We start from the raw sequence: 57,671 nt of genomic DNA, 5'->3' as shown, positions 1-57,671 counted from the left end.
AAGCGATTACCACCTCTGAATGCATTACGTGTTTTTGATGCAGCCGCACGTCATCTCAGCTTCACTCGGGCAGCCGATGAGCTTTTTGTGACGCAGGCCGCAGTCAGCCATCAAATCAAGTCTCTCGAGGATTTTCTGGGCCTTAAGCTGTTCCGTCGGCGCAATCGTTCGCTGCTGTTAACGGAAGAAGGGCAGAGCTATTTTCAGGATATTAAAGAGATTTTTTCGCAACTGACGGAAGCGACGCGTAAACTGCAGGCGCGCAGCGCCAAAGGGGCATTAACGGTCAGTTTATTGCCAAGTTTCGCCATTCAGTGGCTGGTGCCAAGACTCACAAGCTTTAACTCAGCTTATCCGGGAATCGACGTCAGGATCCAGGCGGTGGACCGTCAGGAGGATAAGCTGGCGGACGATGTCGATGTGGCGATTTTTTATGGCCGCGGCAACTGGCCGGGCCTGCGTGTGGAAAAATTGTACGCCGAGTATCTGCTGCCGGTCTGTTCCCCGCTCTTGCTCACCGGCGACAAAGCATTGAAAACGCCTGCCGATCTGGCGCAACATACCCTGCTTCACGATGCGTCCCGCCGCGACTGGCAAACTTATACCCGTCAGCTTGGTCTAAGCCATATTAATGTGCAGCAGGGGCCGATTTTCAGCCATAGCGCGATGGTGCTGCAGGCGGCCATTCACGGGCAGGGCGTGGCGCTGGCCAACAACGTCATGGCGCAGTCCGAAATTGAAGCCGGTCGTCTGGTGTGTCCGTTTAATGATGTTCTGGTCAGTAAGAATGCGTTTTACCTTGTTTGCCATGACAGTCAGGCAGAACTGGGTAAAATAGCCGCTTTCCGGCAGTGGATCCTGGCGAAAGCGGCAAGTGAACAAGAAAAATTCCGCTTTCGTTATGAACAATAATTACTTGTAGGGTAACAACATGACCAGCCGTTTTATGCTGATATTCGCCGCGATTAGCGGCTTTATCTTTGTGGCTCTGGGCGCCTTTGGCGCGCATGTCTTAAGTCAATCGCTCGGCGCGGCGGAGATGGCCTGGATCCATACCGGCCTGGAGTATCAGGCCTTCCATACCCTGGCGATTTTTGGTCTGGCGGTGGCGATGCAGCGTCGGATCAGTATCTGGTTCTACTGGAGCAGCGTATTTCTGGCGTTAGGGACCGTGCTGTTCAGCGGCAGCCTCTATTGTCTGGCGCTCTCTCATTTACGTCTGTGGGCGTTCGTGACCCCGGTGGGCGGCGTAAGCTTCCTCGCCGGTTGGGTTTTAATGTTAATTGGTGCAATTCGTCTGAAACGTAAGGGCGTTGTTCATGAATAAGGTTGTCCTCTATTGTCGCCCTGGTTTTGAGAAAGAGTGCGCAGCAGAAATTACCGATAAGGCAGCCCGCCTTGAGGTGTTTGGTTTTGCCCGGGTCAAAGAAGACTCTGGCTATGTAATTTTTGAAGGTTATCAGCAGGACGACGGCGAGAAGCTGGTGCGCGATCTGCCGTTCAGCTCGCTGATTTTCGCCCGTCAGATGTTTGTGGTCGGCGAACTGCTGCGCGACCTGCCGCCGGAGGATCGCATAACCCCGATCGTCGGCATGCTGCAGGGCGTGGTGGAGAAGGGTGGCGAGCTGCGTGTGGAAGTGGCGGATACCAACGAAAGCAAAGAGCTGATGAAGTTCTGCCGCAAGTTTACGGTGCCGTTACGCGCGGCGCTGCGCGAGGCGGGCGTGCTGACCAACTATGAAACGCCAAAGCGACCGGTGGTGCATGTGTTCTTTATCGCACCCGGCTGCTGCTATACCGGCTACTCATACAGCAACAACAACTCACCGTTCTATATGGGCATTCCGCGGCTGAAGTTTCCCTCCGACGCCCCGAGCCGTTCCACCCTCAAGCTGGAAGAGGCGTTCCACGTCTTTATTCCGGCGGACGAGTGGGACGAGCGTCTGGCGAACGGCATGTATGCCGTCGATCTCGGCGCCTGCCCGGGCGGCTGGACCTATCAGCTGGTGAAGCGCAACATGTGGGTCTCTTCGGTCGATAACGGCCCGATGGCCCAGAGCCTGATGGATACCGGCCAGGTGACCTGGCTGCGCGAAGACGGTTTCCGCTATCGTCCGAACCGCAACAACATCTCGTGGATGGTCTGCGATATGGTGGAGAAACCGGCGAAGGTGGCGGCGCTGATGGCGCAGTGGCTGGTCAACGGCTGGTGCCGGGAGACCATCTTCAACCTCAAGCTGCCGATGAAAAAGCGCTATGAAGAGGTGTCGCAGAATCTGGCCTATATTCAGGCCCAGCTGGACGAGCACGGCGTTAACGCCCAGATCCAGGCGCGTCAGCTGTATCACGATCGTGAAGAGGTGACCGTTCACGTGCGCCGCCTGTGGGCCGCCGTCGGCGGACGTCGCGACGAGCGTTAATCCTTCCCCCTCAGGCCGGAGACGCGTGCGCGTCCTCCGGCCTTCCCCTTAAGGCTGCGGCGCATCCGACACAATATGCGTCACGTCATCCAGATGACCAATCCTCGCCTCGCCGGAGCGGTTGAACTTGCTTTTGTCGATCAGCAGTAGCGACTGCGCCGCCCGCTTAAGCAGGATCGATTTGAAGTCGGCATTGAACGCATTGGAGTCCCACAGCGCGCCCTGCGGGTCGATGCCTTCGCAGGAAAAAATAAACAGATCGATCTCCAGCGATTTCAGCTGGGAAATCAGCGCCGGGTTCACGTAGCAGCCATATTTCCGCTGCAGAGTGCCGCCGGAGCAGGTGAGCGTGATCTGGTCGCGTTTGGCCAGCTCCTGGCAGATGGGCTGGCTGTTGGTAAAGACGTGCAGCGGGCGGTCCGGCAGCTGGCGGGCGAGATACCAGCAGGTGGAGCTGGCATCGAGGGCGATCACCATCCCTTCGTCAATCCAGGCCAGCGCTTCGCGGGCGATGTCGGCTTTATGCGCGTAATGGCTTTTCAGGCGCATGTGGAAAGGATCGCCGCTGTCCTGGCTGCGCTGGTGGATCACTTTGGCCCGGCCGTGGTTACGCAGCACTTTGCCCTGCGCCTGCAGCTCGCTCAGATCGCGGCGAATAGTTTCCCTGCTGACGTTGAGCTGTTTTGACAACGTTTCGGTGGTCAGGCTGCTGTGGGTGATCAGGAGATCGACGATCGCCTGCTGGCGGGCTGCTTTCATTTATTCTCATCCCATCATTGATTGAGCGTCTGCATCAGGCAGACGCTCCGGCATGAGATTACGGCGTGACTCCTTTTTTTAAAAGGATATTTCCGTACTTAGCGCACTCTCCTGTGATAACGATCGCAAAGGCTTTTTGCGCCCGGTCGTAGAAGGCAAAGCGGTCAATCCGCACGATATCCGGGCAGGGGGCCTGCGCCGAGAGCGCCTGCCGATAGCGCTGTTCCACCGTCGGGTCGAGCGCATCGCCTTCGACGGCGGCCATCATCACCACCGGCGGCGCATAGCTGTCTAATTCGAACAGCGGGATAATCGCCTGCAGCAGATCGCTGACTCGCAGGCCATCGGCGCGGATCACCTGCGGCCCCATGCTGTGCGCCGGGAAATGGGCATCGGAAAAAATGATTTCATCCCCATGGCCCATTTCGGCCAGCACTTTCAGCAGTTCCGGCGATATCAGCGGGGAAATGGTTTTGAGCATCTCAGGCTTCCTCTATCAGTTCAGGTTCAGTTTGCGGCCAGAAATAGCGGTAGCGGTACGCGACCTGCGCTCTGGCCTGTTCTGGCGAAGAGAACTCGCCCACGCCATACCAGCCAAACATCGCCGCGCCGGCCACGGTGGTTTCGGCATCGTCGAGGACTTTGATCGGTATCCCGAGTCGGTTGGCCTTGATCTGGTTCCATAGCGCGTTGCGGCTGCCGCCGCCCACCAGCAGCAGCTCTTTCGCCCTGAAGCCGCCGATTTTTTCCAGGGTTTGCAGATGCTGCGCCAGCTGATCGCTTAACCCCTCCAGCGCGGCGCGGTAAAAATGGCCGCGGGTGGTGTTGAGCGTGACGCCCTGCCAGCCGGCGTGCTGGCTGGCGAGCAGGTCGCACTGCATCCTGACGCCCTGGGCGCCGGGCGGGATCGCCTGCGCTTCGTCAATCAGCGTCTGCCATGGGGTGTCAGCGCTCCACAGCAGTTTGCGCACCCACTCGAGCACGCCGGAGGCCAGCCACTGCATCCCCGGGTTATAGCGGCCCGGCTGGCTGTCCAGCTCGCAGGTGGAGCCGCTGTAGTCACAGAGCAGCGAGGTGTCGACCTGCGCGCTGCGTACCATCAGGATCTCCCAGGTCCCGGAGGAGAGCACCGGCTCATCCTGCCCGGCGCCGGCGCCAAACAGAGCGAACTGGGTGTCATGCCCGGCCGAGATAACCGGGATCCCGACGGGGAGGCCCAGCAGCGCAGCGGCCTCCGGCAGCAGGGCGCCGATCGGCTGGCCTGCTTCAACCAGCCGCGGGAACAGGCGGCGCGGCAGGCCGGTCGCCTGCAGGATCGGCGCGCTGAAATCGCGCTGCCGGAGATCGAGCATCTGGCTGGTGCCCGCCATGGTGAGGTCGGTGGTGAACTCCCCGGTCAGCCGATGGTTGATCAGCGATGAAATAAACAGCCAGGCATGGGCCTGCGCCAGCAGCTGCGGGTGGTTCTCTTTCAGCCACACCAGCTTATACAGGGTGTTGAACGCAAACGCGCCGACGCCGGCTATCCGCTGCAGCTGGCGCGCGGGCATATACTGGCTGATATTCTCCATCACCGCCGCGGTGCGCGGGCATTTCCAGCTGATGATCGGATACAGCAGGGCGCCCTGCTCATCCACCAACGCGCCATCGACGCCAAAGGTCGTGACGGTGATGCCGCGCACCGTGCAGGAGGCCAGCTGGTCATGGATCTGCCGACAGCAGTCGGCAAAGCGCTGCATAATGGCCTCCAGCGATCACTGGTGCCAGTCGCTTTTTTCCGCCGCGATGTCGCTGGCGTTCGCCGTTGCGGCGCGGGCGATAATGTTCCCTTGTCGATCCACGGCCATCGCCCGCACGTTCGTGGCGCCGCAGTCGAGGACCAGGATAACGTCTTGCTTCATAGTGACTCCCGAAACAACATTGCCGGATGGCGCAGCGCTTATCCGGCCTACAGACCGCGCGCGTCTGTAGGCCAGGTAAGCCTGCTCCTCCGGGCGAAACCAACCTGTTAACGCTTATACAGCGGCCCGTAGTTCTGGCAGGCGCGGTAGTCCTGGCCCTCGATATCCATGCCGTGCGCGGCCCAGGCGGAAGGGCGATAGATTTTCGCCTCTTCCACGTTGTGCATGCAGACCGGAATGCGCAGCATGGCGGCGAGGGTAATGAAATCTGCGCCAACGTGGCCGATGGTCAGCACGCCGTGGTTGGCGCCCCAGTTGGCCATCACCGAGTACACATCGCTGAACGGGCCCTTGCCGGTCAGGCGTGGGGCAAACCAGGTGGTGGGCCAGGTGGAGTTGGTGCGGGCGTCGAGCTGGTCGTGCATCGCTTTGGGCAGCGCTACGCTCCAGCCTTCGGCAATTTGCAGCACCGGCCCCAGACCTTTGATGATGTTCACCCGGGTCATGGTGAACGGCACGCCGCCTTCGGTCAGGAAGCGGGAAGAGAAGCCGCCGCCGCGGAAGTATTCGTGGATCGCCGGGCACCATTCGGTCGCCGCGAGGCAGGCATCCGCCTCGCTCTGCTCAATCTCCCAGTGGGGTTTCATCGTCGGATTGCCCTGCGCGTCGCGCTGCTGGCAGGAGCCGTCCAGCGCCGCAGAGCCGGAGTTAATCAGGTGAATGATGCCGTGCTCCGCCCGCCCGGTGAGCGGCTGCCCGGTGACCCGTTCAACGGCATCCGGCGACCAGTAGGTGCGTACGTCGGCAAACACCTGGGCGGTGCCGGTGAGCTGATGGCCCATCAGCATGGCCACGCCGTTGAGGCTGTCGTTTTCGGTAGCGACGACAAACGGTTCGCGCACCCCGTTCCAGTCAAAAGAGCTGTTGAGCAGCGCTTCGGCGGTATCGCCATTGGGGTATTGATCGGTCCAGTGGCGCTGACCCTGGAAACCGGCGGCGATGGCGTTGTAGCCCAGCGACTCCTCCACCAGTCCTTTTTCTGCGAGCTTCGGGTTACCCTGCATCATGTCGCGGATGCACATCGCCATCAGCAGGCTCTCTTTCAGCACCGCGCGGCTCTGCGTTTCATTGCGCTTATACTGCTCAGCGTTCTGATCTTCGCCGTAGCGGAAGTGTTTATCCGCCCACGCCAGCGCCATCTCCAGCTCGGTTTCATCATAGATTTTTTGATCGATTCGCCGGCGCAGCTCCGTCATGTCGACAGCCTGCACCTTCATGCCGAGCCAGGACTCAAAAAAGTTGTGGTCGACGATAGATCCGGCGATGCCCATTGAGACGCCGCCCAGCGACAGATAGCTTTTCCCTTTCATACTGGCGACAGCCAGGCCGGCGCGAGCGAAGCGCAACAGCTTTTCTTCGACATCCGCTGGGATCGACGTGTCATCGGCATCCTGCACGTCATGTCCGTAGATGGAGAACGCCGGGATCCCTTTCTGGCTATGGGCCGCCAGCGCTGCGGCCAGATAGACCGCCCCCGGACGCTCGGTGCCGTTAAAGCCCCAGATGGCCTTCGGGCGCAGCGGATCCATGTCGATGGTTTCGCTGCCGTAGCACCAGCAGGGGGTGACGGTGATGGTGACGCCGACGTTCTGGCTGCTGAATTTCTCTTCACAGGCGGCCGACTCGGCCATGCCGGCGATGCAGGTATCGGCAATCACGCACTCCACCCGGGCGCCGCAGGCGTGGCGCAGTTTCTCGCTGATAAGCGCGGCGGTGGCTTTCGCCATGTTCATGGTTTGCGCTTCCAGCGACTCGCGGACCCCCATGCGACGACCATCGATTACCGGACGAATACCGATCTTCGGTAAGCTGATTTTTTTCATTACAGATCCCTCAGGTTATGCGGATAACAGGTTTAGTTCGTCGCCGCTTGTGAACGGAAACGGGCAAAAATAAAGATGATGGCGAAGCACAGCGCCGGGACCAGTTCGGCGGTCGGGATATTGCCGGCGGCGTCGCTGACAAAGCCCATCACCGGGGTAACTATCCCGCCGCCGATAATGGTCATGACGATAAATGACGAGCCATATTTGGTGTCCTGGCCCAGATGCTTAATCCCCAGCGAGAAGATGGTCGGGTACTGAATGGACATAAAGGCGCTGCACAGGGTCAGGGCCAGCAGACCGACGTGGCCGCCGCTGAAGGCGGAGAGCAAGCAGAGCAGCATGGCGATAAACGCATAGATAGCGAGCACGTTGTGCGGCGCGAAGCGGCGGATAAGCCAGGTGCCGGTAAAACGGCCGATAAAGAAGCAGACCATGGTGGCGGTCAGGTAGTTGGCGGCGAAACCGGCCGTCATGCCCGGGATCTCTTCGATAGCGTAGCGAATCAGGTAGCTCCAGCAGGCGGTTTGCGCGCCGACGTAGCAGAACTGGGCCAGTACCGCCCAGCGCCAGTGGCGGATGCGCATCAGGCGCGTCAGCGAAGCGAAAAAAGTGCTCTGCGCGCTGTCGCTGTGGTCATCGCTTTGCAGGGAGGGGAAGCGGGTGCAGACGATCAGCAGGGCGACCAGCAGGACAATGGCCACGATAATCATATAGGGGGTTTGTACCGACAGGACCAGACTGTGCTTCCAGGCGCTGAGCTGTTCCGGCGTCATTTTATCCAGCACCTCCTGCGGCTGATGCGGGACGTTAGACAAAATAAGACTCTGGCCAAATACCACGGCAATAATGGCGCCGAATGAGTTAAAGGTCTGGGCCAGATTAAGGCGGAAGTGACCGCCGCTTTCCGGACCGAGGACGGTGACAAACGGGTTGGCCGCGGTTTCCAGACAGCCAAGCCCGGCAGCGATAATAAATAATCCAATGAGAAATAAGGTGTAATTCATCACTTCGGCGGCAGGCCAGAACAGCGCGGCGCCGCAGGCATATAAAAACAGACCCGTAAGGATGCCGGCTTTGTAGCTGAATTTTTTCATCAACATCCCGGCGGGGATGGGAATAATAAAATAGCCAAAGTAAAAGGCCGATTGAATTAATCCGGCCTGGAAGTTAGTCAGGGTAAAGGCCTGTTGAAATTGCGGTAATAAAATATCATTCAGATTATTAGCCACGGCCCACAGAAAAAAGAGGGAGCACAGCAGAGCGAAAGGAATAATGTAGCTCTTACTCTGCCCGCTCTCCATGGCGCGGTAACTTTGCGTTGGTATCGTTGTGTTTCCCATAGCGTCCTCATCAGTTCAGAAGCATTTACAACAGCATTCAGGGCGCAGTCTGGTGCTGCAGCAGACCGCAAAATTAAGTGAGCTCAGGTGACGCGCCGGTGAGTGAAATGAAAGTCACGGCGGAACTCATGGCTTCATTTTCAAATAAAAACCGTCTGTTAATATGATGATGGTCACACTTAACGTACTGTGGGCCATTTTATGTGATTATTGTCACTTTAATTTTTCAAAAACGCTGACCGTTTGAGAAAATAAATTCACAAAACCACAACGCTAATGACCGAATGAATATATATCGTGGAAAACGGGCAAATGTTACAAAGAAATAAAATGCCCGCTTGATGAAATATTATTAAGAACGGGCATTTTAATCTCTCTCGTAATGGGTATGGTTGCTTTATTCATGGCGGAATAATTGACGCGGCTCACAAAAAATAATCATGAAAATTCCCCTTTGAATATTCAGGTTGATGATGAAGACCATTATTCACCCTATCCCACGGTAGCCGACGATATTTCTGTTGCCCTGCCGTTGATGGATGATGAGTCACCAAAAGAGGAACGCAATGGAAAGAAACAGACTGGCCCGGCAGATTATCGATACCTGCCTGGAAATGACCCGCCTGGGGTTAAATCAGGGGACCGCCGGCAATGTCAGCGTGCGCTATCAGGGAGGAATGCTGATCACCCCTACCGGTATCCCATATGAAAAGCTGACGGAAGACAAGATCGTCTTTATTGATGCCGACGGCCAGCATGAGCAGGGAAAACTGCCCTCCAGCGAATGGCGTTTTCATCAGGCGGCCTACCAGACGCGACCCGATGCCCAGGCGGTGGTCCACAATCACGCTGTCCATTGTACGGCGGTGTCGATCCTCAACCGGCCCATCCCGGCCATCCACTATATGATCGCCGCGGCCGGCGGGAATTCGATCCCCTGCGCGCCCTATGCCACCTTCGGCACCCGCGAACTGTCTGAGCATGTCGCGGTGGCGCTGAAGCACCGCAAAGCCACGCTGCTGCAGCATCACGGCCTGATCGCCTGCGAGGCCAGCCTGGATAAAGCGCTCTGGCTGGCGCATGAAGTGGAGGTCCTGGCCCAGCTCTACCTCAGTACGCTGGCGATTACCGACCCGGTCCCGGTGCTGGATGACGAGGCGATCGCTATCGTGCTGGAGAAGTTCAAAACCTACGGATTACGCATTGAAGAGTGATGCCGCAACGCTAACAGGAGAGCCACGATGGCAAACAGAATGATCCTCAATGAAACGGCATGGTTTGGCCGGGGGGCGATAAACGCATTAACCGATGAAGCGGTGCGGCGCGGCTATCGTAAAGCATTGATCGTCACCGACTGCACTCTCGCCCGCTGCGGCGTGGCGGCGAAAGTCACCGACAAACTGGATGCCGCCGGGCTGGCATGGGATATATTCAGCGACGTGATCCCTAACCCGACCATCGCCGTGGTCCAGCAGGGGCTGCAGGCCTTTCAACGCAGCGGGGCGGATTACCTGATCGCCATCGGCGGCGGTTCGCCGCAGGATACCTGTAAGGCGATCGGTATTATTCAGCGTAACCCGGAATTCGCCGATGTCCGTAGCCTCGAGGGGCTGTCGCCCACCCGTCAGCCCAGCGTGCCGATCTTCGCGGTGCCGACCACCGCGGGTACCGCGGCGGAGGTGACGATTAACTATGTCATCACCGATGAAGAACAGCGGCGCAAATTCGTCTGCGTCGATCCGCACGATATTCCGCAGGTGGCCTTTATCGATGCCGATATGATGGACGCTATGCCGCCGGCGCTGAAGGCGGCTACCGGCGTGGACGCCCTGACGCATGCTATCGAAGGGTACCTCACTCGCGGCGCCTGGGCTTTGACCGATGCTCTGCACCTCAAGGCCATCGAGATCATCGCCGGCGCGCTGCGCGGCTCGGTTGCCGGCGACGCCGGCGCGGGGGAAGCTATGGCGCTCGGCCAGTATGTGGCGGGGATGGGATTTTCCAACGTTGGGCTTGGCCTGGTACACGGTATGGCGCATCCGCTCGGCGCTTTTTACAACACGCCGCACGGCGTGGCGAATGCCATCCTGCTGCCGCACGTGATGCGCTTTAATGCTGAGGCGACCGGGGAAAAATATCGCGACATCGCCCGGGCGATGGGCGTCAGGGTGGAAGCGTTAAGCCTGACCGCCGCGCGCGAGGCGGCAGTAGAGGCGGTCTGCCAGCTTAACCGCGATGTCGGTATTCCCGGCCATCTGCGCGAGGTGGGCGTCAGGAAAGAGGATATTCCGGCGCTGGCCCAGGCGGCGCTGGCGGATGTGTGTACCGGCGGCAACCCGCGCGAGGCGAGCCTGGCGGATATCGTCGGGTTATATCAGGCGGCCTGGTGATTGCCTGGCCCGGGTAAAGCAGGCCGTTACCCTGCACCGGCGCACCTCTTAACGATGGTCAGCGCGTCAGCCGCAGCTGCTGCAGATTGCCGTCCAGCTGGAGGTCGGTCTGCAGGCGGGCCACCTCCCGGCAGGTGAAGGCCATCTCCTGATGCGCGGCCAGCTTTTTGCGCCACTTCTCCGGGACCTCGGCCAGACGGGCGTACAGCCCCTCCAGGTCCTGAAACTCGTTCAGCAGCTGGGCGGCGCTTTTGGGTCCAATGCCCGCCACGCCCGGCACCTTCGAGCTGCTGATCCCCGCCAGCCCCCAGTAATCCGCCAGCTGCTCCGGGGTGACGCCGAACTCGCTGGCGATGAAGGGGGCGTCCAGCCAGCGCTTCTGAAAGTAGTCGCGGATGCGGATGGTGGGCGACAGCAGCTGGCAGTAGCCTTTGTCGGTGGAGACAATGGTGGCCTGATGGCCCGCCTGGGCCACCTTTACCGCCAGGGTGGCGGCGAGATCGTCTGCTTCGCTGCCCGGCGAGGCCCAGCAGCGGATCCCCCGCTGTTCGAAGGCGGCCCGCAGCGTCGGCATCTCGGCCACCAGCGTCTCCGGCATCGGCGCGCGGCCGGCTTTGTACTCCGGCAGGCGCTGGTGGCGCCAGCCGTGGGCGCGATCCTCATCATCGAACACCGCCACCGCGTGGGTGGGCTGACTGTGGACAATCAGCTGCTCCAGGGCATGCAGGCAGGTATCGACGCAGGGTGAACCCTGCACCGCGTGGATGCGGCGGATTAGATTTAACGCGTCGACGATTAACAGATGAACAGCCACAGATACCCCCTTATTCTCAGCGTCTTTAGGGTAACATCGCCATCAGATCGAGGCTATCTGCGCCTGAACAATCAGGAAGATAACGCGCAAATTTCGCTAACTGACCGCCATCAGCGGTCTGATGACGTCCGGCGCGGGTTCGCCGTACCACACCGCTTCGCGCACCGGGACCGGTTTGGCGATAAGCCCGAGGGCGTAAAAGCGATCGGCGATGGTCTGCTGGGCGCGGATCACCGACAGATCCATCGGCCGCGGGCGATGGCTGCGGCGGGCGAGGGCCATGCTCAGCGACCGGGCGTCGATCCCCAGCTCTGCCGAGAGTAAGCGGGCCGCTTCGCCGCGATGCGAGTCGATAAACTGCCCGGTGTGGGTCAGCTCCGTCAGCAGGCGGCGCATGATATCGCCATGCTGAGCGAGGTAGTCCCGTCGCGAAAGATAAAACTGATGGTTGTTGACCCGGCCTTCGCCGCTGGCGACCACCCGCAGCTCGCCGGTGTGTTCGGCGTCGCTGAGCAGCGGATCCCACATCATCCAGGCGTCAACCGCCAGATAGTCGCTGGCGGTCAGCGGATATTTCGGCGGGGTATAGACCACCCGCACATCGTTCAGACCCAGGCCGGCGTCCTCGAGGATCTGCAGCAGCAGCCAGTGGACATTCGACCCTTTATTGAGGGCGATGCGTTTACCGCGCAGATCGCTGAGCTGGCGAATGTCGCTCCCCTGCGGGACGACCATCGCCACGCTGCGCGGCGCCGGCGGCTCCCACGCCACGTACATCAGTTCGCTATTGCTGGCCTGGGCAAACACCGGCGGCGCTTCTCCGGTGGTGCCGAAGTCGATCTCGTTGCAGGCGAGGGCGTGGAGGAGCTGCGGTCCGGCAGGAAACTCACTCCACAGCACGTTGACGCCGAGGCTGGCGAAGGCGGTTTCCAGGCTCTGACGGGCTTTCAGGATCCCGAGGCTGCCGAAGCGCTGGTAGCCAATGCGCAGTTCGCGATCGGCCCCGGCTGTGTTGGCGAACGCCCGCGGCGGCGCAGGCGGGCGGCGGCGGCTTTTGATCAGCCCGAGGTTAGCGAGCTGGGTGCGCAAGGTATGCCGGCTGATCCCCAACAGCGCGGCCGCCTGGCTCTGGTTATCGTCGCAATGTGCCATGGCGTGGCGAATCAGGGCGCTGGTCACTCGCTGCCACAGCGGCTCGCCGGGAAGCGCCAGCTGGTGGCGAATAAAGTCGTCCAGTTCATGATCGCTCGCCGGCCCCGGGGCGTCGTTGAGCGTCGCCAGGCGCAGCTGGGCAGGACTGATCTCCTCTTCTTTACTGAGCAGCACCGCGTTGTGCAGGGTGTTTTCCAGCTCGCGAATATTGCCCGGCCACGAATAGTCCATCAGCCGGGCCAGTGATTCCGGCGCCAGACGCAGGGTTGGCCGCCCGAGGCGCCGGGCGTAGAGTGATAAAAAGTGGTGCGCCAGCAGCGGGATATCCTGCCGACGCTGGCGCAGCGGCGGCAGCGGCACCACCGCGATATTCAGTCGATAGTAGAGATCCTCGCGAAAGCGGCGCTCGCGGATCGCCTGGGCCAGGTCAACGTGGGTGGCGGCAATCACCCGGACATTCACTTTAATCGCTTTGCGTGAGCCGACGCGGGTAATTTCACGCTCCTGCAGCACTCGCAGCAGCTTGACCTGCAGCGGCAGGCTTAATTCGCCGATCTCGTCCAGCAGCAGCGTCCCCCCTTCCGCGGCTTCAAACCAGCCGGGCTGTCCCTGCTGCGCGCCGGTGAAGGCGCCTTTCTCATGGCCGAACAGTTCAGCTTCGGCGAGGCTCTCGGTCAGCGCGCCGCAGTTAACGGCCAGAAACGGCTGCTGGCGACGGGCGCTGTGATGATGGAGATAGCGGGCCACCACCTCCTTGCCGGTGCCGGTTTCGCCCACGATCAGCACGGTCGCCTCCGTTGGCGCGAGTTTGTCCAGCAGGCTCTGGAAGGCCTTCGACGCCGGGTCGATCAGCGCGGGAGCGGTGGAAGGGGATTCTGGGTTCAGCATAGCGGGCCTCCGATCGTTGACGCTCTGAACTTATCCTGCGGCGGCCGCAGAAACCAGAGGGGGAAGGCCCGCGGCTGTTGCAAATGCGCCAGCGGATGCGCGGCGGCTGCGCGATTTGCAACAGCGCGGCGCGGCGAAGCCGTTTTCAGTGCATTGATTTTAAAAGATTAATTTTTTACTCACCATTGGCATGATTATCGCTAACACCCATATAACCAAATTAAAACATCTCTTCGATAAATATCGGATATGGTTATATAGGAAATAGATAATGACGCAGCAAGCTCCCGACAAGATCAATGTCTTCTGGTTCTTACCTACCCACGGCGATGGCCGTTATCTGGGTACCACCGAGGGTGGACGCCCGGTCGATTTACCTTATCTGCAGCAGGTGGCGCTGGCAGCCGACAGCCTGGGCTACTACGGCGTGCTGATCCCCACCGGTAAAAGCTGTGAAGATTCGTGGCTGGTGGCCTCGGCGCTGGCGCCGTTGACCCGCCGTCTGCGCTATCTGGTGGCGGTCAGGCCGGGCCTGCAGCCGCCAACCCTGGCGGCGCGGATGGCGGCCACCCTCGACCGTTTATCGGAAGGTCGGCTGCTGATCAACGTCGTTACCGGCGGCGACCCGGTGGAAAACAAAGGCGACGGTATCTTCCTCAGCCACAGCGAGCGCTATCAGGTGACCCGCGAATTTCTTGATATTTACACCCGCCTGCTGCGCGGGGAAAAAGTGGATTATCACGGCGAGCATATTCACGTGGAAGGCGCTGAGGTGTTGTTCCCGCCGGTGCAGGAGAATGGCCCGCCGCTCTATTTCGGCGGCTCTTCTGATGCGGCCATTGATGTGGCGGCCGAGCAGATCGACAGCTATCTGACGTGGGGCGAACCCCCGGAACTGGTGGCGGAGAAGCTGGCGGTGGTGCGCGAGCGCGCCGCGGCCCGCGGACGCACCCTGCAGTACGGCATTCGTCTGCACGTCATTGTGCGCGAAACGGAAGAAGAGGCATGGGCCGCCGCCGACCGGCTGATCGCCCATCTTGACGACGATACCATTGCCCAGGCGCAAAAGATCTTCGCCCGCATGGACTCGGCCGGCCAGGCGCGGATGAGCGCCCTGCATCAGGGATCGCGCGATAATCTGCGCATTGCGCCCAATCTGTGGGCCGGCGTCGGACTGGTGCGCGGCGGCGCGGGTACCGCGCTGGTAGGTAATCCGCAGCAGGTAGCGGAACGCATCCGCGAATATCAGGCGCTCGGCATCAGCAACTTTATCTTCTCCGGCTACCCACATCTGGAAGAAGCGCACCGCTTTGCTGAGCTGGTGATGCCTCTGTTGCCGCTGGAAAACGGGGCCTCGTCGAAGGCGCGTAGCGTGAACACCGGTCCGTTTGGCGAAACCATCGGCGGCGATAAGCGCCCGGTGCGCCAGGTCAGCGCCAGCTGATGGCCCGGAGCGCGACCATGAGACAGCATACCGGAGGAGGGCAGCGATGAGTGCAGAACCGCATATCGTGATTATCGGCGGCGGCTTTAGCGGCGCGGCGGTGGCGATTGAGCTGCTGCGCCTGGCGCCGAACGGGGTGCGCGTGACGCTGCTGGAGCCGCGCCAGTCCCCCGGGGCCGGGGTGGCCTACTCCACTGCGGAGCCGACGCACCGGATTAACGTTCCGGCCGCTCGCATGCAGCTGGCCGGCGACGAAGAGGGCGCCTTCGATCATTGGTACCGCCATCAGCCTGCCTTTACCGTCGATGTGCAGGCGCTGCGCCCGGACGGTTCCGTCTACCCTCAGCGCGGCCAGTTTGGTCGCTATGTGGCGCAGCGTTTTGCCGACGCCGCGGCGTCCAGCGGCGGACGGCTTCGCCACCTGCGCGATCGGGCGCTCGCTTTTCATCAGGGGATGGTGACCACCGACGGCGGCCTGCAGCTTAAGGCCGATCTGCTGGTGCTGGCGATCAGTCATCCACCGCCTTCGCTGCCGGCACAGGCCGAAGCCTGGCGTCATCATCCGGCGCTGATTGCCAACCCGTGGCAGCCAGGCGCGCTCGATGCCATCGCCCCGCACGCCCGGGTGGCGGTGATGGGCACCGGATTAACCATGGCCGATACGGTCGCGACGCTGGACCGGCTGGGCCACCGCGGCAGTATCGTCGCCTTTTCGCGCCATGGCCTGCTGTCGCGCGGCAACCTTAGCGGCGCAGGGGCAACCTGGCCTGGCGACTATCAGCAGGGCAGCCTGCGCCAGCGCCTGCGCCAGATCCGCCTCGACGTCGCGTATGCGGCGCAGCAGGGCCTGAGCTGGCAGGTGGTGCTGGATGCGGTTCGTCAGCAGGGGCAACGGATCTGGCAGGCGCTCAGCGTCGCCGATCGCCAGCGTTTTCTGCGCCATCTGCGCCATTACTGGGATGTCCACCGCTACCGCGTGGCGCCGCAGGTCGCCGAGGTGCTGGAGGCGCGCCAGCGCACGGGCAGTCTGCAGGTGCAGGCGGCCAGGCTACTGTCGATAAGCGGTGAAGGCGAAACGCTGCGTCTGACGCTGGCGCGGCGCGGCGGCGGCGTGCAGACGCTGAGCGTCGATCACCTGATCCTGACCACCGGACCCGCACACCGCGCCCTGACCGACAGCCAGCCATTTTTACAGGACCTCGCCCGCCGCGGCCTGATTCGCGCCGATGCCCTCGGCATGGGCCTGGAGGTGGACAGCCGTTCCCGGGCAGTGGCTGAGCCGCACGTTGAGGCGCTGCCGGTGCTGGTGGCCGGTCCGGCCGCCCGCGGGCGTTTTGGCGAACTGATGGGCCTGCCGCAGGTAGCCGACCATGCCGCTGACGTGGCGGCGCAAGCGTTACTCACGCTCGGGATCCCGCAGGACTCCCGATGTCCTGCGTACTGAATACCTCTCTTTCTTTTCCCTGATTCATTTTGCCGCGTGCGCCCCGGCGACGGGCCGCGCTATGGAGATTGCTATGTCATCACAACGTGAAATTCGTCTTAACGCTTTCGATATGAACTGCGTCGGCCATCAGTCGCCGGGCCTGTGGGCGCATCCCCGGGATCGCTCCTGGCAGTATAAAGATCTGGAGTACTGGGTGGATCTGGCGCGGCTGCTGGAGCGCGGCAAGTTCGACGGGCTGTTTATCGCCGACGTGCTGGGGATCTATGACGTGCTGAACGGCAGCGGCGATGCGGCGATCCGCCAGGCGACGCAGGTTCCGGTCAACGATCCGCTGGCTCTGATCACCCCAATGGCGCTGGTGACGGAGCATCTGGGCTTCGGCCTGACCGCCTCGCTGTCGTTTGAGCATCCTTACCCCTTCGCTCGTCGTCTATCGACGCTCGATCATCTGACCAAAGGGCGGGTGGGCTGGAATATCGTCACCTCCTATCTGGAGAGCGGGGCGCGCAATATCGGCCAGCAGACCCAGACCGACCATGACACCCGCTATGACTATGCCGATGAGTATTTGCAGGTGATCTATAAGTTGCTGGAGGGAAGCTGGGAGGATGGGGCGGTGCTGCGCGACAGAGAGCGGAAGATCTTCAGCGATCCGCGGAAAATCCATCCCATTAACCATCAGGGACAGTTCTTTTCCGTGCCGGGGATCCACCTCTGCGAGCCATCCCCGCAGCGCACGCCGGTGCTGTATCAGGCGGGGGCGTCCAGCCGCGGCAAACAGTTCGCCGCCGGCCATGCCGAATGCGTCTTCGTCGCAGCGCCGTCGAAGGTGCTGCTGAAGAAGACGGTGGCGGATATTCGCCGCCGGGCAGCTGAGGCGGGGCGCGATCCGCACAGCATCCTGATCTTCAACCTGCAGACGGTGATTGTCGGCGACACCGACCGCGAGGCACAGGCGAAGTGGCAGGAATATAAGCAGTACGTCAGCTATGAAGGCGCGCTGGCGCTGCTCTCCGGCTGGACGGGGATCGATTTCGGCCAGTATCAGCCGGATCAGGTGCTGAAGTATCTGCACACCAACGCCATTCAGTCGGCGGTGGAGGCCTTTTCGACCGCTGATCCGAACCGCCAGTGGACGGTGCAGGCCCTGGCCGATTGGGCGGGGATCGGCGGCTTCGGTCCGCTGGTGGTTGGCAGCGCGCAAACCGTGGCGGACGAGCTGCAGTCCTGGGTCGAAGAGACGGACGTCGATGGCTTTAACCTCGCCTATGCCGTCACTCACGAAACCTTCCGCGACGTCGTCGAGCTGCTGGTGCCTGAGCTGCAAAAGCGCGGCGTCTTTAAGCAGGAGTACCGCGAGGGGACCCTGCGCGAAAAACTGTTCGGCGGCGGCCCGCGTCTGGCCGCGCCTCACCCGGGCGCCAGCTACCGCCGCGATGCGCGCACGGCGGCATCGGTAGAGGAGAAGGTGACATGATCGCTATTGATGACCTGCATAAAAGTTACCGCACGGCGGATGGCCGGCTCAGCGCGGTGCTGAAAGGGCTGTCGCTGCAGGTGCCTGAGCGCTCCATCACCGCGGTGGTGGGGCCGAGCGGCGCCGGTAAATCAACCCTGGCGCGCTGCATCAGCCTGCTGGAGCAACCGGACAGCGGCAGCATTCGTATCAATGGCCAGGATCTGTCGGCGCTGTCCGGCGAGGCGCTGCGCCGGGAACGGCGGGCGATTGGCACCGTTTTCCAGTCTTCGGCGCTGTTGAGCCGCAGGACCGCCTGGGAGAATGTCGCCCTGCCGCTGGCGTGGCTTGGTGTGGTGGAGCGCGATATCAAGGCGCGGGTTGGCGAGCTGCTGGAGAGCGTCGGCCTGAGCCACAAAGCGGATGCCTGGCCGGCCCAGCTCTCAGGCGGCCAGCGCCAGCGGATCGGCATTGCCCGCGCGCTGGCGCTGCGCCCGTCCGTTCTGCTGGCGGATGAAGCCACCTCCGGCCTCGATCCTCAGGCCACGGCCTCGGTGCTGGCTCTGCTCAAGCGGCTGCGTGATGAGTACCAGCTGGCGATCGTCCTGATTACCCATGAAATGGACGCGGTGCGCACGGCGGCGGATGCGGTGGCGGAGATCCGCGACGGGACGATCGTCCAGTACGGGCGGATCGAAGATCTGCTGGCGCGTCCCGATTCTCTGCTCGGCCAGCAGCTGTTGCCGCTGACGCCGGCGGCAGCTACCCACAGCGATCTGCTGCTGCGTCTGAGCTACCGCTGGGATGTGCCGGTGGCCACCGACTGGATCAGCCGCCTGAGCCAGCAGTGGGCGCTGCAGATCGATCTCCTTGGCGGTCACGTCGAGGTGATTAATGGTCGGCTGGCCGGTCGCCTGCAGGCCGGAGTGCGCTTTCAGGGCGAACGCCTGTCGCCCGCGCGACTGCAGGGCCTGCTGGCGCAGCTCGGCATAACGGCGGAGATCCTCGACAGCGCGCCGTTGCTCAGGGAGGCGGTATGAAACCGACAGTCATCAGTCAGGATACCCCCTGGGGCGAAATCCCTTCGCTGCTGCTCCCCGCCTATGGCGAAACCTGGCTGATGGTGGCCATTGTGATGCTGTTTGTCGTCACGCTGGGAGGGCTGGTGGGGGTGGTGTTGTTTAACGCCTCGCCGCGGGGCTTATTTCCGCACGCACTGCTGTACCGGCTGCTGAACTGGGTGGTCAATATGGGACGTTCGCTGCCGTTTCTGGTGCTGATGGCCGCCATTATCCCGTTCACTTACTGGCTGACCGGCACCACGATTGGCATACCCGCCGCGGTAGTGCCGATGATCGCCGCCGGCGTCCCGTTCTTTGGCCGTCTGGTGGAGAACGCGCTGCGCGAGTTGCCGGCGGAGGTCACCGCGGTGGGGGTCGTCTGCGGCGGGTCGCGCTGGCAAATCATTGCCAGCGCGCAGCTCAGTGAAGCCATGCCCGCGCTGGTGGCGGCGGTGACGCTAAACCTGGTCTCGATGATCGAGTATTCGGCTATCGCCGGGACCATCGGCGCCGGCGGCATCGGCTACCTGGCCGTGGTGTACGGCTATCAGCGCTTCGACAACCACATCATGATCGCGACGATCGTTGCCCTGATCGCCACGATCCAGTTGATTCAATTTTTGGGTGACCGTCTGGTCAACCGTTTACGCCACACGCAGGGGAACCTTGTATGACAACAGAGCAATTTGAGTTACGTAAAGCGCGGCGCTGGCCCTGGCTGGCGGCGCTGGCGGTGATTATCCTGCTCGCCATCGCCTTCTGGTGGTGGCGGGGACATACCCAAAGCCAGCAGGTGGTCTTCGGAAGCACGTTAAAAATTCACTACGAGCCGGCGATGGCCGGCGAGCAGCGGATCATTGAGTATATTAATCAGCATATTGCGCCCGATTACGGTCTGAAACTGGAGGCGGTGGGGGTGCAGGATCCGGTCCAGGCTGACCGCGCGGTAGCGGAAGGTCAGTATGCCGGGACGATCTATCAGCATCAGTGGTGGCTTAAACAGGTGGTGGACGCTAACGGCTTTGCGCTGTCGACCACGGTGCCGGTGTTCCAGTGGGCGTTTGGCATCTATTCCGACCGCTACTCGTCGGTACAGGCGTTGCCCAACGGCGCGACCATTGTCGTGCCTGACGATGGCGCCAATCAGGGGCAGGCCCTGTGGCTGCTCCAGCGCATTGGGTTGATCTCGCTCGACCCGGCGGTGGAGCCGCGCACGGCGAAGCTGAAAAATATTGTCGGTAACCCGCATCAGTTTGTCTTTAAAGAGCTGGATCTGCTGACCATGCCGCGGGCGTTAAATTCGGTGGATGCCGCCATCGGCTATGTCTCGCAATTTGACGCCGGGAAAGTGCCGCGTGAGAAAGGCATATTATTCCCGCCGGCGCCGCGCACCTTTGCTTCGCAATTAGTGATTGGTACACCGTATTTATCGCAGGAAAATATCGTCAAATTAAAACAGGCTTTTTCTGACCCGCGGATCCAGACGTGGTTAAAAACCACCGACGACCCGCTGGTAAAAGACGTATTAGTTCCAGTGTCCGCGGAATAAGCGTCCTGCACGACGTCTATTTTCGTTGTTATTTATTTCCCTTGAGGATGCGTGAAAGCGCGTCCTTTTTGTGCTGGTGATATTTATTAACTTATTGATTATATTGATTTTTATAGAATGATTTGTTGTTTTGATTCTCGTCGCGCGCGGTCTATAACCGCTGATGACCTGCACAAAATAATAAGGTGAAAAAATGAGTACATTACCAGTGGATAATCCCGGTATCGCTTCGGTACCGGTCAGTAGCGTCGGGGATGTGGCGCGGCTAATTAATTCCGGCAAGGAACATGCGAAATATGCGCGGATGATTGTCTTCCTCGCGCTGGGGGGGCGTTTTTCTCGACGCATATGACTTAACCACGCTCTCCTACGGTATTGATGACGTTGTACGTGAATTTCAGCTCTCACTGCTGCTGACCGGCCTGGTGACTTCGTCCATTATGGTCGGGACTATCGTCGGCAATATTATCGGCGGCTGGTTGACCGATAAATATGGTCGCTATTCGGTTTTTATGGCCGATATGTTCTTTTTCGTGATTTCGGCTATCGCCGCCGGGCTGGCGCCGAACGTCTGGGTGTTGATTGGCGCCCGTTTCCTGATGGGCATCGGCGTTGGCATCGACCTGCCGGTAGCGATGTCCTATCTGGCCGAGTTTTCCCGCTTTGCCGGCAAAGGCAACAAAGCGGCTCGCCTCGCGGCGTGGTGCCCGATGTGGTACGCCGCCTCAACCGTCTGCTTTCTCATTATCTTCGGCCTCTATTTCCTGCTGCCGCAGGAGCATCTTGACTGGCTATGGCGCGCCTCCCTGCTGTTCGGCGCCGTGCCGGCACTGCTGATTATTGCCGTCCGCAGTCGATTTATGAATGAATCCCCGCTGTGGGCGGCGAACCAGGGCGATCTGACCTCTGCAGTGCGTATTTTACGCGACTCCTGGGGGATCCATGCCCATGAGGTCCCGGCGGCGAAGCCCGCGCCAGCGCCGAAAGTGAGCTTCCGCGTGCTGTTCGAAAAACCCTACCGCGAGCGGACTATCGTCGCCGGGGTGATGAATATCTGTATCTCCTTCGAGTACACGGCGATTGCCTTTTTCCTGCCGTCAATTCTTGCCCAGTTCCTCGGGGCTGGCGTCTTCGAAACTATTTCGGCATCGCTGGGGCTGAACGCCCTGTTTGCTTTTACCGGTGGGCTGCTCGGTATGCATCTGGCGTGGAAATATCCTTCGCGTCATGTGGCGATAGCCGGCTTCGCCCTGCAGTTTGTGGCGCTGATTGTGCTGGCGCTGGTGGGGCAACCGCACGCGACGGCAGGTATCGTGCTGGCTATCGCGATGCTGGGGCTGTGGCTGTTCGCCGAAGGGTTTGGCCCGGGGGCGCAGCTGATGATCTACCCGGCGCTCTCCTATCCTACTGCCATTCGCGCCACCGGGGTCGGTTTCAGCCGGGCACTCTCCGGGATCGGCAGCGCGCTGGCGTTGTTTATTCTGCCGCTGCTGCAGGCCTCCCTCGGCACGCAGATGTTCTGGGTGGTCTCGCTTGCCGCCATTATTCCCATTTTCTTCCTGCTGGCGGTCCGTCATGAACCGACGCGAGAAGATATCGACGCACTTCATGAATAAGGAACTGACAATGACCCTGCTCTCCACTGGCACCGATTATGACGCGCTGGCGGCCGCCTTCCGCCCGATATTTACCCGTATCGCCCAGGGCGCTGCGGAGCGCGAACAGCAGCGCATTCTGCCCGATGAGCCGATCCGCTGGCTGAAAGAAGCGGGCTTCGGCACGCTGCGTATCCCGCGCGAGAAGGGCGGCTGGGGCGCTTCGCTGCCGCAGCTCAGCGCGCTGCTGATCGAGCTGGCGCAAGCGGACTCTAACCTGCCGCAGGCCCTGCGCGCGCACTTTGCCTTTGTGGAAGATCAGCTGAATCAGCCGGATTCCGCCGGGCGCGACCGCTGGTTTCGTCGCTTCCTCGACGGTGAGCTGGTGGGCAGCGGCTGGACGGAGATCGGCGCGGTTAAGCTGGGAGAGGTGAACACCAGAGTGACGCCGGCAGAGGGCGGCTGGCGACTCGACGGCGAGAAGTTTTACAGCACCGGCGCGCTGTACGCCGACTGGATCGATGTGTTTGCCCGGCGCAGTGATACCGCCAGCGATGTGATAGCCCTGGTCAGCACCCAGCAGACCGGCGTGGTGCGGGAAGATGACTGGGATGGCTTTGGCCAGCGGTTGACCGGCAGCGGGACCACCCGCTTTACCGGCGCTCGGGTGGAAACCGAACATGTCTATGATTTTGCCCAGCGCTTTCGCTATCAGACCGCCTTCTACCAGCATGTGCTGCTGGCGACCCTCGCGGGCATTGGCCTGGCGGTTGAGCGGGATGCCGCGCAGGGCGTCAAACATCGCTCCCGGATGTACAGCCACGGCAACGCCGCCGTGCCGCGCGATGACGCCCAGGTTCTGCAGGTCGTTGGGCAGATCAGCAGCTGGGCATGGGCGACCCGGGCCACGGTCCTGCAGGCCGCGGAATCGCTGCAGCAGGCCTATGTGGCGCACGTCAGCGACGACGAAGCATTGATTGCCCGGCGTAACCAGCTGGCGGAAGTGGAAGCGGCGCAGGCGCAGGTGATCGCCAGCGACTGGATCCCGCGGGCGGCGACGGAGCTGTTTAATGCCCTCGGGGCGTCGGATACGCGAACTCGCCTTGCGCTGGATCGCCACTGGCGCAATGCGCGGACGGTTGCCTCGCATAATCCGGTGATTTATAAGGCACGTAATATCGGTAACTGGCTGGTGAACGGTGAAGCGCCCACCTTTATCTGGCAGATAGGCAATGGTGAGAAAACGGCGGGGTAAGCCTGTCGGCGACGGGAGGCGCAGAGCTTCCCGTCGTCAGGAAAATCAAGGTTTATCCAGCGACCAGGTGGCGCTGCGCACGTCGACTTTCACCGGCAGCAGGCCGATGCGCGTAAAGGTATCCGCCAGCGCCTGCTGTTCGTTATACACCGCCGGGGTCATGCGTTCGGCACCGTAGGGCAGGCGGGCCAGGGTCTTCAGCCAGATGGCTTTATCCAGTCCGGTTGAGGTCGACAGCAGCCCGGCGGCCTCGTCCTGATGGCTGTTCGCCCACGCGCTGAGTTTACCCAGCTCATCCACCACCTGCTTTGCTGTCTCCGGGTAGGTATCTGCAAACTTGCGGCTGGCGAGATAGAAGGTGTAGTGCGGCACCAGCCCCTCGGCATTGCGGATCTGTCGGGCTTTCGCGTTGGTTTCCACTTCTGCGAGGAACGGATCCCAGATCACCCACGCATCAATCGCCCCGCGCTGGAAAGCGGCGCGGGCGTCCGCCGGCGGCAGATAGACCGGGGTGATGTCTTTATAGCTGAGGCCCGCTTTTTCCAGTGCGGCAACCAGCAGGTAGTTGACGTCCGACCCCTTGTTCAACCCCACGCGCTTGCCCTTCAGGTCGGCCACGCTGTGGATTGCCGACTGTTCAGGCACCACAATCGCTTCCGTTTTCGGGTTAGCGGGGGAGTGGGCAAGGTAGACCAGATCGGCTTGCGCCGCCTGGGCAAAGGCCGGAGGCGCATCGCCGGTCGCGGCCAGATCGATACTACCGACGTTCAGCCCCTCCAGCATTTGCGGCCCGGCGGGGAATTCGACCCAGCGTACGGCAATGCCCTGTTTTTTCAGGCTCTCATCCAGCGTGCCGCGGTACTTCAGCAGCGCGAAGATATTCGCCTTTTGATAGCCGATGTTGACGGTTTCCGGCGCTTTGGCCAGCGCGGAGGTAGAGAGGGCGGCGAGGACCAGCAGCCAGGCGGGGCGGAATCGGTTGGACATTGTTTGTTCTCCTTAGCGGTTTTGCGTAAGGTAACAAACAGCGCTTATAACCATTAAATAACTAAAATTTTATTGATATAACAAAAAGAGTTATGCAGGACGATGGCCCGACACGCCGACGCGTGGCGGGTCAGCAGGTTAATCGCAGGCAACAATCTTCATCGCCAGACCACCGCGGGAGGTTTCCCGGTACTTGGCGTTCATGTCTTTGCCGGTTTCGTACATGGTCTCGATCACTTTATCGAGACACACTCGCGGCTCGCTGGTCCGGCGCAGCGCCATTCGCGCGGCGTTGACCGCTTTCACGGCAGCGATAGCGTTGCGTTCGATGCACGGCACCTGCACCTGGCCGGCGACCGGGTCGCAGGTCAGGCCGAGGTTATGCTCCATAGCGATCTCTGCCGCGATGCACACCTGACCCGGGCTGCCGCCCAGCAGTTCCGCCAGACCGGCCGCCGCCATCGAGCAGGCGACCCCCACTTCACCCTGGCAGCCGACTTCGGCGCCGGAGATGGAGGCGTTCATCTTATACAGCGAACCAATCGCGCTGGCGACCAGCATATAGCGGGCCAGGGAGTTGCTGTTCACCTTGCGGATAAACTTGTCGTAGTAGGCCAGCACCGCCGGCACGATACCGCAGGCGCCGTTGGTTGGCGCGGTCACCACCCGGCCGCCGGCGGCGTTCTCTTCGTTCACCGCCAGGGCGAACATATTGATCCAGTCGACCACCGCCATCGGATCGCTGTTGGTGGTGTCCTGGCTCACCAGCATACGGCGCAGCGCGGCGGCGCGGCGCGGGACGCGCAGTTTGCCCGGCAGGACGCCTTCGGTGGTGATGCCGCGCTCGATACCGGCGCTCATCACTTCCCACACCGCGGCGAAGTGTTGCCCAAGGGCTTCTTTGCTGTGCAGCGCCAGTTCGTTCTGCATCATCAGGCCGGAGAGCGACAGCCCGGTTTCACGGCAGTGACGCTGCAGGTCGGCGGCGTTTTTGTAAGGGTAAGGAACGGCAACCGGCGCCTCGGTAGTCTGGCCGAAGTGCTCCTCATCAACGATAAAGCCGCCGCCGATAGAGTAATACGTCTGGCTGTAGAGCACCTTGTCGCCGGCCAGGGCGGTGATACGCATGCCGTTCTCATGCAGCGACAGGTTGTCGGCATGGAAATTCATGCACTGATCCACCGGGAAGTCCACTTCGTGCTGACCGTTGGCCAGCATCAGGCGGCCATGGGTATTAACGTCCTGAATAAAGCCCGGAATGGCGTCGATGTCGACGGTGTCCGGCAGGTTGCCGGCGAGTCCCATGATAATCGCGATATCGGTATGGTGGCCTTTACCGGTCAGGGAGAGGGAGCCGTAGACGTCGACGACGACTTTGCTCACCTCGGCCAGCAGGCCGCGCGCGATCAGGTCGTCAGTGAATTGTTTGCCCGCTTTCATCGGTCCAACGGTATGGGAGCTGGAAGGGCCAATGCCGATTTTAAAGATATCGAATACGCTGATCATATGTATTCCCGTGCTGTCGGAAAGCGCGCCGCCGTAAAGCGGCGCGGGGGGAGGCGTTGAATGAATTAGCTGAACAGAGAGTAGAAGATCGCGGAGATGGCAATCAGGCCCATAATCACCACGAAGACGTTGCTGATATGGCCGCTGTATTTACGCATCGCCGGGACTTTCTGAATCGCGTACATCGGCATCAGGAACAGGATCATCGCGATAATCGGGCCGCCAAGGGTCTCGATCATACCGAGGATGCTCGGGTTCAGGGTTGCCACAATCCAGGTGGTGATCAGCATGAACAGCGCGGTCAGCTTGTTCAGTTTGTTGATTTCAATCGATTTGCCTTTACTGCGCAGGGATTTAATCACCATGCCGTTAAAGCCTTCGCGAGCGCCCAGATAGTGGCCAAGGAAGGATTTGGTGATAGCGATCATCGCGATGATCGGCGCCATCCAGGCAATGATTGGCGCGTTAAAGTGGTTCGCCAGGTAAGACAGAATCGAGATGTTCTGCTCTTTCGCCGCCGCCAGGTCTGCCGGAGAGAGGCTCAGAACGCAGCTGAAGACGAAGAACATCACGGTCAGCACCATCATGATGTGGGCGCGCGCGAGGATACTGGAGCATTTCTTCTCAGCGCCTTCGCCGTACTCTTCACGTTTGGCTACCGCGAAGGAAGAGATGATCGGCGAGTGGTTGAAGGAGAAGACCATCACCGGGATCGCCAGCCACAGGGTCATCAGCAGGCCGTTGCCGGTAACGGAAGCGCCGCTCAGGGAGAGCGTCTCCAGCGCCGCGCCGTTCCACTGCGGGATCAGATACAGAGCCAGCACCATCAGCGCGATAACGAACGGGAACACCAGCACGCTCATCGCTTTCACAATCATCTGCTCGCCGAAACGCACAATGGTCATCATGCCGACAATCAGGATCAGCGACAGAATGGCGCGCGGCGGCGGCGTCATGTGCAGCTGGTGCGCCATGAAGGTTTCGACGGTGTTAGTGATCGCCACGCTATAAACCAGCAGGATCGGGTAGATAGCGAAGAAATAAAGCAGGGTAATCAGCTTACCTGCGCCTACGCCGAAGTGTTCTTCCACTACTTCGGTGATGTCTTCGCCCGGGTTTTTCCCGGAGAGCACGAAGCGGGTCATGCCGCGGTGGGCGAAGAAAGTCATCGGGAAGGCCAGAATCGCCATGATGATCAGGGGGATCATGCCGCCAACGCCGGCGTTGATCGGCAGGAACAAGACGCCCGCGCCAATTGCTGTACCGTACAGGCCCAGCATCCACATGGTGTCGGTTTTACGCCATCCGCTGCGGGTTTCGCCCGAAACGATGGTGCTGGTTTGAGTGGTTTCCATCTGTATCTCCTGGAGGAATCAACAAAATCTAAAGAATAAATACAATTGCGTAACATGAAATTCGTTTAATTACGGTTTTTTTAGAAATTTTCTCCGTAATAATTGGGCCGGAAAGATACATTTATATGGTTTATGCATCAGTGATCGCGATCTCAAATGCAATAATCCACTTTCAATGTGCGTATTTTTAGTCCAACAGCCTGTTTCTGGTGATCAGCCAGCGATTTGTGGCGCGAAGGCTACCATTTGCAGCATATGAGATAAAAGCGGAGCGGCGTAATAACGAGGGATTTACTGTAAAAAAGAGAACTAGTCGACGTTTTTGCGCTTAAAACCATTTTTTGCAGTGATAATTGTCGCAGTTTTTACCAACGCAAACGTTTGGCTATGTAGAAATAATTCAGGTGATTGATTAGTAACAGAAAGGTTTTTAGCGCGTTCTGGAAGTCAGAGGAAGAGAGCCCGCCGGGGGCAGGCGTCAGGCGATGCCCCGGCGGGAGAGGGGGAAATCAGGCGATGATTTCGTAGCAAGGAATATAGGCGGTGCCGCCCGGAAGCTTCATGCGGTGCTGGGCGACGAAGCCCTGCAGCAGATCGTCCATACGGCGCATCATCTCCGGATCGCCGTGCAGTTTGTAAGGACCGTACTGCTCAATGGCCTGGATGCCCACCTCTTTGACGTTCCCCGCGACAATCCCGGAGAAGGCACGACGCAGGTCGGCGGCCAGCACTTCCACCGGCTGATCCGGGGAGAGTTTGAGGTTGGCCATGTTCTCGTGGGTCGGATCAAACGGCATCTGCAGGTCCGGCGAGATGCGAATCGACCAGTTAAAGCTATAGGCGTCATCGGTCTCGCGACGGCTCTCTTTCACCAGCGGCATCGCTTTTTTCATCTGCCGCGCCACTTCCGCGGGGTCGTCAATGATGATCCGGTAGTGGCGACGGGCCGATTCGCCCAGGGTATGGGTGATAAACTCGTCCAGTACACGGAAGTAGTCGGCGCTCTCCTTCGGCCCGGTGAGGATCAGCGGCAGCACCTGCGCTTTGTTGTCGGGGTGCATCAGAATACCCAGCAGGTAGAGCAGCTCTTCGGCAGTGCCGACGCCGCCCGGGAAAATAATGATCCCGTGGGCGATACGTACGAAGGCCTCCAGACGCTTTTCGATATCCGGCATGATGATCAGTTCATTGACCAGCGGGTTCGGTGGTTCCGCAGCGATAATGGATGGTTCGGTCATGCCGATAAAGCGGCTGTCTTTGTAGCGCTGCTGCGCATGGCCGACGGCGGCGCCTTTCATCGGCGCCTCCATTGCGCCAGGCCCGCAGCCGGTGCAGATATTCAGTTCCCGCAGGCCCAGCTGCGTACCGACGCGGCGGGCGTAGAGATATTCGTTTTCGTTGATGGAGTGGCCGCCCCAGCAGACGATCATGTTCGGCGCCTCGCCGACGTGCAGCGCGCGGGCGTTGCGCAGGATCGAGAACACCAGGTTAGTGATATGAACCGAACTTTCGAGATCGAGGTTCGGGAAGCGAACGGTATTGTGGATCTGGCCGTAAACGAACAGGATATCGCGCAGCACGGCGAACAGGTTGGCCTGCAGGGAGCGGATAATCCGCCCGTCAACGAAGGCGTCTTCCGGCGGGTTGATCAGTTCCAGCTTCACGCCGCGTTCGCGCCGCAGCACGTTAATCTCGAAATTTTCGAAACGGGACAGGAGCTCCTTGCTGTTATCGGTCAGGCTCCCCGAATTGAGCACAGCAAGCGAGCAGTTGCGAAAGAGTTGGTACAGGTCGCTGCTGGCGGTGCGCTTAAGCATATCCACTTCCAGCTGCGACAGCATATCCATTGAACCAAGCGGGCTAACATGTGTAATCAAGTGAACTCCTTACAGGACGCTTATGGTCTTCCTGTGATTACAATAGCCCTGCGAACGGCGTTTCCACAACCTTGCGCGCGCCTAAACGCACGCAAATTGTGAAATTGTTTATTATTGACGGGCGAGGCGGCCGGTGGCCGGGGAAAAGTCGCCATTGCTGCGCCAGGGGTTGATATCCAGACCGCCGCGTCGCGTATAGCGGGCGTAAACGGAAAGCGATTCCGGCTGGCAGAAACGGAGAATATCGTTAAAGATACGTTCGACGCACTGCTCATGGAATTCGTTATGGTGGCGGAACGAAACCAGATAGCGCAGGAGCTGCTCGCGGTCGATTTTCGCCCCCCGATACTGGATCTGCACCGAGCCCCAGTCCGGCTGATGAGTGATAAGGCAATTAGACTTCAGCAGGTGGCTGACCAGCGTCTCCTCCACGATTTTGCCGCTGGCGGCGCCCTGCAGGTAATCGGCGCTGAACTGATAGTTATCGATCTCGATATCCTGATCGTCGATGCAGGTGCCGTGCAGGCGGGCAATCGGCTGGCCTTCCAGTTCATCCAGGCGGTAGAGCGATACCTTCACCTTCCCCTGCGCGCAGGCGCTGAGATCGCGAGTCAGCGTCTCTGCAACGTCCTGCCAGCTGGCGAAACGGGTCTGGTTAAAGCTGTTGAGATAGAGCTTAAAGCTTTTCGACTCCACCAGATTGAGGCTGGTATCGGGCAGCTCGACGTGGCCGACAGCCACCTGCGGCAGACCTTTGCCGTTCAGCCAGGAGAGTTCGTACAGCGTCCAGATATCGGCGCCGTGAAACGGCAGATTATCGGCATGCAGGCCCAGCGGGTCGCGGTTTAAACTGCGCGGCACGCCCTGCAGCAGCGAGGCGTCATAGGTATCGCGGTAATCGGTTGATTTACCGAGCGTCAGGCCGGCCAGCGCCTGATGATTATCGTAAGAAGACATGTTTCACCATAGTAAAGCGGGTACACTATTGCTCCAGTGTATCCTGTCTAACGTGAAGAGAGAAACCGGTGGACCATCAGACAGCAGAAGCGCTACGCGCTTTTACCCAACGATATTGCGCCGTCTGGCAGCAGCAGCGCCACAGCCTGCCGCGCAGTGAAGAGCTTTACGGCGTCCCGTCGCCTTGCGTTGTCGACACCCAGGGCGAGGCCGTTTTCTGGCAGCCGCAGCCGTTTTCGCTGGCGCAAAATATCAGCGCGGTTGAACGCGCCCTCGACATTGTGGTACAACAGCCGCTTCATTCTTATTATACCACTCAGTTTGCCGGCGATATGTCCGGCCGGTTTGCCGGCGAAACCTTGACGCTGCTGCAGACCTGGAGTGAAGAGGATTTCCAGCGGGTGCAGGAAAATTTAATCGGGCACCTGGTGGTGCAGAAGCGGTTGAAGCTGTCGCCGACGCTGTTCATCGCCACCCTCGAGAGTGAACTGGATGTGATATCCGTCTGTAATCTCAGCGGCGAGGTAGTCAAAGAGACCCTCGGCACCGCCAAACGCATTACGCTTTCTCCCTCACTTGCGGGTTTCCTCAACCACCTTGAGCCAGTTCTGTAATCCAGTCTGCCAGATCGTTTGTGAGAGATCTCTTACAAAACCTGTAAGAGATCGTCATCATTTAAGGTAAATTTAATCCATACTTTTTTATATAAGTTGTTGGTATTAAATAAGATCTTAATTTTTCGTCCTTTTGAGTGGGGACTAATCTTAAGAGATTGTCTCAAGAAGGGTTGTAAGAAGGGGCAGAATCAGTGATCCTATGTCTGTCGACAGGACGTCGCGAAATGAAGCGAACATCAGGATGATGGCGCTTCTGCAGGACCCGCCAGGACGGCGTTGCAGGGACAGGCTTCAGGATGAAGCAAGGATAACGCAGGATCGCGTAATGGACACCTCCAGGATGGAGAACGAGAGCCGCTCAGGATGAACGGTGGATCAGGAAGATCGGGACAAACTTATGGATAAGTCATTTCGCATCGGGGTGGTGTGAAAGCAGGATGCACGTGTTTATGGATGAACATGGTCAGGAGACCTCAGGAAAAGTTTTCAAGGACGAGCAGGGAGCACCAATGTAGCGGGACTGCTGCAAAACGAACCGGGAGCACTGTTTATACAGTGCTCCCTTTTTTTATTTCTCCTGCGGATTTGCTATCCTGCGCCCGGTTTTTAACTCATCGAGGTTTCCCCATGACTCTTCACGATAGCGTGCGCGATCGCCTGCGCGCCATTGAAGCCCTGCTGCGCGAAACGGAGCACTGGCAGGAGACGGCGCCGGACAGCAGCGCCTTCGCCAGCGATAAGCCGTTTTGCCTGGATACCCTGGAGCCGCTGGAGTGGCTGCAGTGGGTCCTGATCCCGCGTATGCACCAGCTGCTGGAGAGCGGCCAGCCGCTGCCGCAAAATTTTGCCGTTGCGCCTTATTACGAAATGGCTCTGGATCAGGCCCACCCGGTCCGCGAATCCATGCTGGCGGAACTTCTGCTGTTAGACGCGCTGTTTGCCGGTGAGCAGGCCTGATGCTGGAGATTATCTACCAGGACGACTGGCTGGTGGCGGTCAACAAACCCTCGGGCTGGCTGGTGCATCGCAGCTGGCTCGATCGCGACGAGAAAGTGGTGGTGATGCAGACCGTGCGCGACCAGATCGGTCAGCACGTTTTTACCGCTCATCGTCTCGACCGGCCCACCTCCGGCGTGCTGCTGATGGGATTGTCGAGCGAGGCGGGCCGGCTGCTGGCGCAACAGTTCGAGCAGCACCAGATCCGGAAGCGCTACCATGCGATCGTCCGCGGCTGGCTGATGGAAGAGGCGCTGCTGGATTACCCGCTGGTGGAGGAGCTGGATAGAATCGCCGATAAGTTCGCCCGCGAAGATAAAGGGCCGCAGCCAGCGGTAACCCACTACCGCGGTCTGGCGACAGTGGAGATGCCAGTGGCGACTGGGCGCTATCCCACCTCGCGCTATGGGCTGGTGGAACTGGAGCCGAAAACCGGCCGCAAGCACCAGCTGCGCCGTCATCTGGCCCACCTCCGTCATCCGATCCTCGGCGACAGCAAGCACGGCGATCTGCGGCAAAACCGCAGCGCCGCGGAACATTTCGGCTGTCACCGCTTGATGCTGCACGCCAGCGAGCTGTCGTTAACCCATCCTTTTACCGGCGAGCCGCTGACCCTGCGCGCCGGTTTTGACGACGTCTGGATGCGCGCGCTGTCGCAGTTTGGCTGGCGCGGGCTTCTCCCGCTAAATGAAAGGGTTGAGTTTGCCGACGACAGCGGTCAGGATGAAGAGAATAAGGTCAATCCAGGGAGATAATAGCATGGCGGAAGTCGGAATTTTTGTCGGCACCATGTACGGCAACTCGCTGCTGGTCGCGGAAGAAGCGGAAGCGATCCTCAGCGGACTGGGACACAAGGCTACCGTGTATGAGGATCCGCAGGTCAACGACTGGGAATCCTACACGGGTAAGTATGTGCTGGTGGTCACCTCCACCACCGGGCAGGGCGATCTGCCGGACAGCATCGTCCCGCTGTATGAGGGCATCAAAGATATGTATCAGCCTCACCTGCGGTACGGCATTATCGCGCTCGGCGACAGCACCTATGCCAACTTTTGCGGCGGCGGCCTGAAGTTCGATCAGCTGCTGCAGGAGCAGGGCGCGAAGCGCATCGGCGAGATGCTGAAGATTGACGCCAGCGAAGACCCGGAGCCGGAGAGCGTCTCCAATCCGTGGGTTGAGCAGTGGGCCACCCTGCTCGCATAAAAGCGCTGCCCTCTCCCTACGCAGAGGGCGCTCTTTCAATACGTCGCGGCCAGATACGCGGACGTCAAAATAGTAGCGCTTTCCAGGCGCCACGCCTTTAGGCAAACGCCACAATATCCTTAGCAATATCATGGCTTAAGCCAGCCAGTTTCACCGGGTCAAGTGAGGTATTTCACACTCCGGCCCTTTTTGCTGCGCTATGCGGCGCCAGCGGCGCTGGCTTTTCATTTCCGTGAACTTCCCCCCATTCTTTCAGGCATTCGCCACAAACCACCTGCAATAGCGGCGTAAAAGCTGTGTGGATGCACGGTGAGCCGCGGTGTGCCTCTTCATATACTGCTCCAGCCAGTGATAAATGCAGTGCCAGATATAACGACAACTATCAAAACACGACCACGTCATTCTGATTACCCTACAGGTTGTGCTGTTCAGAATGAACGTAGCTAAACGCTATGATTCAGGAGTACAACAATGAGTTCATTAAGTCAGGCGGCGACGGCGGCTGAAAAGCGCACCAACGCCCGCTACTGGATAGTGGTGATGCTGTTTATCGTCACCTCTTTTAACTATGGCGACCGGGCGACGCTGTCGATCGCCGGTTCGGAAATGGCCAGGGATATCGGCCTTGATCCGGTGGGGATGGGGTATGTGTTCTCCGCCTTCTCATGGGCTTATGTCATCGGCCAGATCCCGGGCGGCTGGCTGCTCGACCGCTTCGGCTCGAAGCGCGTCTATTTCTGGTCGATCTTCATCTGGTCGATGTTTACCCTGCTGCAGGGCTTCGTCGATATCTTCAGCGGCTTTGGCATTATCGTTGCGCTGTTTACCCTGCGCTTCCTCGTCGGCCTTGCCGAGTCGCCGTCATTCCCCGGCAACAGCCGGATCGTCGCCGCCTGGTTCCCGGCGCAGGAGAGGGGGACAGCGGTATCGATTTTTAACTCCGCCCAGTACTTTGCCACCGTTATTTTCGCGCCGATCATGGGCTGGCTGACGCATGAGGTGGGTTGGTCGCATGTGTTCTTCTTTATGGGCGGGCTGGGGATTGTGATCAGCTTTGTGTGGCTGAAAGTGATCCACGATCCGAACAACCACCCGGGCGTGAACCAGAAAGAGCTGGACTATATCGCCGAAGGCGGGGCGCTGATCAACATGGATCAGAAGAGCAGCGCGCAGAAAGTGCCGTTTAGCGTCAAAATGGGGCAGATCAAGCAACTGATCGGCTCGCGGATGATGATCGGCATCTATATCGGTCAGTACTGCATCAACGCCTTAACCTACTTCTTTATCACCTGGTTCCCGGTTTATCTGGTGCAGGCGCGCGGCATGTCGATCCTCAAAGCCGGCTTTGTCGCCTCCATTCCGGCGGTGTGCGGCTTTGTCGGCGGGGTGCTGGGCGGGGTGATCTCCGACTGGTTAATGCGCCGCACCGGCTCGCTGAACATTGCGCGCAAAACGCCGATTGTGCTGGGGATGCTGCTCTCCATGACCATGCTGATGTGTAACTATGTCAACGTGGAGTGGATGGTGATCGGCTTTATGGCAATGGCCTTCTTCGGCAAAGGGATCGGCGCCCTCGGCTGGGCGGTGATGGCGGATACCGCGCCGAAAGAGATTAGCGGTCTCTCCGGCGGTCTGTTCAATATGTTCGGCAATATCTCCGGCATCTTCACCCCGATCGCCATCGGCTATATCGTCGGCACCACCGGCTCGTTCAACGGCGCGCTGATCTACGTCGGTATCCATGCCCTGGTGGCAGTGCTGAGCTATCTGGTGCTGGTGGGCGATATCAAACGTATCGAACTGAAACCTGTAGCGGGACGTTAATCATGACTACTCAATCCAGCCCGATTATCACAGAGATGAAGGTCATTCCGGTGGCCGGGCACGACAGCATGCTGCTGAACATCGGCGGAGCGCATAACGCCTGGTTTACCCGCAATATCGTGGTGTTAACCGATAACGCCGGCCATACCGGCGTCGGCGAAGCGCCCGGCGGAGAGGTCATCTACCAGACGCTGCTGGCGGCGATCCCGCAGGTGGTGGGCCAGGAGGTCGCCCGACTCAATCGCGTGGTGCAGCAGGTGCACAAAGGCAATCAGGCGGCGGATTTCGACACCTTCGGCAAAGGGGCGTGGACCTTCGAACTGAAGGTTAACGCGGTGGCGGCGCTGGAAGCGGCGCTGCTGGACCTGCTCGGCCAGGTGCTTAATGTGCCGGTCTGCGAGCTGCTGGGCCCGGGTAAGCAGCGTGATGCCGTCACCGTGCTGGGCTACCTGTTCTATATCGGCGATCGGCAGAAAACCGACCTTGGCTATCTGGACCATACGCCGGGCGATCACGAATGGTACCGCCTGCGCCACCAGCAGGCTTTGAGCAGCGAGGCGGTAGTGCGTCTGGCGGAAGCCGCCCAGGATCGCTACGGTTTCAAAGACTTTAAGCTCAAAGGCGGCGTGCTGCCCGGCGAGCAGGAGATCGACACCGCGCGGGCGCTGAAAAAGCGTTTCCCGGATGCGCGCATCACCGTCGACCCTAACGGCGCCTGGCTGCTGGATGAGGCCATCGCGCTGTGTAAAGGGCTGCAGGATGTTCTGACCTACGCCGAAGATCCGTGCGGCGCCGAGCAGGGTTTCTCCGGCCGGGAGGTGATGGCCGAGTTCCGCCGCGCCACCGGGCTGCCGGTCGCCACCAATATGATAGCCACTAACTGGCGCGAAATGGGCCATGCGGTGATGCTCAACGCCGTCGATATCCCGCTGGCGGACCCGCACTTCTGGACGCTCTCCGGCGCGGTGCGGGTGGCGCAGCTGTGCGACGACTGGGGGCTTACCTGGGGCTGCCATTCCAACAACCACTTTGATATTTCCCTGGCGATGTTTACCCACGTCGGCGCCGCCGCGCCGGGCAACCCCACCGCCATCGATACCCACTGGATCTGGCAGGAGGGCGACGCGCGCCTGACCAAAAATCCGCTGCAGATTATTAACGGCAGCATTGCCGTGCCAGACGCGCCGGGACTCGGCGTGGAACTTGACTGGGAGCAGGTGCGCAGAGCCCATGAGGCCTATAAAGCGCTGCCGGGCGGCGCGCGCAACGACGCAGGCCCGATGCAGTACCTGATCCCCGGCTGGACATTCGACCGCAAACGTCCCGTTTTCGGCCGCCACTAATTAAAAAGGATGATGCTATGACGACTTTCTCTTCAACGCCCGTTGTCACCACCATGCAGGTGATCCCGGTTGCCGGCCATGACAGCATGCTGATGAACCTGAGCGGCGCGCACGCCCCGTACTTCACCCGCAATATCGTAATTATCAAAGATAACGCCGGCCATACCGGCGTCGGTGAAATCCCGGGCGGTGAAAAAATTCGCCAGACCCTGGAGGATGCCATTCCGCTGGTGGTGGGCAAAACGCTGGGCGAGTATAAAAACGTGCTGGGCGCGGTGCGCAATCAGTTTGCCGACCGCGACGCCGGTGGCCGCGGCCTGCAGACCTTTGACCTGCGCACCACCATTCACGTGGTGACCGGCATCGAAGCGGCACTGCTGGATCTGCTGGGCCAGCACCTTGGGGTCAACGTCGCCTCGCTGCTAGGCGATGGCCAGCAGCGCAGCGAAGTCGAAATGCTGGGCTATCTGTTCTTTGTCGGTAATCGCCATGCGACGCCGCTGGCCTATCAGAGCCAGCCGGATGAGCAGTGCGAGTGGTATCGCCTGCGCCATGAAAAGGCGATGACGCCGGATGCGGTAGTCCGCCTGGCGGAAGCGGCGTATGAAAAATATGGTTTCAACGACTTTAAGCTGAAGGGCGGCGTGCTGGCCGGTTTTGAAGAAGCCGAAGCGATCAGCGCCCTGGCGAAGCGCTTCCCGAATGCTCGCGTCACTCTCGACCCGAATGGCGCCTGGCTGCTTGAGGAGGCCATTCAGATTGGTAAACAGCTGAAGGGCGTGCTGGCCTATGCGGAAGATCCGTGCGGCGCCGAACAGGGCTTCTCCGGCCGCGAAGTGATGGCCGAGTTCCGCCGCGCGACGGGCCTGCCGACCGCCACCAATATGATCGCCACCGACTGGCGGCAGATGGGCCATACGCTGTCGCTACAATCGGTGGATATCCCGCTGGCGGACCCGCACTTCTGGACCATGCAGGGGTCGGTGCGCGTAGCGCAGATGTGCCATGAGTTCGGTCTGACCTGGGGTTCGCACTCTAATAATCACTTCGACGTGTCGCTGGCGATGTTCACCCACGTCGCGGCAGCGGCGCCGGGCAAGATCACCGCTATCGATACCCACTGGATCTGGCAGGAGGGCAACCAGCGTCTGACCAAACAACCTTTTGAAATCAAAGGCGGCATGGTGCAGGTACCGAGTACCCCGGGCCTGGGGGTTGAGCTGGATATGGACCGCGTGATGCAGGCAAATGAGCTATATAAGAAACATGGTCTTGGCGCCCGCGACGATGCGATGGCGATGCAGTATCTGATCCCGGGCTGGACCTTTGACAACAAGCGTCCATGCATGGTGCGCTAAAAGTCCGCCGGCCTCTGCGGGGGCCGGCATTGCGCGACAGCGCCAGGGGTTGGCTCAGAGTAAGGACAGCAGATGAAAATAGTGATCGCACCGGATTCCTGGAAGGAGAGCCTGAGCGCGCTGGAAGTGGCCAGTGCGATAGAGCAAGGCTTTCGCGAGATTTATCCTGACGCCGAGTACGTCAAGCTGCCGGTTGCCGATGGTGGGGAAGGGACGGTGGAAGCCATGGTGGCGGCGACCGGCGGGCTTCTGGTTCCGCTGACGGTCACCGGGCCGCTGGGCGAGCCGGTTGAGGCATTTTACGGGCTGTCCGGCGATCGCCAGTGCGCCTTTATCGAAATGGCGGCGGCCAGCGGCCTGGAGAGCGTCCCGCCGGCGCAGCGTAACCCGCTGCTGACCACTTCCTGGGGTACCGGGGAGCTTATCCGCCATGCGCTGGACGCCGGGGTAAGACAGATCATTATTGGTATTGGCGGCAGTGCGACCAATGACGGCGGCGCCGGGATGGCGCAGGCGCTGGGGGCGAAACTGCTGACCGCCGAGGGCCAGCAAATCGCCTCCGGGGGCGGCGCGCTGGAGACGCTGGCGCGAATCGATCTCAGCGAACTCGATTCGCGGCTGGCAGATTGCCGGATTGACGTTGCCTGCGACGTCACCAACCCGTTGACCGGCCCGCAGGGCGCCAGCGCGGTGTTCGGCCCGCAAAAAGGGGCGACGGCGCAGATGATCGACCGGCTCGACAGCGGCCTGCGGCACTATGCCCGGATTATCGCCCGCGATTTAGATATCGACGTGCTGAGCCTTGAGGGCGGCGGCGCGGCGGGCGGCATGGGTGCGGCGCTGTATGCGTTCTGTGGTGCTCAGTTGCGTCCGGGCATTGAGATTGTCACCGATGCGCTACAGCTGGCTGAGCGGGTGGCGGATGCCGATTTAGTGATCACCGGCGAAGGGCGTATCGATAGCCAGACGATCCACGGCAAAGTGCCGGTGGGGGTGGCGAGGGTGGCGAAGCGTTTTAACGTCCCGGTGATCGGGATTGCCGGCAGTCTTACCGCCGATGTTGGCGTCGTGCATCAGCACGGGCTGGATGCGGTATTCAGCGTGTTGTATACCATCTGTACCCTTGATGAAGCGTTGGCCAATGCCGCCGCCAACCTGCGAATGACGGCGCGTAACGTAGCCGCGGTTTTGCAGATGGGCGACAGGCGGTAACCCGGCTGGCGCAGTGGTATTTGTAGTCCGGATAAGGTGCGTAGCACCGCGATCCGGGAACCATCCCCGGTGGCGCTTACGCTTACCGGGGCTACCAACCGAATACCGGACCGTAGGGCGTAGCCCGGATGAGGCGCGTAGCGCCGCTATCCGGGGTTTACACCCCCATCCGGCATGCTTCGCGGGCCACATTATCCATCTCATCTAACAGCTCAAGCAGCTCCGGCTCCAGATCCTCGGCGGCGGTGCCTGCCCGCAGCTGACTTTCCAGGGTATAGCACAGCTTTTTGAGCCGCGGCACGCCGCTATAGCTGCAGCTGCCGTGCAGTTTATGGATCAGATCCACCAGCCCTTCCGGCTGCTCGCCCACCAGCTGCTCCTCAACTTTGTTACGCACCTCCGGCATAAAGGCGATCAGCATTTGCAGCATCTCCCGCGCCAGGTCCGGCTTCATGGCCGCCTGGCGCAGCGCCAGCTGCCAGTCGAGCGTTTGATTATGATCGACGATCGGCTCTGCGGGCGGTAGCGACGCCGGAACGACGCTGTGCAGGCCGGGCTGATAGCGCAGCAGCAGTGCGTGCAGTTTCTCTTCTTCGATTGGCTTCGCCAGATAGTCGTTCATGCCGGCGCTCAGTAATTTCTCACGCTGGCCCTCCAGGGCGTGCGCGGTGACCGCAATAACCGGGGTTTGCTGATGATGGGACAGGTGATGGATAAGCTCACAGGCGCGGATGCCGTCCATATCCGGCATCTGAATATCCATCAGGATCAGATCCATCTGCAGCTGCTTGGCCTTGTCCACCGCCTGCTGGCCGCTGTCGCAGAGGATCACCTGCTGCACAAGATCATCCAGCAGGGCGCCAATCAGCTTCAGGTTAGCCGGGTTGTCGTCGACGGCCATTACCGTCATTGGCAACTTATGACTGTCGATCTGCATCAGCGGCGCGGAGGCAAGCGCGTGGCTGGTAGCCACCAGCGCCGGTAGCAGACGGGTGGTGGTGAGCGGCTTTAACAGGCAGGCGGCAACGCCGTCGCGCTTCAGGGCTTCGGCGCTGACCTGGGCATGGCACGGCAGGGCCAGCAGTACGTTATCGGACATCGCGCAGGCTTTGGCTAATTTTTCCCGATGCGGCGACAAATCGCGCATTGAAACCGGGATACCGACCAGCAGAATGTCATACTGCGCTTCCGCCAGCGAGGAGAAGGTAGGGCTGTAGATAACCTCCAGCGGCGTAGCGGCCAGCATCTCCAGGGTACACTGCGCCGCCGTCGCGTTGGCTTCCACATAGGCCAGACGTTTGCCGACAAGCCCGTCGGTGTTCAGCGTATCCGGAATGGCGTTCGGGTTGAGATCGAGGCTGATATGGAACCAGAAGGTGGAGCCGCGGTTCGGCTGGCTGTGGAACGAAATATCCCCGCCCATCTCTTTGACCAGACGCTGAGTGATCACCAGCCCGAGCCCGGTGCCGCCGTGGCGGCGTGAAATACTGGCATCGGCCTGACGGAAGGCCTGGAATAGCCGGGACTGGTCGCGCTCGGGGATGCCGATGCCGGTATCGTGGATCTGAATTTCGATCTGTACCCGGGAATTACTGATGGCCCGCTGCTCCACCAGTACGTCGATATTGCCGTGCTCGGTAAATTTGATGGCGTTGCCCACGAGGTTGGTCACAATCTGCTGCAGACGCAGCGGATCGCCAATGACGTTATCCGGTACATTGTTCTTAATATTCAGCGTCAGCTCCAGCCCTTTATCGTGCGCGGAATGCGCCAGCAGGGTGACCACTTCATCAAGCGAAGTGCGCAGCAGGAACGGAATACTCTCCAGGATCAGCTTCCCGGCTTCCAGCTTGGAAAAGTCGAGCACGTCATTGATGATCGCCAGCAGATTGTTGGCCGAACGTTCGATGGTGGTCAGGTGGTCGCGCTGCGTAGCGTTGAGATCGGTTTTCAGCGTCAGGCGGGTAAAGCCGATCACCCCATTGAGCGGGGTGCGCAGCTCGTGAGACATATTGGCCAGGAACTCAGACTTAATGCGCGCCGCCTCCTGGGCGCGCTTTTTCGCCAGGTCCAGCTCGACGTTCTGGATCTCCATCTGCTCAAGCGTTTCCCGTAGATCGGAGGTCGCCTGGTCGACGTTGTGTTGCATCTCTTCGTGGTATGCCGCCAGCGACATGGCCATCGAGTTAATGCCATTTTTCAGCATATCCAGTTCGCCGAGCATAAAGCCTTCGACCCGGCTGTCCAGCTGTCCGCGGCGGATGCGGTCGACAGTGTTAACCATATTGCGGATTGGCCCGGTGACGTCGCGCATCAGCCTCCAGCCGAAGATTAACGCAATGCCGATACAGAACAGCATCATTACGCTGGAGATAAAAATCTCTTTGTACTGCTGGAGGCGGACCGATTTTAGATCCAGCTCCAGGGCGACGTAGCCCAGCATATTGCCCGGCATTTTAGCGTCAGATTCGGGTGATTCATCCGGAGAATAGCTTTCCGAGACAATAGGCGTGCGCAGGATCATCATGTCGCCATCGCGGATGACGCTGAGGTGACGGGGGAATGCCTCGCCTTTCGGGATCTGCAGTTCGCTGGGATTGAGCTGGTAATTGGAGGTGACAAATAAGCGGTTATGCGAATCGTACACCGAGATGGCCCGCACGATCTCCGAGTGGCGACGATGCAGAACGCTGATCAGCTGGCCGATGGATTCGCGGTTTTGCAAGTTCATGCCATATTCGCTGGAGACCGCCAGCGGTTCGATAATACTGGCGCCAGCGTCCTCCAGCTGGCGTTGCAGGTCGTTATAACGATGAGCGACAAAGAAAATACTGAGCAACAGTCCTATCAGGACGGTTGGCGCCAGAATCAGAATCATCATGCGAGCACGCAGGCTGTAGTTGGTCATGCGGTTCCATTATGGGAGAATATAGACATCATCGTTCTGTGCAGCGTCGCTGCGCCTCGCGGCGCTGCCGCTCTGAACGAGCTCGTTTTATTTGATTGAGACAACTCTCTACGATGGCGCAATTCTACTCTGCAAAACGGCGTGTGACGACGCGCCAGATCATAACCGTTACAGTCAACGACCTCGATCCCTTTGGTCAGGGTGTTGCCCGCCACCAGGGGAAGGCGCTGTTCGTGAGCGGCGTGCTGCCCCACGAGCAGGCCGAGGTGGTGCTGGTGGAAGATAAAAAACAGTACGCCCGCGCCGAGGTGAAACGCCGACTGACCGACAGCCCGCAGCGCCAGGCGCCGCGCTGCCCCCATTTTGGCGTCTGCGGCGGATGCCAACAACAACATGCCAGCGTTCCGCTTCAGCAGCAAAGTAAACGCGCCGCGCTGGGGCGACTGATGAAGCGCGAGGTAGATGACGTCATCGCCGGCGCGCCGTGGGGCTACCGCCGTCGCGCACGCTTGAGCTTGAATTATCAGCCGAAGACCCAACAATTGCAGATGGGTTTTCGCCAGGCCAACGCCAAAGCGATCGTCGATGTGGTGCAGTGCCCTGTTTTGGTGCCCCAACTTGAGGCATTGCTGCCCGTCGTGCGCGAGTGCTTAAGCGCGCTGAGCGCATTACGCCATCTCGGCCACGTCGAGCTGGTGCAGGCGGACAATGGCCCGCTGATGGTGCTGCGCCATACCGCAGCCCTGCCGGCGACAGACAAGGAAAAACTGGAACGCTTTTCGCAAACTCACGGTCTTTCCCTGTACCTCGCGCCACAAAGCGAGATACTGGAGCATATTCATGGCGAAGCGCCATGGTATACCTCAGACGGACTACGCTTAGTGTTCAGCCCGCGGGATTTTATCCAGGTCAACGACGGCGTAAATCAGCAGATGGTGCGTACCGCACTGGAGTGGCTGGATCTGCGGCCAGAGGACCGGGTGCTGGATCTGTTCTGCGGGATGGGCAACTTTACCCTGCCGCTGGCGACACGCGCCGCCCATGTGGTGGGCGTGGAAGGGGTGCCGGCGCTGGTAGAGAAGGGGCGGGAAAATGCCGCCCGCAATGGTTTATCAAATGTCACTTTCTTCCATGAAAATCTGGAAGAAGACGTCACCCGTCAGGCCTGGGCGAAGCACGGCTTTGATAAAGTGCTGCTGGACCCGGCCCGCGCCGGCGCGCCGGGCGTGATGCCGCATATAATAAAACTGGCACCGCGGCGGGTGGTGTATGTTTCCTGCAACCCGGCGACGCTGGCGCGAGACAGCGAAACCCTGTTGCAGGCTGGATATCAGATTCAACGCCTGGCGATGCTGGATATGTTCCCGCATACCGGCCATCTGGAATCAATGGTGTTGTTTGAGCGCAGGCTTACATAAGGTCATTCACAACGTCGCAGAAGAGCCACCCTGGCCATGAATGCTGACGCGACCTGCAGGATGACATGTAGAAAGTTGAGGCTTGCCGACTTCGGCAGGCCGGTCCCTTAAGGAGAGGACAATGGTTGCGGTAAGAAGTGCACATCTTAATAAAGCTGGTGAATTTGACCCGAAGAAATGGATCGCGAGTCTGGGAATTTCCAGCCAGCAGTCGTGTGAGCGCTTAGCCGAAACCTGGGATTATTGTCGCGAAAAAACGCAAGGACACCCGCAGGCGGACCTGCTGCTGTGGCGGGGCGTCGAAATGGTGGAGATCCTCTCCACCCTAAGTATGGACATCGATACGCTGCGCGCGGCGCTGCTGTTCCCGCTGGCCGACGGCGAAGTTGTCAGCGAAGAGGTGATGCAGGAGAGCGTAGGTAAATCGGTCGTGACCCTGATTCACGGGGTGCGGGACATGGCCGCTATCCGCCAGCTGAAGGCTACCCATACCGACTCGGTCTCTTCCGAGCAGGTGGATAACATTCGCCGTATGCTGCTGGCGATGGTTGACGATTTCCGCTGCGTGGTCATCAAACTTGCTGAGCGGATCGCGCATCTGCGCGAGGTCAAGGACGCGCCGGAAGATGAGCGCGTTCTTGCGGCGAAAGAGTGCACCAATATCTATGCTCCCCTGGCGAACCGCTTAGGTATCGGCCAGCTGAAGTGGGAGCTGGAAGATTACTGCTTCCGCTATCTGCACCCGGCGGAATACAAGCGCATTGCCAAACTGCTCCACGAGCGCCGTATCGACCGCGAGCATTACATCGAAGAGTTTGTCGGCCACCTGCGCTCAGAGATGAAAGCCGAAGGCGTCAAGGCGGAAGTCTATGGCCGGCCGAAGCATATCTACAGTATCTGGCGCAAAATGCAGAAAAAACACCTCGCTTTCGACGAGCTGTTTGACGTTCGCGCGGTGCGTATTGTGGCTGAGCGTTTGCAGGATTGCTATGCCGCGCTGGGGATCGTCCATACTCACTACCGCCATCTGCCGGATGAATTCGACGACTACGTGGCCAACCCGAAACCCAACGGTTACCAGTCTATCCATACCGTGGTGCTGGGGCCGAGCGGCAAGACGGTGGAGATTCAGATCCGCACCCGGCAGATGCATGAAGATGCCGAGCTGGGCGTGGCCGCACACTGGAAGTACAAAGAGGGCGCGGGAGCCGGCACCAGCGGCGGCCGCGGCTATGAAGACCGTATCGCCTGGCTGCGTAAGCTGATTGCCTGGCAGGAAGAGATGGCCGACTCCGGCGAGATGCTCGACGAAGTGCGCAGCCAGGTCTTCGACGACCGGGTGTATGTCTTTACGCCGAAAGGCGACGTGGTGGACCTGCCTGCGGGGTCGACGCCGCTCGACTTTGCCTATCATATTCACAGCGATGTCGGCCATCGCTGCATCGGCGCCAAAATTGGCGGCCGCATCGTGCCGTTCACCTACCAGCTGCAGATGGGCGATCAGATCGAAATTATTACCCAGAAGCAGCCGAACCCGAGCCGTGACTGGCTGAACCCTAACCTCGGCTATGTGACCACCAGCCGCGGACGTTCGAAGATCCACGCCTGGTTCCGTAAGCAGGATCGCGACAAGAACATTCTCGCCGGTCGGCAGATCCTCGACGACGAGCTGGAGCATTTGGGCATCAGCCTGAAGGATGCGGAAAAGCACCTGCTGCCGCGCTATAACTTCAACGAGCTCGATGAACTGCTGGCCGCCATCGGCGGTGGCGATATCCGTCTCAACCAGATGGTCAACTTCCTGCAGGCGCAGTTCAATAAACCTAGCGCCGCCGAGCAGGATGCGGCCGCGCTGAAGCAACTGCAGCAGAAAACCTACACGCCGCAAAATCGCACCAAGGACAATGGCCGGGTAGTGGTGGAAGGGGTAGGCAACCTGATGCACCATATTGCCCGCTGCTGCCAGCCAATCCCGGGCGACGAGATCGTCGGCTTTATCACCCAGGGGCGCGGGATCTCCGTGCATCGCGCGGACTGCGATCAGCTGGCAGAACTGCAGTCGCATGCCCCGGAGCGCATCGTCGATGCGGTATGGGGCGAAAGCTACTCGGCGGGCTACTCGCTGGTGGTCAGAGTGGAGGCGAACGATCGCAGCGGTTTACTGCGCGATATTACTACCATCCTCGCCAATGAGAAGGTGAACGTGCTGGGCGTCGCCAGCCGCAGCGATACCCGTCAGCAGCTGGCAACCATCGATATGACCATCGAGATTTACAACCTGCAGGTGCTGGGCCGGGTGCTCGGTAAGCTCAACCAGGTGCCGGATGTGATCGACGCGCGCCGTCTGCACGGCGGTTAATTCGTCTGTAGGCCGGATAAGGCGAAGCCGCCATCCGGCAATTTCGCAACGTCGGATAAGGTCTAAACGCCTTATCCGGCCGACTATTTTTTAAATTTCCAGGATTGTCACATGACTCAAATTGACCGCTTGCTCGGCATCATGCGCCGCCTGCGCGACCCGGAAAACGGCTGCCCATGGGATAAAGAGCAGACCTTTGCCACTATCGCCCCTTACACCCTTGAGGAGACCTACGAGGTCCTCGATGCTATCCAGCGGGAAGATTTTGACGATCTGCGCGGTGAGCTGGGCGATCTGCTGTTCCAGGTGGTGTTCTATGCGCAAATGGCGCAGGAAGAGGGACGCTTTAACTTTGACGATATCTGCGCCGCCATCAGCGACAAGCTGGAGCGTCGCCACCCGCATATCATCGGCGAGGCATCGGCGGGCAATAGCACGGAAGTCCTGGCTCGCTGGGAGCAAATCAAAAGCGCGGAGCGGGCGGAAAAAGCCCAGCATTCGGCACTGGACGATATTCCCCATAGCCTGCCGGCGCTGATGCGCGCGCATAAAATCCAGCGCCGCTGCTCGGCAGTTGGTTTCGACTGGACCTCGCTGGGCCCGGTGCTCGACAAAGTGCATGAAGAAATTGATGAAGTGATGCATGAAGCGCAGCAGGCGGTGGTGGATGAAGCAAAACTGGAAGAGGAAGTGGGCGATCTGCTGTTTGCCACGGTGAATTTATCCCGTCATTTGGGCGTCAAAGCCGAGGTGGCGCTGCAGAAAGCAAACCTCAAATTTGAGCGTCGTTTCCGCGAGGTCGAGCGTATTGTCGCCGCCCGAGGCCTGGAAATGACCGGCGTCGACCTCGATACCATGGAAGAAGTGTGGCAGGAAGTAAAACGCCAGGAAACTGATCTCTAACGGATTTTCGTGATCAAGCGCGATTTGTGTGATTTTATAAATAACAAGCGCTTGATTTACGTCAAAAACATTTCGCCAAAAGCGTCTATTTTCTCTTTCCGTTATGTCGTTGAAACACCATGTAGCCTGCCTCTTCGAGTTGTTCGAGTCGCAACACAGGTGCAACTTGAAGAACGAAGGGGAGGGGAAGAATGAAAGTTTGTGGCGTCACGCATGTTCGGGTATACTACTTTCCCGTCCTGGTTATTCCATCGTTTTACCCTAACTTCTCAGGTTCAGCATGACAACGAACTATATTTTTGTGACCGGCGGGGTCGTATCCTCTCTGGGTAAAGGCATTGCCGCAGCCTCCCTGGCAGCCATTCTTGAAGCCCGTGGTCTCAACGTGACCATCATGAAACTGGATCCGTATATCAACGTCGATCCGGGCACCATGAGCCCAATCCAGCATGGGGAAGTGTTCGTTACTGAAGACGGCGCAGAAACCGATCTGGACCTGGGCCACTATGAGCGTTTTATCCGCACCAAGATGACGCGCCGCAATAACTTCACCACCGGCCGTATCTACTCCGACGTGCTGCGCAAAGAGCGCCGTGGCGACTACCTGGGCGCGACCGTTCAGGTTATCCCGCACATCACCAACGCTATCAAAGAGCGCGTACTGGCGGGCGGCGAAGGCCATGACGTCGTGCTGGTGGAAATCGGCGGTACCGTAGGCGATATCGAATCCCTGCCGTTCCTCGAAGCGATTCGTCAGATGGCGGTAGAGATCGGCCGCGAGCATACCCTGTTCATGCACCTGACTCTGGTGCCGTACATGGCCGCCGCGGGCGAAGTCAAAACTAAGCCGACCCAGCACTCCGTGAAAGAGCTGCTCTCCATCGGTATTCAGCCTGATATTCTGATCTGCCGCTCCGATCGCGCGGTTCCGGCCAACGAACGAGCCAAAATTGCTTTGTTCTGTAACGTTCCGGAAAAGGCTGTGATTTCTCTGAAAGATGTCGATTCCATTTATAAAATTCCGGGCCTGTTGAAATCTCAGGGGCTGGACGATTATATTTGTAAACGATTCAGCTTAACTTGTCCGGAAGCAAACCTGGCCGAATGGGAACAGGTAATCTATGAAGAAGCTAATCCGGCAGGCGAAGTCACCATCGGTATGGTCGGTAAGTACATTGAACTGCCGGATGCCTACAAGTCGGTGATTGAAGCGCTGAAACACGGCGGTCTGAAAAATCGCGTTACCGTCAACATCAAGCTGATCGATTCGCAGGATGTGGAAACGCGCGGCGTCGAAATCCTCAAGGATTTAGACGCTATCCTGATCCCGGGCGGCTTCGGCTACCGCGGCGTTGAAGGCAAGATCGCCACCGCGCGCTATGCGCGTGAAAACAATATTCCTTATCTGGGCATCTGCCTGGGTATGCAGGTTGCGCTGATTGAGTTCGCGCGTAACGTAGCGGGTATGGAAAACGCCAACTCGACGGAATTTGTGCCAGACTGTAAATACCCGGTCGTGGCCCTGATTACCGAATGGCGTGACGAAGATGGCAACGTTGAAGTCCGCTCTGAGAAGAGCGATCTGGGTGGCACCATGCGCCTGGGCGCGCAGCAGTGCCAGCTGAGTGATGATTCTCTGGTACGCCAGCTTTACGGCGAGCCGACCATCACCGAGCGTCATCGTCACCGCTACGAAGTCAACAACATGTTGTTGAAACCGATTGAAGCTGCCGGTCTGCGCGTTGCGGGCCGTTCCGGGGATGATCAGTTGGTCGAGATCATCGAAGTGCCGAACCATCCGTGGTTTGTGGCCTGCCAGTTCCACCCGGAGTTTACTTCGACGCCGCGTGATGGACACCCGCTGTTTGCCGGCTTTGTGAAAGCCGCGAGCGAGTACCAGAAACGCCAGGCGAAGTAAAAAGAGTTTGAACGGCAATGCACCCATCCGGGTGCATTGTTTGTCTGGAGTTTTAGTTTAACTTGTACTGAGGAAAACCTAATGTCCAAAATCGTTAAAGTCATCGGTCGTGAAATCATCGACTCCCGTGGTAACCCGACTGTTGAAGCCGAAGTACACCTGGAAGGTGGTTTCGTCGGTATGGCAGCTGCTCCGTCAGGTGCTTCTACTGGTTCCCGCGAAGCGCTGGAACTGCGCGATGGCGACAAATCCCGTTTCCTGGGTAAAGGCGTAACCAAAGCTGTTGCTGCGGTAAACGGCCCGATCGCTCAGGCAATCCTGGGCAAAGATGCTAAAGATCAGGCTGGCATCGACAAGATCATGATCGACCTGGACGGTACTGAAAACAAATCTAACTTCGGTGCGAACGCTATCCTGGCCGTTTCTCTGGCGAACGCCAAAGCAGCTGCTGCGTCCAAAGGCCTGCCGCTGTACGCGCACATCGCTGAACTGAACGGCACTCCGGGCAAATACTCCATGCCGGTTCCGATGATGAACATCATCAACGGCGGTGAGCACGCTGACAACAACGTCGACATCCAGGAATTCATGATTCAGCCGGTTGGCGCGCCGACCCTGAAAGAAGCAGTACGCATGGGTTCTGAAGTGTTCCATCACCTGGCGAAAGTGCTGAAGTCCAAAGGCATGAACACTGCCGTTGGTGACGAAGGCGGCTACGCGCCGAACCTGGGTTCCAACGCCGAAGCGCTGGCTGTTATCGCTGAAGCGGTTAAAGCTGCAGGCTACGAGCTGGGCAAAGACATCACCCTGGCGATGGACTGCGCGGCATCTGAATTCTACAAAGACGGTAAATACGTTCTGGCTGGCGAAGGCAACAAAGCATTCACCTCTGAAGAGTTCACTCACTTCCTGGAAGAGCTGACCAAACAGTACCCGATCGTCTCCATCGAAGATGGTCTGGACGAATCTGACTGGGAAGGTTTCGCTTACCAGACCAAAGTACTGGGCGACAAAATCCAGCTGGTTGGTGACGACCTGTTCGTAACCAACACCAAGATCCTGAAAGAAGGCATCGAAAAAGGCATCGCTAACTCCATCCTGATCAAGTTCAACCAGATCGGTTCTCTGACCGAAACTCTGGCTGCTATCAAGATGGCGAAAGACGCTGGCTACACCGCTGTTATCTCTCACCGTTCTGGCGAAACTGAAGACGCTACCATTGCCGACCTGGCTGTTGGTACCGCTGCAGGCCAGATCAAAACTGGTTCTATGAGCCGTTCTGACCGCGTTGCTAAATACAACCAGCTGATTCGTATCGAAGAAGCGCTGGGTGAGCAAGCGCCGTTCAACGGTCGTAAAGAGATCAAAGGTCAGGCTTAATCCTGTCCTTGTGAAATAATCATGCCAGCCTTCGGGCTGGCATTTTTTTTACGCCTGCGGCCATTATTTAAAGTCGACGGCCATTTGCTGAGGGATCGACAACCCGCGGGTGGTTTCCACGCAGCGGTCGATGTAATCGGTAAAGCGCGGCGGTTTTGGCATCCCCATGCTCAGCAGCTTGTCGTTACTAAAGCGCACGTTCAGGGTGGCGAATGCGCCGTATAAGCGCATGGCTTTCAGCATCAGCCGCTCATTGCATGGCCCAAATATCCCTTTCAGTTCGCGTCTCATTTTGACCAGCGTGTCATAGCTGACCTGGGCGTACTTATCCCCCACCGGCGCCTGCTCCAGGGCCTGAGCCATCGCCCGGTCGATTTCGGCAAACTTCACGCTGTTCTCTTCGCCAGCAGAGATATGCACCACCTCGCCGTGAGCCAGAGGCTGGTTAAGCAGCATTAGCAGGGCGTCGGCGCAGTAGTCCACCGGGATAACGTCAATTCGGTCCTCCATGGAGCACATGAATTTCTGCAGCATCAGCCCCATGCTGAACACCCAGAAAATACTGCTGGAAGGCCGGCAGCCGTGATGGGTATGACCCACCACGATAGAGGGGCGGGCAATTACCAGCGGTAGCGTAGGGCACTGCTGCTGCATCAGCTGCTCGATGGTCGACTTCGAGTGGGTATATTCCACCAGGTGCTCAGCGCGTTCCCGAAACTCCGCGCTTTCGGCGACCAGTGAATCCGGTTCAGGCGAACATGACATCGCCGTACCGACGTGCAGAAAGCGCTGCAGACCCGTCACCTGCGCCATCCGTTGCGCCAGGCGCAGCGTGCCCTCAACGTTAACCTTCCAGATAAGCGGGTTGCTGCCAAATGAAGCGACAGCGGCGCAGTTGAGGATGTGCGTGACCTGATCGAGGCGCGGATCGTTAAGAAAATGCTCCGGAGAGGCGAGATCGCCCAGCAGGATATGCTGCTGGCGCAACATCGCCAGCTTCTCCTCGGCGATGTTGAACTTACGCATGTTCTCTTTAACCCGTTCGAGGCCAGCCTCGGGGCTATCAGCACGTACCAGCAGCAGCAGATCTAACCGGGTTTCCTGATGGAGTATTTTCTCTAACGCGGCACCGCCCAGAAACCCCGTAACGCCGGTAATTAATAATGTGGTCATAAACGCTATCTCATTATGGTTGGTCTGCGGGATTCTAGGCGGGCAAAAGTAAACGACAATTAAATAAAAAAGGGGCCCGATCAGGGCTTTATTAAGACCAGTTTAAGGTTATTATTACCGGGGGGTAGAATTGGACTCGCAGATCGGCCAGATAATTCACTCTTTCATGTATCAGTTTGTACATTGCTGTATTTTAAGGTTTTTTATTTTGGTTCTTGGACCTTTTATTTTATCCTGAATGACAGGAATAACATTTTCTGTTACATATTTCCCCCCGCGCGTCAGAATGCTATTTATTTTAATTCTTACCATGCTAATAAACTAAGCCAAAAGAAAAGATTGCTTTTTTAATCAATAATATTATTCCCGACACGGATATTGACGGAGGGGTAAAAAAGCGATCGCAGCGCAGGACAAGACCTGGGCAGCGAAATCTGCGATAATGAACGTTTATCACCCTAAACAGAGATGACTATGCAGTACCCGATTAACGAGATGTTCCAGACCCTGCAAGGCGAGGGTTACTTCACCGGCGTGCCTGCCATCTTTATTCGTCTGCAGGGATGCCCGGTAGGATGCGCGTGGTGTGACACCAAGCATACCTGGGACAAGCTGGCCGATCGGGAAGTGTCGTTGTTCAGCATCCTGGCGAAAACCAAAGAGAGCGACAAGTGGGGCCCGGCAAGCAGCGAGGATCTGCTGGCGATTATTGGGCGGCAGGGGTGGACAGCCCGCCACGTGGTTATTACCGGCGGTGAGCCCTGCATTCATGATTTAACGCCGTTAACCTCGCTTCTGGAACAAAACGGCTTTAGCTGTCAGATTGAAACCAGCGGCACCCATGAAGTACGCTGCAGCCCCAATACCTGGGTGACGGTTTCCCCGAAGGTCAACATGCGCGGTGGCTATGACGTGCTGTCTCAGGCCCTGCAGCGGGCGGATGAGATCAAGCATCCGGTAGGGCGCGTCCGCGACATAGAAGCGCTGGACGAACTGCTGGAAACGCTGAGCGATGACAAACCGCGGATCATCGCCCTGCAGCCGATCAGTCAGAAAGAAGATGCGACGCGCCTGTGTATCGACACCTGCATCGCCCGCAACTGGCGCCTGTCTATGCAGACGCACAAGTATCTGAATATTGCCTGATAAAAAAGCCCGGCAGCGTACTGACCGGGCTTTTTTTCGCTTACTCGCCGCGATAGACGCAGCCGGCGGTGCAGGTCTCTTTGACCATCACGGCGCTGAGCAGCGGCACCCGCGGTTTCATCTCATCCCAGATCCATTTGGCCAGCACTTCGCTGGTGGGGTTTTCCAGACCAGGAATATCGTTCAGATAATAGTGGTCGAGGCGATCGTATGTCGGCTTAAAGGCGGCCTTCAGCTCGGCAAAATCCATGATCCACCCGGTATGGGGATCGACTTCACCGGTGATCTCCAGACGCACCATAAAGGAGTGGCCATGCAGGCGACCGCATTTGTGTCCTTCCGGGACGTGCGGCAGGTGGTGGGCGGCTTCGAAGGTGAAATCTTTAAACAGCGTGGTGGACATCATTGACTCTCAACAGGACGAAAAAAACCGCCGTAGGGTACCGGAAAGTACATTTTTTCGCATTAACTAAAACGGCCGTGAACAGAAAATGGACATGTTTATCTGCTTTATTTGATTTAATCTATTATATTTCAATTACTTATTTAATCGATTTTGTTGTTAATAACTACAACTAAAACAGGTTAGTCCATTTGGTTATTTATTATTTCTATCCCTTCTTTAATTGTTACTATGCCCGCCGTTAACCTTCTATTCTCTTCTGTTTTTGTCGCGCTGACAGGGTGCGAATAACAGCTTTGCTTACTGGAACAAACGACGCATGACGACACAGGCCCCACCTTCCAACTTTCTGCCGCTCAACCCGGAGCAACTGGCGCGCCTTCAGGCGGCCACCACTGACTTCACGCCCACTCAGCTCGCCTGGGTATCTGGCTATTTCTGGGGCGTGCTGAATCAGCAGTCCGGTGCGGCGGTAGCCGCCCCCGCCCCGGCCGCCGAGGTACCGACGATCACGCTGATTTCCGCCTCGCAAACCGGCAACGCCCGCCGCGTCGCCGAAGCGCTGCGTGACGATCTGCTGGCGGCGAAGCTGAACGTGAAGCTGGTGAATGCAGGCGATTATAAATTCAAACAAATTGCTGCGGAAAAACTGCTGGTGGTTGTAACGTCCACCCAGGGGGAAGGAGAGCCGCCGGAAGAAGCGGTCGCATTGCATAAGTTCCTGTTCTCTAAGAAAGCGCCGAAGCTGGACGGGACCGCGTTCGCCGTCTTTGGTCTCGGCGATACCTCTTATGAATTTTTCTGTCAGTCCGGCAAAGATTTCGACAACAAGCTGGCCGAGCTCGGCGCGGAACGTCTGCTCGATCGCGTTGATGCCGACGTTGAATATCAGGCCGCGGCCGCTGAATGGCGCGCGCGCGTGGTTGAGGCGCTGAAGGCCCGTGCGCCGGTCGCTGCGCCCGCTCAGCTGGCCACCAGCGGCGCGGTGAACGATATTCACACCAGCCCATATACCAAAGAAGCGCCCCTGACGGCGACCCTGTCGGTCAATCAGAAAATCACCGGCCGCAATTCAGAAAAAGATGTGCGCCATATCGAAATAGACCTCGGTGATTCCGGTCTGCGCTATCAGCCGGGCGACGCCCTGGGCGTCTGGTACCAGAACGATCCTCAGCTGGTGAAAGAGCTGGTGGAGCTGCTGTGGCTGAAAGGCGACGAGCCGGTGACCGTTGAGGGCAAAACTCTGCCGCTGTCGGAAGCCCTGCAGTGGCATTTTGAGCTGACGGTTAACACCGCGACTATCGTTGAAAATTACGCCACCCTGACGCGCAGCGAATCGCTGCTGCCGCTGGTGGGCGATAAAGCTCAGTTGCAGCAGTATGCCGCCGCGACGCCGATCGTCGATATGGTCCGTTTCTCTCCAGCGCAGCTGGACGCCGAGGCGTTAATCGGTCTGCTGCGTCCGCTGACGCCGCGCCTGTACTCCATTGCTTCCTCACAGGCGGAAGTGGAGAGCGAGGTGCATGTCACCGTGGGCGTGGTGCGCTATGAAATTGAAGGCCGCGCCCGGGCTGGCGGCGCCTCCAGCTTCCTCGCCGACCGCGTGGAAGAGGATGGCGAAGTCCGTGTCTTTATCGAACACAACGACAACTTCCGTCTGCCAGTCAACCCGGAGACCCCGGTGATCATGATTGGCCCGGGCACCGGTATTGCGCCGTTCCGCGCCTTTATGCAGCAGCGCGCTGCGGACGGAGCGCAAGGCAAGAACTGGTTGTTCTTCGGCAACCCGCACTTCACCGAAGATTTCCTCTATCAGGTGGAGTGGCAGAGCTATGTGAAGGAAGGTCTGCTGACCCGTATCGATCTGGCCTGGTCCCGCGATCAACAACAAAAAATCTATGTGCAGGACAAACTGCGCGAGCAGGGGGCCGAGCTGTGGCGCTGGATCAATGACGGCGCCCACATTTATGTCTGCGGCGACGCCAATCGCATGGCGAAGGACGTGGAAAACACCTTACTGGAAGTGATTGCCGAATACGGCGCGATGGACGCCGAAGCGGCGGACGAATTTTTAAGTGAGCTGCGCGTTGAGCGCCGTTATCAGCGAGATGTCTACTAATGAGCGAAAAACATCCGGGGCCTTTAGTGGTCGAAGGTAAACTGAGCGATGCCGAGCGCATGAAGCTTGAGAGCAACTACCTGCGCGGCACCATTGCGGAAGATTTAAACGACGGTCTGACCGGCGGTTTTAAAGGCGATAACTTCCTGCTGATCCGTTTCCACGGCATGTACCAGCAGGACGATCGCGATATCCGCGCGGAGCGCGCCGCCCAGAAGCTGGAGCCGCGTCATGCGATGCTGCTCCGCTGCCGTCTGCCGGGTGGGGTGATCACCACCACCCAGTGGAAGGCGATCGATAAGTTTGCCGCTGAGAACACCATTTACGGCAGTATTCGCCTGACCAACCGGCAGACCTTTCAGTTCCACGGCATTCTGAAAAAGAACGTCAAGCCGGTGCATCAGATGCTGCACTCGGTGGGGCTGGACGCGCTGGCCACCGCCAACGATATGAACCGTAACGTGCTGTGCACCTCCAACCCGTACGAGTCGCAGCTGCACGCTGAGGCCTACGAGTGGGCGAAAAAGATCTCCGAGCATCTGCTGCCGCGTACCCGCGCTTATGCCGAGATCTGGCTGGATCAGAAAAAGGTCGCCACTACCGACGAAGAGCCGATCCTCGGCCAGACCTATCTGCCGCGTAAGTTTAAAACCACGGTGGTGATCCCGCCGCAGAACGATATCGATCTGCACGCCAACGACATGAACTTCGTGGCGATCGCCGAAAACGGCAAGCTGGTGGGCTTTAACCTGCTGGTGGGCGGCGGTCTCTCTATCGAACATGGTAACAAAAAAACCTACGCCCGCACGGCGAGCGAATTCGGTTATCTGCCGCTGGAGCATACTCTGGCGGTGGCGGAAGCGGTTGTGACCACCCAGCGCGACTGGGGCAACCGTACCGACCGTAAGAATGCGAAAACCAAGTACACCCTTGAGCGCGTCGGTGTCGAAACCTTCAAAGCGGAAGTGGAGCGCCGGGCAGGCATTAAGTTTGAGCCGATCCGCCCGTACGAATTTACCGGCCGCGGCGATCGCATCGGCTGGGTGAAGGGGATTGATGATAAGTGGCACCTGACGCTGTTTATTGAAAACGGCCGCATTCTCGATTATCCGGGGCGTCCGCTGAAGACTGGCCTGCTGGAGATTGCTAAGATCCATCAAGGCGAATTCCGCATCACCGCTAACCAAAACCTGATTGTCGCCAGCGTACCGGAAGATCAGAAGGCGCGGATCGAGAAGCTCGCGCGGGATCATGGCCTGATGAATGCCGTCACCCCGCAGCGCGAAAACTCGATGGCCTGCGTCTCCTTCCCGACCTGCCCGCTGGCGATGGCGGAAGCCGAGCGTTTCCTGCCGTCGTTTATCGACAAGGTGGAAGGGGTGATGAGCAAGCACGGCGTGAGCGATGAGCATATCGTCACCCGCGTCACCGGCTGCCCGAACGGCTGCGGCCGCGCGATGCTGGCGGAAGTGGGACTGGTGGGCAAAGCGCCGGGCCGCTATAACCTGCACATCGGCGGTAACCGCAACGGCACCCGCATCCCGCGGATGTACCGTGAGAATATTACCGAGTCAGAAATTCTCGACTCGCTAGACGAACTGGTAGGGCGCTGGGCGAAAGAGCGCGAAGCGGGTGAAGGCTTCGGCGATTTTACGGTGCGTGCGGGCATCATTCGCCCGGTGCTCGACCCAGCCCGCGATTTCTGGGAATAACATCCTGGTGCCCGGTGGCGCGTAGCGATCCGGGCCAGCGAAACCCGTAGGCCGGACGAACGCAGTGTCGTCCGGCAAAACAGGCAAACGAGGTTCATATGTCCGTACTCGATCTAAACGCGCTTAATGCATTGCCGAAAGTGGAACGCATTCTGGCACTCGCGGAAACCAACGCCCAACTGGAAAAGCTTGACGCCGAAGGGCGTGTGGCGTGGGCGCTGGAAAATCTGCCGGGAAACTATGTGCTGTCGTCGAGCTTTGGCATTCAGGCGGCGGTAAGTTTGCATCTGGTGAATCAGATCCGCCCGGACATTCCGGTGATCCTCACCGATACCGGCTACCTGTTCCCGGAAACCTATCAGTTTATTGACGAGCTGACGGACAAGCTCAAGCTGAACCTGAAGGTCTACCGCGCGGCTGAAAGCGCAGCCTGGCAGGAGGCGCGCTACGGCAAGCTGTGGGAGCAGGGCGTTGAGGGCATTGAGAAATACAATGAGATCAACAAGGTTGAGCCGATGAACCGGGCGCTGAAAGAGCTCAATGCGCAGACGTGGTTTGCCGGTCTGCGCCGCGAGCAGTCGGGCAGCCGGGCAACGCTTCCGGTGCTGGCGGTCCAGCGCGGGGTGTTCAAGGTGCTACCGATTATCGACTGGGATAACCGCACGGTGTATCAGTACCTGCAAAAGCACGGGCTGAAGTACCACCCGCTGTGGGATCAGGGCTATCTCTCGGTAGGCGATACCCACACCACCCGCAAGTGGGAGCCGGGCATGGCAGAAGAAGAGACCCGGTTCTTCGGGCTTAAACGCGAGTGCGGATTGCACGAGGGTTAAGCGCGGTTGTTTCCTCTATTATTTAATCCCGGTCATTCCGGGATTTTTTATATTTAAAAACTATATCCTTATTTTATTAATTCAGTGAATGTAGCCCATTATTTTATATGCGTTAATAATAAACAACTATCTTGAGTTATATCATTTTTAAATTGGCTTAAAAGCGTACATTATCAGTTCACTGTCGATTCTGCACTGGACATGCTGTGTCAATTTATAACTACTGGGGTAAAACTCGCCAGGGAGAACCCGGCGGGGGTGACGATTACCATCTGCTGTGCTGGCATTCCCTTGATGTCGCCGCAATGGGCTACTGGATGGTAAAGCGAGATATCTATGGTCTGGCAGGTTATTTCAGGCGTTTAGGGATTAATGATATTGAAAACGCCGCGCAATTCTTTGCCTGGCTATTATGCTGGCATGATAGGTAATGACTCCAACTTACTGATAGTGTTTTATGTTCAGATAATGCCCGATGACCTTGTCATGCAGCTCCACCGATTTTGAGAACGACAGTGACTTCCGTCCCAGCCTTGCCAGATGTTGTCTCAGATTCAGGTTATGTCGCTCAATGCGCTGAGTGTAACGCTTGCTGATAACGTGCAGCTTTCCCTTCAGGCGGGATTCATACAGCGGCCAGCCATCCGTCATCCATACCACGACCTCAAAGGCCGACAGCAGGCTCAGAAGTCGCTCCAGTGTGGCCAGAGTGCGTTCACCGAAGACGTGCGCCACAATCGTCCTCCGTATCCTGTCATACGCGTAAAACAGCCAGCGCTGACGTGATTTAGCACCGACGTAGCCCCA

At 59.0% G+C, this 57,671-nt stretch carries 45 protein-coding genes and 3 pseudogenes (1 of these 48 cut by a window edge); 32 read left to right on the top strand and 16 right to left on the bottom strand.

The genetic code is table 11. The features are described 5' to 3' along the window. The 3 genes in view from gcvA to rlmM are tightly spaced (at most 19 nt apart) and all read left to right on the top strand, a layout consistent with a single transcriptional unit that may run on beyond the window. Positions 1-912, top strand: partial view of a glycine cleavage system transcriptional regulator GcvA gene (gene gcvA, locus HMPREF1024_RS14270; protein WP_002915545.1) — the 3' portion only. Its footprint begins 6 nt before the window's first position; only the last 912 of its 918 coding nucleotides appear in the window; the start codon falls outside the window, past its left edge; it ends in the stop codon at positions 910-912. A gap of 19 nt (positions 913-931) precedes the next feature. Then, positions 932-1,327: a DUF423 domain-containing protein gene (locus HMPREF1024_RS14275; RefSeq protein WP_002915543.1), complete on the top strand. Its 396-nt coding sequence runs from the start codon at positions 932-934 to the stop codon at positions 1,325-1,327. After that, on the top strand, positions 1,320-2,420 hold the full coding sequence (rlmM, locus tag HMPREF1024_RS14280; RefSeq protein WP_002915541.1) for a 23S rRNA (cytidine(2498)-2'-O)-methyltransferase RlmM: 1,101 nt from the start codon (positions 1,320-1,322) through the stop codon (positions 2,418-2,420). The genes HMPREF1024_RS14275 and rlmM overlap by 8 nt, the downstream gene beginning before the upstream one ends. Positions 2,421-2,468: 48 nt before the next feature. Here the strand turns inward: rlmM and fucR are convergent, their stop codons facing one another. The 5 genes and pseudogenes from fucR to fucP all read right to left on the bottom strand — a co-directional run bounded on the left by fucR (position 2,469) and on the right by fucP (position 8,306). After that, entirely contained in the window at positions 2,469-3,179 is a 711-nt protein-coding gene (fucR, locus tag HMPREF1024_RS14285) for an L-fucose operon activator (protein WP_004142883.1), read from the bottom strand. 58 nt (positions 3,180-3,237) lie between these two features. Then, positions 3,238-3,660: an L-fucose mutarotase gene (fucU, locus tag HMPREF1024_RS14290; RefSeq protein WP_002915538.1), complete on the bottom strand. Its 423-nt coding sequence runs from the start codon at positions 3,658-3,660 to the stop codon at positions 3,238-3,240. 1 nt (position 3,661) lies between these two features. Further along, positions 3,662-5,080, bottom strand: a pseudogene (gene fucK / locus HMPREF1024_RS14295) (L-fuculokinase). 107 nt (positions 5,081-5,187) lie between these two features. Further along, a complete protein-coding gene (gene fucI, locus HMPREF1024_RS14300; protein ID WP_002915510.1) occupies positions 5,188-6,963 on the bottom strand; it encodes an L-fucose isomerase in 1,776 nt (591 codons plus the stop codon). Between the two features lie 32 nt (positions 6,964-6,995). Beyond that, positions 6,996-8,306, bottom strand: a complete 1,311-nt coding sequence (gene fucP, locus HMPREF1024_RS14305; RefSeq protein ID WP_004151076.1) for an L-fucose:H+ symporter permease — start codon at positions 8,304-8,306, stop codon at positions 6,996-6,998. A gap of 566 nt (positions 8,307-8,872) precedes the next feature. On the opposite strand from fucP, the gene fucA reads away from it, so the two are divergent. After that, on the top strand, positions 8,873-9,520 hold the full coding sequence (fucA, locus tag HMPREF1024_RS14310) for an L-fuculose-phosphate aldolase (protein ID WP_009308545.1): 648 nt from the start codon (positions 8,873-8,875) through the stop codon (positions 9,518-9,520). Between the two features lie 27 nt (positions 9,521-9,547). Next, positions 9,548-10,696, top strand: a complete 1,149-nt coding sequence (fucO, locus tag HMPREF1024_RS14315) for a lactaldehyde reductase (protein ID WP_009308544.1) — start codon at positions 9,548-9,550, stop codon at positions 10,694-10,696. A 58-nt stretch (positions 10,697-10,754) separates the two neighbouring features. Here the strand turns inward: fucO and xni are convergent, their stop codons facing one another. Further along, positions 10,755-11,510: a flap endonuclease Xni gene (gene xni, locus HMPREF1024_RS14320; RefSeq protein ID WP_004174615.1), complete on the bottom strand. Its 756-nt coding sequence runs from the start codon at positions 11,508-11,510 to the stop codon at positions 10,755-10,757. Positions 11,511-11,606: 96 nt separating this feature from the next. Further along, entirely contained in the window at positions 11,607-13,550 is a 1,944-nt protein-coding gene (locus HMPREF1024_RS14325) for a sigma-54-dependent Fis family transcriptional regulator (RefSeq protein WP_009308543.1), read from the bottom strand. A gap of 77 nt (positions 13,551-13,627) precedes the next feature. Between HMPREF1024_RS14325 and HMPREF1024_RS31285 the strand changes: the two genes are divergently transcribed. From HMPREF1024_RS31285 to HMPREF1024_RS14365, 9 genes and pseudogenes are all read left to right on the top strand, one after another. Then, positions 13,628-13,744 (top strand): hypothetical protein, encoded by a 117-nt coding sequence (locus tag HMPREF1024_RS31285; RefSeq protein ID WP_004219275.1) that lies wholly within the window; start codon positions 13,628-13,630, stop codon positions 13,742-13,744. 77 nt (positions 13,745-13,821) lie between these two features. Further along, a complete protein-coding gene (gene ssuD, locus HMPREF1024_RS14330) occupies positions 13,822-14,994 on the top strand; it encodes an FMNH2-dependent alkanesulfonate monooxygenase (RefSeq protein ID WP_004142863.1) in 1,173 nt (390 codons plus the stop codon). Between the two features lie 46 nt (positions 14,995-15,040). Beyond that, positions 15,041-16,438 carry an FAD/NAD(P)-binding protein gene (locus HMPREF1024_RS14335; RefSeq protein ID WP_004149578.1) on the top strand — a complete coding sequence of 466 codons (1,398 nt, stop codon included), beginning with the start codon at positions 15,041-15,043 and terminating at the stop codon, positions 16,436-16,438. A gap of 73 nt (positions 16,439-16,511) precedes the next feature. Beyond that, positions 16,512-17,918 (top strand): LLM class flavin-dependent oxidoreductase, encoded by a 1,407-nt coding sequence (locus HMPREF1024_RS14340; RefSeq protein WP_002915313.1) that lies wholly within the window; start codon positions 16,512-16,514, stop codon positions 17,916-17,918. Beyond that, positions 17,915-18,937 carry a methionine ABC transporter ATP-binding protein gene (locus tag HMPREF1024_RS14345; RefSeq protein WP_004174621.1) on the top strand — a complete coding sequence of 341 codons (1,023 nt, stop codon included), beginning with the start codon at positions 17,915-17,917 and terminating at the stop codon, positions 18,935-18,937. Before HMPREF1024_RS14340 ends, HMPREF1024_RS14345 begins: the two co-directional genes overlap by 4 nt. Continuing rightward, positions 18,934-19,632, top strand: a complete 699-nt coding sequence (locus HMPREF1024_RS14350; RefSeq protein ID WP_002915267.1) for a methionine ABC transporter permease — start codon at positions 18,934-18,936, stop codon at positions 19,630-19,632. Before HMPREF1024_RS14345 ends, HMPREF1024_RS14350 begins: the two co-directional genes overlap by 4 nt. After that, positions 19,629-20,507: a MetQ/NlpA family ABC transporter substrate-binding protein gene (locus tag HMPREF1024_RS14355; RefSeq protein ID WP_002915265.1), complete on the top strand. Its 879-nt coding sequence runs from the start codon at positions 19,629-19,631 to the stop codon at positions 20,505-20,507. The genes HMPREF1024_RS14350 and HMPREF1024_RS14355 overlap by 4 nt, the downstream gene beginning before the upstream one ends. A gap of 193 nt (positions 20,508-20,700) precedes the next feature. Then, a pseudogene (locus tag HMPREF1024_RS14360) lies at positions 20,701-22,123 on the top strand (MFS transporter). Between the two features lie 10 nt (positions 22,124-22,133). Continuing rightward, positions 22,134-23,357, top strand: coding sequence for an acyl-CoA dehydrogenase family protein (locus HMPREF1024_RS14365; RefSeq protein WP_009308540.1), 1,224 nt, complete (start codon positions 22,134-22,136; stop codon positions 23,355-23,357). A gap of 45 nt (positions 23,358-23,402) precedes the next feature. Here the strand turns inward: HMPREF1024_RS14365 and HMPREF1024_RS14370 are convergent, their stop codons facing one another. The 5 genes from HMPREF1024_RS14370 to queF all read right to left on the bottom strand — a co-directional run bounded on the left by HMPREF1024_RS14370 (position 23,403) and on the right by queF (position 30,039). Beyond that, the gene (locus HMPREF1024_RS14370) at positions 23,403-24,344 is read right to left on the bottom strand and encodes an aliphatic sulfonate ABC transporter substrate-binding protein (RefSeq protein WP_002915261.1); all 942 of its coding nucleotides are present in this window, start codon (positions 24,342-24,344) and stop codon (positions 23,403-23,405) included. A 138-nt stretch (positions 24,345-24,482) separates the two neighbouring features. After that, the gene (locus tag HMPREF1024_RS14375; protein WP_009308539.1) at positions 24,483-25,850 is read right to left on the bottom strand and encodes an L-serine ammonia-lyase; all 1,368 of its coding nucleotides are present in this window, start codon (positions 25,848-25,850) and stop codon (positions 24,483-24,485) included. Between the two features lie 65 nt (positions 25,851-25,915). Then, positions 25,916-27,205, bottom strand: coding sequence for an HAAAP family serine/threonine permease (locus HMPREF1024_RS14380; protein WP_004151070.1), 1,290 nt, complete (start codon positions 27,203-27,205; stop codon positions 25,916-25,918). A 509-nt stretch (positions 27,206-27,714) separates the two neighbouring features. Next, a complete protein-coding gene (gene ppnN / locus HMPREF1024_RS14385) occupies positions 27,715-29,082 on the bottom strand; it encodes a nucleotide 5'-monophosphate nucleosidase PpnN (protein ID WP_002915258.1) in 1,368 nt (455 codons plus the stop codon). A gap of 111 nt (positions 29,083-29,193) precedes the next feature. Then, positions 29,194-30,039, bottom strand: coding sequence for an NADPH-dependent 7-cyano-7-deazaguanine reductase QueF (gene queF / locus HMPREF1024_RS14390; protein WP_004174633.1), 846 nt, complete (start codon positions 30,037-30,039; stop codon positions 29,194-29,196). A 68-nt stretch (positions 30,040-30,107) separates the two neighbouring features. On the opposite strand from queF, the gene syd reads away from it, so the two are divergent. The 8 genes from syd to HMPREF1024_RS14430 all read left to right on the top strand — a co-directional run bounded on the left by syd (position 30,108) and on the right by HMPREF1024_RS14430 (position 38,592). Further along, complete coding sequence (syd, locus tag HMPREF1024_RS14395; protein WP_002915253.1) at positions 30,108-30,653, top strand: SecY-interacting protein; 546 nt, start codon at positions 30,108-30,110, stop codon at positions 30,651-30,653. Between the two features lie 630 nt (positions 30,654-31,283). Further along, complete coding sequence (locus HMPREF1024_RS14400; RefSeq protein WP_002915249.1) at positions 31,284-31,613, top strand: YqcC family protein; 330 nt, start codon at positions 31,284-31,286, stop codon at positions 31,611-31,613. Next, the gene (truC, locus tag HMPREF1024_RS14405) at positions 31,613-32,407 is read left to right on the top strand and encodes a tRNA pseudouridine(65) synthase TruC (RefSeq protein ID WP_002915236.1); all 795 of its coding nucleotides are present in this window, start codon (positions 31,613-31,615) and stop codon (positions 32,405-32,407) included. Before HMPREF1024_RS14400 ends, truC begins: the two co-directional genes overlap by 1 nt. A 4-nt stretch (positions 32,408-32,411) precedes the next feature. Further along, the gene (locus HMPREF1024_RS14410) at positions 32,412-32,855 is read left to right on the top strand and encodes a flavodoxin (protein ID WP_002915235.1); all 444 of its coding nucleotides are present in this window, start codon (positions 32,412-32,414) and stop codon (positions 32,853-32,855) included. Between the two features lie 471 nt (positions 32,856-33,326). After that, positions 33,327-34,679 carry an MFS transporter gene (locus HMPREF1024_RS14415; protein ID WP_009308538.1) on the top strand — a complete coding sequence of 451 codons (1,353 nt, stop codon included), beginning with the start codon at positions 33,327-33,329 and terminating at the stop codon, positions 34,677-34,679. Positions 34,680-34,681: 2 nt separating this feature from the next. Continuing rightward, a complete protein-coding gene (locus tag HMPREF1024_RS14420) occupies positions 34,682-36,022 on the top strand; it encodes an enolase C-terminal domain-like protein (protein WP_004185436.1) in 1,341 nt (446 codons plus the stop codon). Positions 36,023-36,039: 17 nt separating this feature from the next. Then, positions 36,040-37,380, top strand: a complete 1,341-nt coding sequence (gudD, locus tag HMPREF1024_RS14425; protein WP_009308537.1) for a glucarate dehydratase — start codon at positions 36,040-36,042, stop codon at positions 37,378-37,380. 72 nt (positions 37,381-37,452) lie between these two features. Next, on the top strand, positions 37,453-38,592 hold the full coding sequence (locus HMPREF1024_RS14430) for a glycerate kinase (protein WP_002915222.1): 1,140 nt from the start codon (positions 37,453-37,455) through the stop codon (positions 38,590-38,592). Between the two features lie 157 nt (positions 38,593-38,749). Here HMPREF1024_RS14430 and barA read toward each other — a convergent pair whose 3' ends face one another. Beyond that, the gene (gene barA, locus HMPREF1024_RS14435; protein ID WP_009308535.1) at positions 38,750-41,500 is read right to left on the bottom strand and encodes a two-component sensor histidine kinase BarA; all 2,751 of its coding nucleotides are present in this window, start codon (positions 41,498-41,500) and stop codon (positions 38,750-38,752) included. Between the two features lie 113 nt (positions 41,501-41,613). Here barA and rlmD point away from each other — a divergent pair, with 113 nt between their 5' ends. The 5 genes from rlmD to eno all read left to right on the top strand — a co-directional run bounded on the left by rlmD (position 41,614) and on the right by eno (position 49,478). Then, positions 41,614-42,918, top strand: coding sequence for a 23S rRNA (uracil(1939)-C(5))-methyltransferase RlmD (gene rlmD, locus HMPREF1024_RS14440; protein WP_009308533.1), 1,305 nt, complete (start codon positions 41,614-41,616; stop codon positions 42,916-42,918). Between the two features lie 121 nt (positions 42,919-43,039). Continuing rightward, positions 43,040-45,277 (top strand): GTP diphosphokinase, encoded by a 2,238-nt coding sequence (gene relA / locus HMPREF1024_RS14445; protein WP_002915217.1) that lies wholly within the window; start codon positions 43,040-43,042, stop codon positions 45,275-45,277. A 111-nt stretch (positions 45,278-45,388) separates the two neighbouring features. Next, positions 45,389-46,180, top strand: a complete 792-nt coding sequence (gene mazG / locus HMPREF1024_RS14450; protein WP_009308531.1) for a nucleoside triphosphate pyrophosphohydrolase — start codon at positions 45,389-45,391, stop codon at positions 46,178-46,180. A gap of 280 nt (positions 46,181-46,460) precedes the next feature. Further along, on the top strand, positions 46,461-48,098 hold the full coding sequence (gene pyrG, locus HMPREF1024_RS14455) for a glutamine hydrolyzing CTP synthase (protein ID WP_004142808.1): 1,638 nt from the start codon (positions 46,461-46,463) through the stop codon (positions 48,096-48,098). Between the two features lie 81 nt (positions 48,099-48,179). Further along, entirely contained in the window at positions 48,180-49,478 is a 1,299-nt protein-coding gene (gene eno / locus HMPREF1024_RS14460; RefSeq protein WP_002915213.1) for a phosphopyruvate hydratase, read from the top strand. A gap of 63 nt (positions 49,479-49,541) precedes the next feature. On the opposite strand, the gene HMPREF1024_RS14465 is transcribed toward eno, so the two are convergent. After that, positions 49,542-50,651, bottom strand: a complete 1,110-nt coding sequence (locus HMPREF1024_RS14465) for an SDR family oxidoreductase (RefSeq protein ID WP_009308528.1) — start codon at positions 50,649-50,651, stop codon at positions 49,542-49,544. Between the two features lie 474 nt (positions 50,652-51,125). Here HMPREF1024_RS14465 and queE point away from each other — a divergent pair, with 474 nt between their 5' ends. Beyond that, positions 51,126-51,797, top strand: coding sequence for a 7-carboxy-7-deazaguanine synthase QueE (gene queE / locus HMPREF1024_RS14470; protein WP_002915210.1), 672 nt, complete (start codon positions 51,126-51,128; stop codon positions 51,795-51,797). Positions 51,798-51,837: 40 nt separating this feature from the next. Here queE and queD read toward each other — a convergent pair whose 3' ends face one another. Beyond that, a complete protein-coding gene (queD, locus tag HMPREF1024_RS14475) occupies positions 51,838-52,203 on the bottom strand; it encodes a 6-carboxytetrahydropterin synthase QueD (protein ID WP_004174641.1) in 366 nt (121 codons plus the stop codon). 316 nt (positions 52,204-52,519) lie between these two features. On the opposite strand from queD, the gene cysJ reads away from it, so the two are divergent. The 4 genes from cysJ to HMPREF1024_RS30060 all read left to right on the top strand — a co-directional run bounded on the left by cysJ (position 52,520) and on the right by HMPREF1024_RS30060 (position 57,295). Beyond that, positions 52,520-54,319 (top strand): NADPH-dependent assimilatory sulfite reductase flavoprotein subunit, encoded by a 1,800-nt coding sequence (cysJ, locus tag HMPREF1024_RS14480; protein ID WP_009308524.1) that lies wholly within the window; start codon positions 52,520-52,522, stop codon positions 54,317-54,319. Continuing rightward, a complete protein-coding gene (gene cysI / locus HMPREF1024_RS14485) occupies positions 54,319-56,031 on the top strand; it encodes an assimilatory sulfite reductase (NADPH) hemoprotein subunit (protein WP_004900203.1) in 1,713 nt (570 codons plus the stop codon). Before cysJ ends, cysI begins: the two co-directional genes overlap by 1 nt. A gap of 98 nt (positions 56,032-56,129) precedes the next feature. Beyond that, complete coding sequence (gene cysH / locus HMPREF1024_RS14490) at positions 56,130-56,864, top strand: phosphoadenosine phosphosulfate reductase (RefSeq protein WP_002915177.1); 735 nt, start codon at positions 56,130-56,132, stop codon at positions 56,862-56,864. Positions 56,865-57,070: 206 nt separating this feature from the next. Beyond that, positions 57,071-57,295, top strand: coding sequence for an HD domain-containing protein (locus HMPREF1024_RS30060; protein ID WP_181247916.1), 225 nt, complete (start codon positions 57,071-57,073; stop codon positions 57,293-57,295). A 10-nt stretch (positions 57,296-57,305) separates the two neighbouring features. On the opposite strand, the pseudogene HMPREF1024_RS14495 reads toward HMPREF1024_RS30060, so the two are convergent. Then, positions 57,306-57,671 (bottom strand): annotated as a pseudogene (locus HMPREF1024_RS14495) (IS1-like element IS1X2 family transposase); the annotation flags it as partial.

This window comes from Klebsiella sp. 4_1_44FAA, from assembly GCF_000238715.1.
Classification (GTDB): Bacteria; Pseudomonadota; Gammaproteobacteria; order Enterobacterales; family Enterobacteriaceae; genus Klebsiella; species Klebsiella pneumoniae.
The sequence above is the reverse complement of the archived record's forward strand: the minus strand, read 5'-3'. Positions and strand labels throughout refer to the sequence as shown.

Bases quoted from the DNA above. Each gene is read 5' to 3' on its own strand.
- HMPREF1024_RS14275 (WP_002915543.1), top strand. From the start codon at position 932: ATGACCAGCCGTTTTATGCTGATATTCGCCGCGATTAGCGGCTTTATC.
- rlmM (WP_002915541.1), top strand. From the start codon at position 1,320: ATGAATAAGGTTGTCCTCTATTGTCGCCCTGGTTTTGAGAAAGAGTGC.
- fucR (WP_004142883.1), bottom strand. From the start codon at position 3,179: ATGAAAGCAGCCCGCCAGCAGGCGATCGTCGATCTCCTGATCACCCAC.
- fucU (WP_002915538.1), bottom strand. From the start codon at position 3,660: ATGCTCAAAACCATTTCCCCGCTGATATCGCCGGAACTGCTGAAAGTG.
- fucI (WP_002915510.1), bottom strand. From the start codon at position 6,963: ATGAAAAAAATCAGCTTACCGAAGATCGGTATTCGTCCGGTAATCGAT.
- fucP (WP_004151076.1), bottom strand. From the start codon at position 8,306: ATGGGAAACACAACGATACCAACGCAAAGTTACCGCGCCATGGAGAGC.
- fucA (WP_009308545.1), top strand. From the start codon at position 8,873: ATGGAAAGAAACAGACTGGCCCGGCAGATTATCGATACCTGCCTGGAA.
- fucO (WP_009308544.1), top strand. From the start codon at position 9,548: ATGGCAAACAGAATGATCCTCAATGAAACGGCATGGTTTGGCCGGGGG.
- HMPREF1024_RS14325 (WP_009308543.1), bottom strand. From the start codon at position 13,550: ATGCTGAACCCAGAATCCCCTTCCACCGCTCCCGCGCTGATCGACCCG.
- ssuD (WP_004142863.1), top strand. From the start codon at position 13,822: ATGACGCAGCAAGCTCCCGACAAGATCAATGTCTTCTGGTTCTTACCT.
- HMPREF1024_RS14335 (WP_004149578.1), top strand. From the start codon at position 15,041: ATGAGTGCAGAACCGCATATCGTGATTATCGGCGGCGGCTTTAGCGGC.
- HMPREF1024_RS14340 (WP_002915313.1), top strand. From the start codon at position 16,512: ATGTCATCACAACGTGAAATTCGTCTTAACGCTTTCGATATGAACTGC.
- HMPREF1024_RS14345 (WP_004174621.1), top strand. From the start codon at position 17,915: ATGATCGCTATTGATGACCTGCATAAAAGTTACCGCACGGCGGATGGC.
- HMPREF1024_RS14350 (WP_002915267.1), top strand. From the start codon at position 18,934: ATGAAACCGACAGTCATCAGTCAGGATACCCCCTGGGGCGAAATCCCT.
- HMPREF1024_RS14355 (WP_002915265.1), top strand. From the start codon at position 19,629: ATGACAACAGAGCAATTTGAGTTACGTAAAGCGCGGCGCTGGCCCTGG.
- HMPREF1024_RS14365 (WP_009308540.1), top strand. From the start codon at position 22,134: ATGACCCTGCTCTCCACTGGCACCGATTATGACGCGCTGGCGGCCGCC.
- HMPREF1024_RS14370 (WP_002915261.1), bottom strand. From the start codon at position 24,344: ATGTCCAACCGATTCCGCCCCGCCTGGCTGCTGGTCCTCGCCGCCCTC.
- HMPREF1024_RS14375 (WP_009308539.1), bottom strand. From the start codon at position 25,850: ATGATCAGCGTATTCGATATCTTTAAAATCGGCATTGGCCCTTCCAGC.
- HMPREF1024_RS14380 (WP_004151070.1), bottom strand. From the start codon at position 27,205: ATGGAAACCACTCAAACCAGCACCATCGTTTCGGGCGAAACCCGCAGC.
- queF (WP_004174633.1), bottom strand. From the start codon at position 30,039: ATGTCTTCTTACGATAATCATCAGGCGCTGGCCGGCCTGACGCTCGGT.
- HMPREF1024_RS14400 (WP_002915249.1), top strand. From the start codon at position 31,284: ATGACTCTTCACGATAGCGTGCGCGATCGCCTGCGCGCCATTGAAGCC.
- truC (WP_002915236.1), top strand. From the start codon at position 31,613: ATGCTGGAGATTATCTACCAGGACGACTGGCTGGTGGCGGTCAACAAA.
- HMPREF1024_RS14410 (WP_002915235.1), top strand. From the start codon at position 32,412: ATGGCGGAAGTCGGAATTTTTGTCGGCACCATGTACGGCAACTCGCTG.
- HMPREF1024_RS14415 (WP_009308538.1), top strand. From the start codon at position 33,327: ATGAGTTCATTAAGTCAGGCGGCGACGGCGGCTGAAAAGCGCACCAAC.
- HMPREF1024_RS14420 (WP_004185436.1), top strand. From the start codon at position 34,682: ATGACTACTCAATCCAGCCCGATTATCACAGAGATGAAGGTCATTCCG.
- gudD (WP_009308537.1), top strand. From the start codon at position 36,040: ATGACGACTTTCTCTTCAACGCCCGTTGTCACCACCATGCAGGTGATC.
- HMPREF1024_RS14430 (WP_002915222.1), top strand. From the start codon at position 37,453: ATGAAAATAGTGATCGCACCGGATTCCTGGAAGGAGAGCCTGAGCGCG.
- barA (WP_009308535.1), bottom strand. From the start codon at position 41,500: ATGACCAACTACAGCCTGCGTGCTCGCATGATGATTCTGATTCTGGCG.
- rlmD (WP_009308533.1), top strand. From the start codon at position 41,614: ATGGCGCAATTCTACTCTGCAAAACGGCGTGTGACGACGCGCCAGATC.
- relA (WP_002915217.1), top strand. From the start codon at position 43,040: ATGGTTGCGGTAAGAAGTGCACATCTTAATAAAGCTGGTGAATTTGAC.
- mazG (WP_009308531.1), top strand. From the start codon at position 45,389: ATGACTCAAATTGACCGCTTGCTCGGCATCATGCGCCGCCTGCGCGAC.
- pyrG (WP_004142808.1), top strand. From the start codon at position 46,461: ATGACAACGAACTATATTTTTGTGACCGGCGGGGTCGTATCCTCTCTG.
- eno (WP_002915213.1), top strand. From the start codon at position 48,180: ATGTCCAAAATCGTTAAAGTCATCGGTCGTGAAATCATCGACTCCCGT.
- HMPREF1024_RS14465 (WP_009308528.1), bottom strand. From the start codon at position 50,651: ATGACCACATTATTAATTACCGGCGTTACGGGGTTTCTGGGCGGTGCC.
- queE (WP_002915210.1), top strand. From the start codon at position 51,126: ATGCAGTACCCGATTAACGAGATGTTCCAGACCCTGCAAGGCGAGGGT.
- queD (WP_004174641.1), bottom strand. From the start codon at position 52,203: ATGATGTCCACCACGCTGTTTAAAGATTTCACCTTCGAAGCCGCCCAC.
- cysJ (WP_009308524.1), top strand. From the start codon at position 52,520: ATGACGACACAGGCCCCACCTTCCAACTTTCTGCCGCTCAACCCGGAG.
- cysI (WP_004900203.1), top strand. From the start codon at position 54,319: ATGAGCGAAAAACATCCGGGGCCTTTAGTGGTCGAAGGTAAACTGAGC.
- cysH (WP_002915177.1), top strand. From the start codon at position 56,130: ATGTCCGTACTCGATCTAAACGCGCTTAATGCATTGCCGAAAGTGGAA.